The sequence below is a fragment of the Actinotignum stranguriae genome (assembly GCF_051265215.1).
GTDB lineage: Bacteria > Actinomycetota > Actinomycetes > Actinomycetales > Actinomycetaceae > Actinotignum > Actinotignum schaalii_C.
The window spans coordinates 1-56,822 of sequence record NZ_JBOZCJ010000003.1; the positions used below are offsets into that span (position 1 = coordinate 1).

52 protein-coding genes and 4 tRNA genes (1 of these 56 running past the window's edge) are annotated in these 56,822 nt (G+C 60.9%); 15 read left to right on the forward strand and 41 right to left on the reverse strand.

What is annotated here, in order from left to right; all coding sequences use genetic code 11:
- Window positions 1–102: 102 nt before the first annotated feature.
- From ACRQEG_RS01845 to ACRQEG_RS01890, 10 genes are all read right to left on the reverse strand, one after another.
- Complete coding sequence (locus ACRQEG_RS01845; RefSeq protein WP_016442886.1) at window positions 103–606, reverse strand: DUF4282 domain-containing protein; 504 nt, start codon at window positions 604–606, stop codon at window positions 103–105.
- Window positions 607–960: 354 nt separating this feature from the next.
- Window positions 961–2,310, reverse strand: coding sequence for an NAD(P)/FAD-dependent oxidoreductase (locus ACRQEG_RS01850; RefSeq protein ID WP_039898878.1), 1,350 nt, complete (start codon window positions 2,308–2,310; stop codon window positions 961–963).
- Window positions 2,311–2,386: 76 nt separating this feature from the next.
- On the reverse strand, window positions 2,387–3,241 hold the full coding sequence (locus ACRQEG_RS01855; RefSeq protein ID WP_016442888.1) for an HAD family hydrolase: 855 nt from the start codon (window positions 3,239–3,241) through the stop codon (window positions 2,387–2,389).
- Between the two features lie 252 nt (window positions 3,242–3,493).
- A complete protein-coding gene (locus tag ACRQEG_RS01860; RefSeq protein WP_016442890.1) occupies window positions 3,494–3,790 on the reverse strand; it encodes a hypothetical protein in 297 nt (98 codons plus the stop codon).
- A 399-nt stretch (window positions 3,791–4,189) separates the two neighbouring features.
- A tRNA-Ala gene (locus tag ACRQEG_RS01865) sits at window positions 4,190–4,265 on the reverse strand.
- 91 nt (window positions 4,266–4,356) lie between these two features.
- Window positions 4,357–5,016 carry a histidine phosphatase family protein gene (locus tag ACRQEG_RS01870; protein ID WP_016442891.1) on the reverse strand — a complete coding sequence of 220 codons (660 nt, stop codon included), beginning with the start codon at window positions 5,014–5,016 and terminating at the stop codon, window positions 4,357–4,359.
- Window positions 5,013–5,474, reverse strand: coding sequence for a ribosome silencing factor (gene rsfS / locus ACRQEG_RS01875; protein ID WP_016442892.1), 462 nt, complete (start codon window positions 5,472–5,474; stop codon window positions 5,013–5,015). Before rsfS ends, ACRQEG_RS01870 begins: the two co-directional genes overlap by 4 nt.
- The gene (locus ACRQEG_RS01880) at window positions 5,471–6,304 is read right to left on the reverse strand and encodes a hypothetical protein (protein WP_016442893.1); all 834 of its coding nucleotides are present in this window, start codon (window positions 6,302–6,304) and stop codon (window positions 5,471–5,473) included. The genes rsfS and ACRQEG_RS01880 overlap by 4 nt, the downstream gene beginning before the upstream one ends.
- Window positions 6,301–6,999, reverse strand: coding sequence for a nicotinate-nucleotide adenylyltransferase (gene nadD, locus ACRQEG_RS01885; RefSeq protein ID WP_016442894.1), 699 nt, complete (start codon window positions 6,997–6,999; stop codon window positions 6,301–6,303). The genes ACRQEG_RS01880 and nadD overlap by 4 nt, the downstream gene beginning before the upstream one ends.
- Window positions 6,989–8,251, reverse strand: a complete 1,263-nt coding sequence (locus ACRQEG_RS01890; RefSeq protein WP_016442895.1) for a glutamate-5-semialdehyde dehydrogenase — start codon at window positions 8,249–8,251, stop codon at window positions 6,989–6,991. Before ACRQEG_RS01890 ends, nadD begins: the two co-directional genes overlap by 11 nt.
- A 168-nt stretch (window positions 8,252–8,419) precedes the next feature.
- Here ACRQEG_RS01890 and trxA point away from each other — a divergent pair, with 168 nt between their 5' ends.
- The gene (gene trxA / locus ACRQEG_RS01895; protein WP_016442896.1) at window positions 8,420–8,803 is read left to right on the forward strand and encodes a thioredoxin; all 384 of its coding nucleotides are present in this window, start codon (window positions 8,420–8,422) and stop codon (window positions 8,801–8,803) included.
- A gap of 75 nt (window positions 8,804–8,878) precedes the next feature.
- Here the strand turns inward: trxA and ACRQEG_RS01900 are convergent, their stop codons facing one another.
- The 6 genes from ACRQEG_RS01900 to ACRQEG_RS01925 form a co-directional block, all read right to left on the reverse strand.
- On the reverse strand, window positions 8,879–9,772 hold the full coding sequence (locus ACRQEG_RS01900; protein ID WP_016442897.1) for a hypothetical protein: 894 nt from the start codon (window positions 9,770–9,772) through the stop codon (window positions 8,879–8,881).
- A gap of 575 nt (window positions 9,773–10,347) precedes the next feature.
- Window positions 10,348–11,463, reverse strand: coding sequence for a glutamate 5-kinase (gene proB, locus ACRQEG_RS01905; RefSeq protein WP_016442899.1), 1,116 nt, complete (start codon window positions 11,461–11,463; stop codon window positions 10,348–10,350).
- A 45-nt stretch (window positions 11,464–11,508) separates the two neighbouring features.
- Window positions 11,509–13,044 (reverse strand): GTPase ObgE, encoded by a 1,536-nt coding sequence (gene obgE / locus ACRQEG_RS01910; RefSeq protein ID WP_016442900.1) that lies wholly within the window; start codon window positions 13,042–13,044, stop codon window positions 11,509–11,511.
- Window positions 13,045–13,224: 180 nt separating this feature from the next.
- A complete protein-coding gene (rpmA, locus tag ACRQEG_RS01915; protein WP_016442901.1) occupies window positions 13,225–13,479 on the reverse strand; it encodes a 50S ribosomal protein L27 in 255 nt (84 codons plus the stop codon).
- 48 nt (window positions 13,480–13,527) lie between these two features.
- Window positions 13,528–13,833, reverse strand: coding sequence for a 50S ribosomal protein L21 (gene rplU, locus ACRQEG_RS01920; RefSeq protein WP_016442902.1), 306 nt, complete (start codon window positions 13,831–13,833; stop codon window positions 13,528–13,530).
- Window positions 13,834–14,023: 190 nt separating this feature from the next.
- Window positions 14,024–16,489, reverse strand: coding sequence for an Rne/Rng family ribonuclease (locus tag ACRQEG_RS01925; protein ID WP_016442903.1), 2,466 nt, complete (start codon window positions 16,487–16,489; stop codon window positions 14,024–14,026).
- A gap of 497 nt (window positions 16,490–16,986) precedes the next feature.
- On the opposite strand from ACRQEG_RS01925, the gene ACRQEG_RS01930 reads away from it, so the two are divergent.
- The 5 genes from ACRQEG_RS01930 to ACRQEG_RS01950 all read left to right on the forward strand — a co-directional run bounded on the left by ACRQEG_RS01930 (window position 16,987) and on the right by ACRQEG_RS01950 (window position 25,080).
- Window positions 16,987–18,492, forward strand: coding sequence for a cytochrome ubiquinol oxidase subunit I (locus ACRQEG_RS01930; protein ID WP_039899041.1), 1,506 nt, complete (start codon window positions 16,987–16,989; stop codon window positions 18,490–18,492).
- A 9-nt stretch (window positions 18,493–18,501) separates the two neighbouring features.
- Window positions 18,502–19,629: a cytochrome d ubiquinol oxidase subunit II gene (gene cydB / locus ACRQEG_RS01935; protein WP_016442905.1), complete on the forward strand. Its 1,128-nt coding sequence runs from the start codon at window positions 18,502–18,504 to the stop codon at window positions 19,627–19,629.
- A gap of 242 nt (window positions 19,630–19,871) precedes the next feature.
- Complete coding sequence (gene cydD, locus ACRQEG_RS01940; RefSeq protein WP_016442906.1) at window positions 19,872–21,632, forward strand: thiol reductant ABC exporter subunit CydD; 1,761 nt, start codon at window positions 19,872–19,874, stop codon at window positions 21,630–21,632.
- Window positions 21,629–23,389, forward strand: a complete 1,761-nt coding sequence (cydC, locus tag ACRQEG_RS01945; RefSeq protein WP_016442907.1) for a thiol reductant ABC exporter subunit CydC — start codon at window positions 21,629–21,631, stop codon at window positions 23,387–23,389. Before cydD ends, cydC begins: the two co-directional genes overlap by 4 nt.
- 2 nt (window positions 23,390–23,391) lie before the next feature.
- Entirely contained in the window at window positions 23,392–25,080 is a 1,689-nt protein-coding gene (locus ACRQEG_RS01950; protein WP_274733777.1) for a GAF domain-containing sensor histidine kinase, read from the forward strand.
- Between the two features lie 34 nt (window positions 25,081–25,114).
- On the opposite strand, the gene ACRQEG_RS01955 is transcribed toward ACRQEG_RS01950, so the two are convergent.
- From ACRQEG_RS01955 to ACRQEG_RS01990, 8 genes are all read right to left on the reverse strand, one after another.
- Complete coding sequence (locus ACRQEG_RS01955) at window positions 25,115–25,732, reverse strand: response regulator (protein ID WP_039899046.1); 618 nt, start codon at window positions 25,730–25,732, stop codon at window positions 25,115–25,117.
- Between the two features lie 76 nt (window positions 25,733–25,808).
- Complete coding sequence (mutM, locus tag ACRQEG_RS01960; protein ID WP_274755662.1) at window positions 25,809–26,690, reverse strand: bifunctional DNA-formamidopyrimidine glycosylase/DNA-(apurinic or apyrimidinic site) lyase; 882 nt, start codon at window positions 26,688–26,690, stop codon at window positions 25,809–25,811.
- Window positions 26,691–26,696: 6 nt separating this feature from the next.
- Entirely contained in the window at window positions 26,697–27,488 is a 792-nt protein-coding gene (rnc, locus tag ACRQEG_RS01965) for a ribonuclease III (protein ID WP_126134547.1), read from the reverse strand.
- A gap of 2 nt (window positions 27,489–27,490) precedes the next feature.
- A complete protein-coding gene (locus tag ACRQEG_RS01970) occupies window positions 27,491–28,051 on the reverse strand; it encodes a YceD family protein (RefSeq protein ID WP_126134548.1) in 561 nt (186 codons plus the stop codon).
- A complete protein-coding gene (locus tag ACRQEG_RS01975) occupies window positions 28,051–28,644 on the reverse strand; it encodes a F0F1 ATP synthase subunit B family protein (RefSeq protein ID WP_016442913.1) in 594 nt (197 codons plus the stop codon). The genes ACRQEG_RS01970 and ACRQEG_RS01975 overlap by 1 nt, the downstream gene beginning before the upstream one ends.
- Entirely contained in the window at window positions 28,641–29,114 is a 474-nt protein-coding gene (gene coaD, locus ACRQEG_RS01980) for a pantetheine-phosphate adenylyltransferase (protein ID WP_126134549.1), read from the reverse strand. Before coaD ends, ACRQEG_RS01975 begins: the two co-directional genes overlap by 4 nt.
- A gap of 48 nt (window positions 29,115–29,162) precedes the next feature.
- The gene (gene rsmD, locus ACRQEG_RS01985) at window positions 29,163–29,720 is read right to left on the reverse strand and encodes a 16S rRNA (guanine(966)-N(2))-methyltransferase RsmD (RefSeq protein WP_274778239.1); all 558 of its coding nucleotides are present in this window, start codon (window positions 29,718–29,720) and stop codon (window positions 29,163–29,165) included.
- Between the two features lie 3 nt (window positions 29,721–29,723).
- Complete coding sequence (locus ACRQEG_RS01990) at window positions 29,724–31,937, reverse strand: ATP-dependent DNA helicase RecG (protein ID WP_274733784.1); 2,214 nt, start codon at window positions 31,935–31,937, stop codon at window positions 29,724–29,726.
- A 303-nt stretch (window positions 31,938–32,240) separates the two neighbouring features.
- Between ACRQEG_RS01990 and rpmB the strand changes: the two genes are divergently transcribed.
- The gene (gene rpmB, locus ACRQEG_RS01995) at window positions 32,241–32,432 is read left to right on the forward strand and encodes a 50S ribosomal protein L28 (RefSeq protein WP_016442917.1); all 192 of its coding nucleotides are present in this window, start codon (window positions 32,241–32,243) and stop codon (window positions 32,430–32,432) included.
- Window positions 32,433–32,557: 125 nt separating this feature from the next.
- On the opposite strand, the gene adhP is transcribed toward rpmB, so the two are convergent.
- The 3 genes from adhP to ACRQEG_RS02010 all read right to left on the reverse strand — a co-directional run bounded on the left by adhP (window position 32,558) and on the right by ACRQEG_RS02010 (window position 35,940).
- Window positions 32,558–33,574 carry an alcohol dehydrogenase AdhP gene (gene adhP / locus ACRQEG_RS02000; protein WP_126134551.1) on the reverse strand — a complete coding sequence of 339 codons (1,017 nt, stop codon included), beginning with the start codon at window positions 33,572–33,574 and terminating at the stop codon, window positions 32,558–32,560.
- A 149-nt stretch (window positions 33,575–33,723) separates the two neighbouring features.
- Window positions 33,724–34,857, reverse strand: a complete 1,134-nt coding sequence (thiL, locus tag ACRQEG_RS02005; protein WP_274733787.1) for a thiamine-phosphate kinase — start codon at window positions 34,855–34,857, stop codon at window positions 33,724–33,726.
- Complete coding sequence (locus ACRQEG_RS02010) at window positions 34,858–35,940, reverse strand: D-alanine--D-alanine ligase family protein (protein ID WP_274733789.1); 1,083 nt, start codon at window positions 35,938–35,940, stop codon at window positions 34,858–34,860.
- 96 nt (window positions 35,941–36,036) lie between these two features.
- Here ACRQEG_RS02010 and ACRQEG_RS02015 point away from each other — a divergent pair, with 96 nt between their 5' ends.
- The gene (locus tag ACRQEG_RS02015; RefSeq protein WP_274733791.1) at window positions 36,037–36,678 is read left to right on the forward strand and encodes an AMIN-like domain-containing (lipo)protein; all 642 of its coding nucleotides are present in this window, start codon (window positions 36,037–36,039) and stop codon (window positions 36,676–36,678) included.
- A 17-nt stretch (window positions 36,679–36,695) separates the two neighbouring features.
- Here ACRQEG_RS02015 and murA read toward each other — a convergent pair whose 3' ends face one another.
- From murA to leuC, 3 genes are all read right to left on the reverse strand, one after another.
- Window positions 36,696–38,021 (reverse strand): UDP-N-acetylglucosamine 1-carboxyvinyltransferase, encoded by a 1,326-nt coding sequence (murA, locus tag ACRQEG_RS02020; protein ID WP_274733793.1) that lies wholly within the window; start codon window positions 38,019–38,021, stop codon window positions 36,696–36,698.
- Window positions 38,022–38,131: 110 nt separating this feature from the next.
- The gene (gene leuD, locus ACRQEG_RS02025; protein ID WP_274733795.1) at window positions 38,132–38,782 is read right to left on the reverse strand and encodes a 3-isopropylmalate dehydratase small subunit; all 651 of its coding nucleotides are present in this window, start codon (window positions 38,780–38,782) and stop codon (window positions 38,132–38,134) included.
- 20 nt (window positions 38,783–38,802) lie between these two features.
- Complete coding sequence (leuC, locus tag ACRQEG_RS02030; RefSeq protein WP_274755659.1) at window positions 38,803–40,296, reverse strand: 3-isopropylmalate dehydratase large subunit; 1,494 nt, start codon at window positions 40,294–40,296, stop codon at window positions 38,803–38,805.
- Window positions 40,297–40,590: 294 nt separating this feature from the next.
- Between leuC and ACRQEG_RS02035 the strand changes: the two genes are divergently transcribed.
- Window positions 40,591–41,352: an IclR family transcriptional regulator gene (locus ACRQEG_RS02035; protein WP_051278627.1), complete on the forward strand. Its 762-nt coding sequence runs from the start codon at window positions 40,591–40,593 to the stop codon at window positions 41,350–41,352.
- Window positions 41,353–41,356: 4 nt separating this feature from the next.
- Here ACRQEG_RS02035 and ACRQEG_RS02040 read toward each other — a convergent pair whose 3' ends face one another.
- Window positions 41,357–42,622 (reverse strand): glycosyltransferase family 4 protein, encoded by a 1,266-nt coding sequence (locus tag ACRQEG_RS02040; protein WP_274733801.1) that lies wholly within the window; start codon window positions 42,620–42,622, stop codon window positions 41,357–41,359.
- Between the two features lie 184 nt (window positions 42,623–42,806).
- Between ACRQEG_RS02040 and def the strand changes: the two genes are divergently transcribed.
- Window positions 42,807–43,364, forward strand: coding sequence for a peptide deformylase (gene def, locus ACRQEG_RS02045; protein ID WP_126134559.1), 558 nt, complete (start codon window positions 42,807–42,809; stop codon window positions 43,362–43,364).
- Window positions 43,365–43,450: 86 nt separating this feature from the next.
- Window positions 43,451–44,350, forward strand: a complete 900-nt coding sequence (locus ACRQEG_RS02050) for a ChbG/HpnK family deacetylase (protein WP_274733804.1) — start codon at window positions 43,451–43,453, stop codon at window positions 44,348–44,350.
- 291 nt (window positions 44,351–44,641) lie between these two features.
- Here the strand turns inward: ACRQEG_RS02050 and ACRQEG_RS02055 are convergent, their stop codons facing one another.
- The 5 genes from ACRQEG_RS02055 to gltX all read right to left on the reverse strand — a co-directional run bounded on the left by ACRQEG_RS02055 (window position 44,642) and on the right by gltX (window position 48,059).
- Window positions 44,642–44,875, reverse strand: coding sequence for a hypothetical protein (locus tag ACRQEG_RS02055; RefSeq protein WP_274733806.1), 234 nt, complete (start codon window positions 44,873–44,875; stop codon window positions 44,642–44,644).
- Between the two features lie 213 nt (window positions 44,876–45,088).
- Window positions 45,089–45,161 (reverse strand) — tRNA-Glu (locus ACRQEG_RS02060).
- A gap of 26 nt (window positions 45,162–45,187) precedes the next feature.
- A tRNA-Gln gene (locus tag ACRQEG_RS02065) sits at window positions 45,188–45,259 on the reverse strand.
- 176 nt (window positions 45,260–45,435) lie between these two features.
- Window positions 45,436–46,530: a hypothetical protein gene (locus ACRQEG_RS02070; RefSeq protein WP_274733808.1), complete on the reverse strand. Its 1,095-nt coding sequence runs from the start codon at window positions 46,528–46,530 to the stop codon at window positions 45,436–45,438.
- Between the two features lie 26 nt (window positions 46,531–46,556).
- Window positions 46,557–48,059 (reverse strand): glutamate--tRNA ligase, encoded by a 1,503-nt coding sequence (gene gltX / locus ACRQEG_RS02075; RefSeq protein WP_126135537.1) that lies wholly within the window; start codon window positions 48,057–48,059, stop codon window positions 46,557–46,559.
- Window positions 48,060–48,084: 25 nt separating this feature from the next.
- Between gltX and ACRQEG_RS02080 the strand changes: the two genes are divergently transcribed.
- The 4 genes from ACRQEG_RS02080 (at window position 48,085) to aroE (ending at window position 52,995) form a co-directional block, all read left to right on the forward strand.
- The gene (locus tag ACRQEG_RS02080; RefSeq protein WP_274733811.1) at window positions 48,085–49,314 is read left to right on the forward strand and encodes a MalY/PatB family protein; all 1,230 of its coding nucleotides are present in this window, start codon (window positions 48,085–48,087) and stop codon (window positions 49,312–49,314) included.
- A gap of 29 nt (window positions 49,315–49,343) precedes the next feature.
- The gene (locus ACRQEG_RS02085; protein ID WP_274733813.1) at window positions 49,344–50,087 is read left to right on the forward strand and encodes a fumarylacetoacetate hydrolase family protein; all 744 of its coding nucleotides are present in this window, start codon (window positions 49,344–49,346) and stop codon (window positions 50,085–50,087) included.
- A gap of 69 nt (window positions 50,088–50,156) precedes the next feature.
- On the forward strand, window positions 50,157–52,133 hold the full coding sequence (locus ACRQEG_RS02090; RefSeq protein WP_435733760.1) for an AMP-dependent synthetase/ligase: 1,977 nt from the start codon (window positions 50,157–50,159) through the stop codon (window positions 52,131–52,133).
- 4 nt (window positions 52,134–52,137) lie between these two features.
- The gene (gene aroE / locus ACRQEG_RS02095) at window positions 52,138–52,995 is read left to right on the forward strand and encodes a shikimate dehydrogenase (protein ID WP_274733817.1); all 858 of its coding nucleotides are present in this window, start codon (window positions 52,138–52,140) and stop codon (window positions 52,993–52,995) included.
- A 30-nt stretch (window positions 52,996–53,025) separates the two neighbouring features.
- Here the strand turns inward: aroE and nhaC are convergent, their stop codons facing one another.
- From nhaC to ACRQEG_RS02120, 5 genes are all read right to left on the reverse strand, one after another.
- The gene (gene nhaC, locus ACRQEG_RS02100) at window positions 53,026–54,627 is read right to left on the reverse strand and encodes a Na+/H+ antiporter NhaC (protein ID WP_274733819.1); all 1,602 of its coding nucleotides are present in this window, start codon (window positions 54,625–54,627) and stop codon (window positions 53,026–53,028) included.
- A 114-nt stretch (window positions 54,628–54,741) separates the two neighbouring features.
- Window positions 54,742–55,914 carry a MalY/PatB family protein gene (locus ACRQEG_RS02105; RefSeq protein ID WP_274736565.1) on the reverse strand — a complete coding sequence of 391 codons (1,173 nt, stop codon included), beginning with the start codon at window positions 55,912–55,914 and terminating at the stop codon, window positions 54,742–54,744.
- A gap of 203 nt (window positions 55,915–56,117) precedes the next feature.
- A tRNA-Leu gene (locus tag ACRQEG_RS02110) sits at window positions 56,118–56,199 on the reverse strand.
- 101 nt (window positions 56,200–56,300) lie between these two features.
- Entirely contained in the window at window positions 56,301–56,771 is a 471-nt protein-coding gene (locus tag ACRQEG_RS02115) for a peroxiredoxin (RefSeq protein WP_274733843.1), read from the reverse strand.
- Window positions 56,755–56,822, reverse strand: the 3' end of a protein-coding gene (locus ACRQEG_RS02120; RefSeq protein WP_274733821.1) for a hypothetical protein. Its footprint extends 256 nt past the window's final position; 68 of the gene's 324 nt are visible here — the last part of the coding sequence; the start codon falls outside the window, past its right edge; its stop codon occupies window positions 56,755–56,757. The genes ACRQEG_RS02115 and ACRQEG_RS02120 overlap by 17 nt, the downstream gene beginning before the upstream one ends.

Below are 56,822 nucleotides of genomic sequence, written 5' to 3' on the forward strand. Positions count from 1 at the left end.
GGCTGATACATCGCGATGTATCAGCCCGCTGGTGGGTTTCGCCAGCTTGGGTATCCGGATTTTTAGCTCCGGAGGGCCCGGCGGTAGTGTGCTGCGCTCCGACTACTGTTCGTCTTTGATGGCTGCTTCGCAGAGCAACCGGGCACCGCCAATAATAAGGACAGCAACCACGAGGCTGAGGAGGAAGCTGAGAACTCCGGCAAGCGCAACCATGGCAGGCGTGTATTCGCCAAAGACGCTAATCATCGCGAAAAGCGAGACGAGCACGTGGCAGCCGGCCACAATGAAGGCGAGGATCATGATGATCGGTGCGATGGACCGCGCCACCCGGGTGGAGAAGTTCGTGGAGAACAGTGCCGCGAAGCCGGAGGGATTCTGCGGCTGCTGGGGCTGGGGCGGGTAGCCGTAGCCCGGCGCCGAGTACGCCGAAGGCGCCCACTGGCCCTGCTGCGGGGCGGGAATATAGCCCTGGCCCTGCGCCTGATTCTGCTGGGTTTGCTGATTCTGCTGATCAAAACCCTGCTGGTAGGACTGCTGTTCCGGCTGGGCGCTCTGCTGACCATAACCGGGGTTATTATCAGGGAACTGGTTATTCTGTTCGCTCATGAGTATTCCTTCCGTAACGAGCGATGGCCACGACGGGATCATGACCCGGGGCACTTCACACTTAAAATACCAAGAAAGTGGAAGCGCGCGTACTCATTTCACTACCCGCCGGAGGCGGGTAGGTACCAACTAAGGGTAGCTATCCGAAGCGGCCACCGCGAATAGGCCAGATCCAGCACGGAACCTGGCGGCGGGCCGAGGGATAGGGCTACCTGGACATCTTCTGGCAGTATCTCATTCATACCTGAATGATGGCATGAGGTTACGACAGAAAATCTTGAGGTAACCACCCCTGGGCCCGCCGCATTCCGGTTCAGCGTGGGCACCACCATTATTGGCGGTGCCACCGGCACGCTACGCTTCAGCTTTCTCGAGCTCTTGAGCATCCAGCTTCGGGGAGGCGCTCACGATTCCCTGGCGTGCCCGACGCGAGAAGCGGTGGAAATCGCCCACGATGACATCGTGGCGCTTGGGGAAGAGGAAGTACTTCGAGACAAGGTTGGTGAAAGTCGCGAACATTTCCCGCCCGGATTGGAGCTGCTGAATATGCACGGCATTCCACATAAGCCAGGAAAACTTTCCGGTAATAGCCGGCAGATGCGGAATTTCGGTAACCGCGAAACCAACGCCCACGGTGGCCATGGTGCCCTTGTCGAAGTAGTCGAACGGCTCAGTCTCCTTGCCCGCCAGGTTATTGGAGATAACCTTGGCGATATGCCGCCCGCCCTGGATAGCCGGCTGGGCCAGCTGCGGTAGGCCGCGTTCGCCGCTCACAGCTACGTCGCCGGCAGCGAAAACGCCGTCGACCCCTTCCACCTGGAAGTGTTCGTTCACCTGGATACGCCCCCGCGCCCCTTGCGGCACGTTCCATTCCTTGACTTCGGGCGGAACACCCACACCGGAAGACCAGACGATCAGCGAAGCATCAATCCACTGTTCCTCTTCCGTCTTGGTGTTCTTCACCAGGATGCGATTCTCTTCCACCGCGGAAACGGCCTGGTTGAGAAGCACCTTGACGCCGCGATCTTCAAGAGCGCGGTGGGCGGCGTTGCGGCTCTTCTCATCGAAAGGCCCGAGAACCGTGGGGGCCATATCCACGAGGATGATCTCACACTGCTCGGTATCAATGCCGGGGTACAACGTCTCAAAATCAAAATTGCGTAGTTCGGCAATAGCGCCGGCGGTTTCCACTCCGGTGGGGCCCGCACCGCACACAACCACCCGGAAAGGCCCGGGATTGTCAACCGCATCCATGCCGTCCAGCAGCCCGTAGAGCCGGTCGCGGACTGCAAGCGCTTCATCGCGCGTGTACATCGGCAAGGTGTGTTCCGCGGCTCCCTGAATACCAAAGTATGCTGCGCTCACGCCGGTGGCGAGGACGAGATAGTCATAAGACATCGTGCGCTCATCATCGAGCTCGATGAGCTTATTGCCGGTATCCACGTGCTGGAGTTCCCCGAGCACAAAACGCAGATTCTTTTGCTTGCTCCGTAGTGCACGCAGGTTGTAGGTAATATCCCCCGCGTTGAGCGCGCCCGCAGCCACTTGGAAAAGCAGCGGCTTGAACGTGGTGTACGGATTTTTATCAATGAGCGTTACCCGCACGGGTGCCTGGCGAAGGCCACGTGCCGCTTGGATACCGGCAAAGCCACCTCCGACGATGACCACATGCGGTAGCGCACTTCCTTTAATATTGTGACTCATACCCCATAACATAGTGGATATGTGAGCTACTTTCCAATACTTCGCGTGAGCGCAAAATAGTGACACTCGGCAAATATCACCGCAGCACCGCAGCAACCAGATCGGCAACAGGAGCCGGACCCGCCGGGAGGATCCACCGGGCGGCAGCCTGAGTCTCGGCACTGGCCTGCGGCATTGCGTAGCTCAGCGCGATCTCCCGCATCCAGGGAATATCATTGGCGGAATCCCCCACCCCCAGCGTATGTTCCGCTTCGAGGCCGCGCGCCCGCAGCGCCAGCTCTATTCCTTCCCACTTGGTCACGCCCGGAGCAACCACATCAACAAAATGAGCATGCCCGCGCACCGCCCCGGGAAAAGCTGCCTGCCAGAGTTCTTGCAGCCGGTCCAGCTGGGTTTCAGTTCCGGAGAATGAGAGCTTCGTTATGGTATCGGCCGCAAGGGCGGCGACGTCGCCGCGGAGCGGTTCCCGCCCCGCGGAAGCGTTGCAAATAACGTCCTCAAACAAGGGCGCCCCAAAGCTTTGCACGACGACGCCTTCTTCGCCATTAACAACCATCCCGAGCCGGTGTTCCTCCGCGAATCGGACCGCACGCGCATAGGTCGCAGCGCCGAGCGGATGACGGCGCACTACCGTGTGCCCGTCCCAGACGATGGAACCGCCTTCGGCCACCACCCATCCGGGAACGCCCGCCTCCGCGAGGATATCGGCAGCCCCGGCAATGATTCGCCCGGTGGCCAGGGTAATGGGAATGCCGGCAGCGTGGAGTTGCTGGAGTGCCCGGATATTTTCCGGGAGCACCCGCGAACTGGCATCGGTAAGAGTGCCGTCGACGTCGAATAGCACGTTCGTAGGGCGAGTGAATTCGCGTTGCGCAAAGGTGATGTTCCCACCGGAGCTCAGCACTCCCAACCGATGGCGTACTCGTGGCATCTAGGTGTCGCTTTCCTCTCGCTCTGGAACCCGAGTCAGTAACTTCCTCAATAATTGTGTCAGCTCTTTTTGACGTGTAGGTTCCACGATGGCAGATTGATGTGACTCTAGCGGCTTATTACATCATCAATATTCAGCGTGTCATCAAACCACAGCAGTGCTTCTGGGTTCACCCAGTGCATAAGATGTCTAGCTTCCGTGATGTCTTTAGCGACGTTACGCCGAAAAACCGGCTCGAGGTGCGCCGCGCGGTTACGGATAAACGTCATATTGCCCAGCATTGCTGAGACCTGTTTCTGTCGTGTCCAGATATCTTTGTGTCCGTTCGGGAAAGCGTATTGCAATGAGGGCATCCATAGCGTTACGTACCACGACTTCCACCATCGCAGTCACCCTTTGTAGGGCAGAGGCAATGCGAATGTTGCGTTCATAGAGGCCAAAAGCATCATCTACATTACCGTTAGTGGCTATCAGATAGGTGCCCATACGTTCCTCGGAGAGCAAATGCAACATAACGGCCCGATCCCACGTACCTGCTAACGTTGACATCCTTTCCTCCCACGGTAAACTGGTGGCGAAGACCCCGGAACGATCACCAGCTTCGGCTGAATCGCCGGGGTTACGTCTACCTTGATTTTTCTTAGGATACGAGAAGTAGTGTCTCTGCGTACAGATGAGAGACGTTGTGGGCCACATATGCTAGAGCTTCTCACTCGGTACCACAGTGTTGCTTTCGGCCACGGTGGAGGTTCTATTGTTCCAAGGCCTATGGACACTTAGGGGCCCGTCCATCAACTCAGGCAGACTCCCTGGCCCAAAAGTTCCCAGAATCCCTGTCTAAAAAATATATGGACATAAAACGTGGCCGATACACCTAAAACTGAAAATTAGGAATTGACCGGGGTTTTATTGCATGATTGCCAAATATATCAACACCAGCAGTGTATTTGGTGGAGCTAAGGGGATTCGAACCCCTGACCTCTTCCATGCCATGGAAGCGCGCTACCAACTGCGCCATAGCCCCAAGCGACTTATAGAACTTTAGTCGGAGAAGAAACGCTTGGCAAATCAGAACTCGACTTTGTGTCGAGCATCGCATTCTTCCTGGTGGGAGCCTAGCCTTCCGGCCCTTCCACCTCAAAGTTCTTCACCGGATCGTGCTCGTCCGCGAGGAAACGGTTGAAGCCGGTGAGGCGCCACTGCACATTCCCGTTCTTACGCCGCTGCAACATAGCCCAGTGGCAGTTATCCAGGCCGCCCAGGCCCTGCCAATCAGCCCCGCAGCCGAGAAGCACCCCGAGCCCGCAGGTAATCGCCGCGCCGTGCGCGGTCACAACCAGCAGGCCCCCATCCATACCTTCGCTGGCCTCGGTAATGGCCGCGGCCACGCGCGCGCCAACATGTTCCTTCGTTTCTACCCCGACGCCCACGGGCTCCTCCCCCGCGCGCCACTGTGCAAATTCACGCGGATAGCGCTCCGCGATCTCAGTGCGGGTCAAGCCTTCGAACTGCCCGAAACAGCGTTCTTGTAACCGCGCATCAGTTGCCACTTCACGATCAACTAGACGGGCAGCCTCAAGTGCGGTGGCATAGGCCCGTTGCAGCGGGGATGCCACAAAATGCGCCGGGCCGGCAGCAGCGATGTGGGGGGCCACGTAGCGAGCCTGACCGAGCCCGACCGCATTGAGGGGAATATCTGTGGAGCCCTGGATGCGCCAAGCCAGGTTGTAATCAGTTTGGCCGTGGCGCCAGAGCAGGATGCGATCTGCCGTCATGCATGCGCCTCAGCGGAACCGGCCGTCTCGGGGTCCCGTGATTCCGAGGCAACCTCCGGCGTTACAGGCGCCGGATCCCCGGCGATAACCGCCTCATCATCGAGCTGAAGATCCACGTGCGGGCAATCAGCCCACAAACGCGCGAGGGCGTAATCAGCGCGGTCCTCATCGCGTTGGATATGCACAATGAGTTCCCCGTAATCGAGGAGCACCCACCGCGGGTCGAAAGTGAGTCCCTCGCGGCGCAAACGCTGCCCGCCGGCCTCATCGAGTTTTTCCTCCACGCGATCCACGATGGCGCGCACTTTCGGTTCCGAATCACCGGAAATGATGAGGAAAACATCGGAAATGGCGAAACGCTCACCAACATCGAGAGCTTCAATCGATGTCGCTTTCACCTCCGCCGCTGCCGCGGCTCCAATACGGGCGAGCTCTATCGCACGATCCGAAGCTGTCACAAGATCTCCTTGATGTCGGGGATAATACCGGGGGTTACATATTCAAAGGACGCGGCCTGCGCGCCATGCTGCAAGAAGAAGAAGCCAATGACCAGGCCGAGCACGACGCTCACCGCAATGAGGAGAAGCATAGTCACCGTCCAACGGCGCGGCGAGGACTCATCTTCGAGTTCATCCTCGTCCACATACTCGTGCGCGAGCGGATCCGGGGTAAGCGGGTCCGTGGCATGCAGGTCCGGCTGCGCCGCGGAAACGGAAGCGGGCGACAACGCCGCTGCGGCGTCGTTCCCGGCCTCTTCTACTTCTGGCGCTGCATCACCCTGCGCACCGGAGGCACGCAAAGCATCGTTTTGGGTGCGGGCCAGCAAACGCTCCCGCAAGCTACCACCTTCGGAAAACTCGGGCGCGGCCTCGGCTTCCAGAGCAGGTTCGGGCGCGGCCGCTGGTGCGGAGGCCGTAAGCGGGGGCACGAGCGAGTGGTCATCTTCACCGATACGTGCTTGAGTATCGGCTTCGAAACGGTCGAAAACTGAGATACGCTCACCCGTCGGGGCCGGGGAAGGCACCGGATCGGGAACCGAAACCGTACCGGCATCCAACACCGCACCGGGATCGGGCGTCGCTACCGCGGGCTGCGCGGTGGCTTCTACCTCCTCAGCTGCTTCGGCACGCTCGGCAAGAATAGCCCGCCGCCGCGTTGCTCGCACCACCGGAATATCCCGGGTGCGCCGCAATTCTTCCACCGGCGAAGCCTCGCCTTCTTCGAGAGGTTTCAAGAGTCCGCGCTCGCGCATCTCGCTGCGTGTGAGGCGCCGCCCGCCCTCGCTCATTTCTTCTCCTCTCGGTACGACCGTCCTTGATCAAGCTTACCCGGTGCCTCGCGCTGGGCATAAAGTTTGTATTTTCTAATGTGCTGCACCACGCCTTCGGGCACCAAATACCAAATGGGTGCGTGAGCTTGCACCCGTTCGCGCACATCCGTCGAGGAGATCGCCATGGCAGGAACCTCCACAATTTCCACGGCGTGTTTGGGCAGCGCGGAAACATCAATCGTGTGCCCGGGGCGCGTGACGCCGATAAAGCGGGCCATCCCCCACAGTTCCTCGGCGTTCTTCCAGCGCAAAATCTCCGGAATAACATCTGCTCCGGTAATGAAGTACAGATCCGCATCCGGGTAGACCTCACGCAAATCCCGCAGGGTATCCACGGTGTACGTCAGGCCGCGCCGCTCAATATCCACCCGCGATACCGTAAAGCGGGTATTCGACGCGGTGGCAATAACAGCCATGAGGTAGCGATGTTCGGCCGGGCTTACGTGCTGGCCCTGTTTGAAAGCGGGGCGGCCGGTGGGCACGAAAACCACCTCGTCCAGCCCGAAACGATGCTGCACTTCCGAGGCGGCCACCAGGTGTCCGTGGTGAATCGGATCGAAAGTTCCACCCATCACCCCGATCCGCCGACGCCGGTGCTTGCGTTCGTCGAAAGGAATTTGCACCGGTTCGTCTTTATCGGATTTATCGGACATGCCCCTCGCCCTCTGCAATCCACGTCGTCGTGGTCATTTCTTCCAGTCCCATAGGTCCGCGCGCATGCAGTTTTTGAGTGGAGATACCAATTTCCGCGCCGAGCCCAAATTCGCCACCGTCCGTGAAACGCGTCGAAGCATTCACCATAATGGCGGCGCAATCCACCTCATCGATGAAACGATTAATGGCACGCTGATTTTCGGCCACGATAGCTTCGGTATGACCGCTTGAATAGCGGGCAATATGCGCGAGCGCCGCCTCGATATCGGGAACAACCGCCACGGCCATCTCCGGGGCCAAATATTCAGTTTCCCAATCTTCTTGCGTGGCGAGCTGGGTGGGAACATCCCCGGCGAAACGCTGGGCCGCGGCATCGCAATGCAAGATCACACCGCGCTCATGAAGTTCACGCAAAATCCGAGGCATGAAGTCCGGTGCGATATCCGCGTGGACAAGAAGCGTTTCGGCCGCATTGCACACGCTTGTCCGATGCGTTTTGGAATTAACGACGACGGCGCTAGCCCGCTCCACATCGGCGCTGGCATCCACGTACACGTGATTATTGCCCACCCCGGTTTCGATGGCGGGAACTAAGGATTCGCGCACGACCGTCTGGATCAGACCTGCGCCTCCGCGCGGAATAATAAGATCTACCAGGCCGCGCAATTTCATGAGTTCTACGGTGCCTTCGCGCCCGAAAGCATCAATGGTCTGCACGCAGTCGGCCGGGAAGCCGGCCTCCGCTACCGCTTGCCGCATGAGCTCGACCAGCACCTCGTTGGTGCGTATAGCAGCACTCCCCCCGCGCAGTATCACCGCGGAACCCGCTTTGAGGGCCAGGGTGGCAGCATCGACCGTTACATTGGGGCGGGCCTCATAAATCATGCCAATCACGCCCATGGGAACCCGCACCTGGCGCAAACGCATGCCGTGAGCCGAGCGCGAACCGCGGATCACTTCGCCAACCGGGTCAGCCAAGCCCACCACGTGTTCTACCGCCTGGGCAATGCCCTCGATGCGTTCTTCGGTGAGGAGGAGGCGATCAATCATTCCCGGGGAAAGCCGACCCTGTTCCCGGGCCACATCCTGCGCATTTGCCGCCACGATACGAGCGGTTTCCCTACGCAAAATTGCGGCGATACGGCAAAGAGCATCATTTTTCGACGTGGTCTGCGCCCCGCGCAAAGAACGCGCAGCCTGGCGCGCGCGGCGGGCTACCTCGGCCACGCCCTCGGTTAACGTTGCGGTCATAGTCTCTACTTTAGGCCAGAAAGGCCCCCGTTACCGAATAGGAACACCGAAGAGGAACAGCGAGCGGGAATGAGGAGCACTCATATATATTCGGGCAATCTCATGGGAATAGCGCCGCCCGCCCCCGCGTTGCAGGTAGCGAGATTTCCAACAAATTTGAGGAGAACCATGGCAACCGTTACTGTCACCACTGAGAACTTCAACGAGACCGTACACGAAGGCATCGTGCTGCTGGACTTCTGGGCGAGCTGGTGCGGACCCTGCCGTGCATTCAGCCCGATTTACGAAAAGGCTTCCGAAAAGCACCCCGATATCACCTTCGGGAAGGTAAGCACCGAGGATAGCCCGGAGCTCGCGGCGCATTTCCAGATTCAGGCGATTCCGACCATTATGGCTTTCCGCGATGGTATCCGCGTCTTTGAGCAGGCCGGGGCGCTGCCGGCCGGTCCGCTCGAGGATCTGATCGGCCAGGTCAAGGAGCTGGATATGGACGAGATTCGCGCCCGTCTCGCCGCTCACGAAGCTGAGGAATCCGCACAACAGGCTGAATAAGCTACCGACTTTCCGCCAAGCACCGAGGGGCGAACTGGAATCAACCAGTTCGCCCCTCATTACTCCCCAGAAAAATTAGGAAATTTCAGCGCGCCCGAAAAGCACCGGAAGTACTCCGCGCACCAGCGAAGCTAAATCGGTGCGGATGGAGGTAGGCCGGTAGATGATGCCATCTGCCGCACCCATCCCCAGCCAGGACTCGGTGGTATCCGCAACATCGTAGACCGTTCCCACCACGTGAGCGCTGCGGGTGAAATCCGGACCGCCCAGGGCCTGCACCAGGAAGAGGCGTTCGCGAGCAGCGGTGCGGGTAGCCGAAATAATGACGGTCATGTCGAGGAGGACCTGCAGGTCGGTATCGTATTCTTCTGCCGCCGCCCTCAAAGCGAAACGGGCTTCGCGGGCGCGGTGCGCATCGGGCGCGGAGAGGCGCATCATCGGGGAAATACCGCAGATTGCCCGCAGATTCAGATTCGGGACATCTTCAGCGCGCACGTGCGGCATGAGGCGTACCCCGGCCGCAATAGCATTTTCCACGTCGCTGCGCAGGGCCGCGAGGTCGGTAGCCGGGGTGATCGGAAGACTTACCAGAGCCGGGGTATCGCTGGAGTCCTGCTGGGTTCTGGCCACCGCTTCCCGTAAAGCCTGGGCCGTGGCGGGTACTTCTACCGCGATATCACCGCGGGCACGTGGACCTAGGCGGCTTGCCGTTTCCATCGCGGAGGCGACGCGGGCACCGGGAAGTACGAATTCCCCGGAAAACTGGACGAAATCAAGTCCGCCTTTCCAGGCCGCATCCGCGCAGGAGGCCAGGTGCGCGATGGAAGCCCCGTGGGCTGGGCGCGCAGCTGCGCCGTCGCCGCAAAGATTCTCCCCGCCGCCGAGCGCCGAGAGATCGACTCCTAAAAATGTTTCTCTTAAAACTTCCTCATTCGTGGTGGTGCACAGGGTGGTCAATTGGATGGTCATTAGTACTCACTATCGGGACGAAGACGGGCAGAGGGGGCACTGGCAGGCGCAAGAAGGCGCGCGCTCATAAAGTGGTGATGCCAGCGGCGCCAATGCGCCATGGTAATTCGATAGTCCGCGCACATGCTGGAGGTGAGGCCCTGGAGCGTGACAAACTGCGACATCGAATTCTCCGTTCTTCGTCGGCTCGGGTATTCCGAGCGATTGCGAGGGTGCTATATAAGCACTTGCGATAACGCTAGATCTTTATTGTCCAATAGGCAAGACAAACACGAGGGTTTTTTGCGCATATCACTATTCATTTATCGTGATTACTATTCGATCAAGGTGATGCAATACTTCGCTAAACTCTCGGGTGTCAGCGCTACAACCTGGGCGAATAAAAATACCACCCTGCACAGCTAGTGCAAAATTATGCACGTTTCCCGTAGTTACAGGTCCGTAAAGTAAGACGTAACACAGATTTGTGCACGCCGCAGCGTTCCTGTGCGGATGCCATTGAAGCACGCTCGACCGGCACACGCCAAAGGCGGTGCACCCGCACCTGGGACAGGTGATGCTAACGGCGTGACCAGTTAGGAGCCCAAGAGCACGATGTCATTGGCGTGCACCACCGGCTTCTTGCCGCGCGCCCCGGTGCTTCCCACCAGCTCGATCAGTTCTTCCACGCTATAGGCACTCAGACCCCGGGCAATAACTTCTCCGTGCCCATCACAAAGTTCCACGATATCCCCGGCCGCAAAACGGCCCGAGACCCCGATGACTCCCACCGGGAGCAAAGATGCGTGATTGCCCGTGACCGCCGCAACGGCGCCGTCGTCCAATGTAACCCGCCCCCGGGCCCGCGCCGCGAATTCCATCCAGCGCCCCCGCGCGGACACATGCCGTTTGCTCGGCACGAACCAGGTTCCCACATTCTCCCCGGCCACGGCCCGCTGCACATTATCAACGTGGGTGAGAATCACGCCGACGCCACCCGAGGTTGCCAATTCGGCCGCCGCCACCTTGGTGCGCATTCCCCCGGTTCCGACCGCCGAACCCCGCCCGGTAATCCGCAGTCCGGCGAGGTCTTCCTCGCCGGTCACCTCCGCAATGCGGGTGGCGCCCGCTTCGCTGGGGGGCTTGGTATACAGGCCATCCACATCCGTGAGCAAAATAAGAGTGCCGGCACCCACAAGGTGGGCGGTCAGTGCGGCCAGCCGGTCATTATCACCGAAGCGCAATTCGTCAGTGGCAACGGCGTCGTTCTCATTAACAATCGGAACCACCCGCAAACGCAAAAGCGTACGCATCGCCGTAAGCGCATTGGCGTAGTGGCGCCGGTTCGTGACATCAGAGGCGGTGAGGAGCACCTGGCCCACGCTAATGCCATGCGCTTCAAAGCGTTCCTCGTACGCAGCCATGAGGCGGGACTGGCCCACCATGGCCGCGGCCTGCTTTTCCCGCAGGGAACGCGGACGGCCCAGCTTGAGCGGCCCGATACCGGCCGCCACCGCGCCGGAGGATACCAGCACCACATCCACCCCGCGGGCGTGCACGTCCGCAATGGTGTTGACAAGAAGATCGAGGGTTTCCTGGTGCAGGGCACCGTCCGGCCCCGTCAAGGAGGAGGATCCCACTTTAATGACTATTCGACGGGAGTTCTCAAGGCAGTCACGCCGGGTCAGCGAGGTGGATGAGGTACCGGACACGAGTCACTCTTTCTTATCTGATGGTTCGGGACACCGCAGGATAGTTTAGTCCCCTTCCGGGGTCCCTGCCTGCGGATCCGTCCATATGCCGGCCTCCCGTTCGGAACGCAATTCCTGCCGGGCTTCCTCTTTGGCATCCATGCGCTCGTAAAAATCGGCGCGCTTTTCGCGGCGGGTGGGGCGCGAGCGCTCGGCTTCCACCCGGATATCGCGCCCGCGCGGCCCGTAAATTTCAGCGACGGCGGCAACGGTTGGTTCCCAATCGAAAACGAAACCGGTCTGCGGCGGGCCAATGACCACCATATCGCCTGGCACCGCACCCAAACGAGCCAGCTCGTCCTCGATGCCCAGCCGGTGAAGCCGCTCCCCCAGGTACCCGACCGCCTCATCATTGGCGAAGTCCGTTTGCCCCACCCAGCGTTCGGGCTGGCGCCCGCGCACATTCCAGAACTCCTGCATGCCGTCGCGCCGCTTGACGATAGTGAAACGATCATCGCGTTCCCGCGTCAGATGTAGCACCGGGCGCACCGGTTCAGCAACCTCGCGATTCGCCTTTTCTTCGCGCACCACCCGGGCCAGGTAGAAGGAGAGCTCACGCAGCCCTTCGTGGCTGGCGGTGGAGACAGAAAAAACATCGAGGCCGCGGTCGCGCAACTCCGGGGTCACAAATTCGGCAAGTTCCCGCGCATCCGGGACATCAATTTTATTGAGAATCACCACGCGGGGGCGTTCGGTGAGAGGAAGCTGGCCTTCGGTGGGCGGGATATTGGCCGCGTAGCGGGCCAGTTCGTATTCGAGGGTATCCAGGTCCGTGAGCGGATCCCGCCCCGGCTCTAGCGTGGCGCAGTCGATGACGTGCGCAATAACAGCGCAGCGCTCAATATGACGTAAAAACTCCAGCCCGAGCCCGCGCCCTTCCGAAGCCCCGGGAATGAGGCCGGGAACATCGGCAATGGTGTAGCGCTCCTCGCCAGCGGTCACCACACCGAGGTTCGGAACAAGAGTGGTGAACGGATAATCGGCAATTTTCGGGCGAGCAGCGGACATAGCCGCGATGAGAGAGGATTTCCCGGCGGAGGGGAAGCCCACCAGGGCAACATCAGCCACCGATTTCAATTCGAGAACAACATCGAGTTCTTCGCCGGCTTCCCCGAGTAGAGCGAAACCGGGTGCCTTGCGGCGCGGAGAAGCGAGGGCCGCATTTCCGAGTCCGCCTACTCCCCCGCGTGCTACCTCGAAAGAATCCCCGGGGCTCACGAGATCCGCAAGCACGTCGCCCTCGCTGTTTTTCACGACCGTCCCCGCCGGAACCTTGAGCACCAGATCCGCGCCGTTCTTGCCCCGCTGGTTATCACCGGCTCCGGGCTGGCCGTTTTCCGCGCTACGGTGCGGGGTGTGGTGGTAGTCCATGAGGGTAGATTCTTGGGAATCCACCTCAAAAATGATGGAACCCCCATGGCCGCCATTGGCGCCGTCGGGCCCCCCGAGAGGCTTGTACTTTTCCCGACGCACCGAAACGCATCCATTTCCACCGTTGCCGGCGCGCAAGTGCAAGGTCACCTTATCGACGAACGAGGCCACGTATGCCCTCCCCTTTTTCTGTAGTGCTGACGCGTCACCGCGGCGGCTTAACCGCCGCGAGTAGATGGACGTCTGCGTAGCCGGTACTCGCGCACCGAGCCCGCGTTAACGAATGACGGGGTGGAGGTTCAATCCCCCACCCCTCATCATAGGTGCGTGCGGCGCTCGGGCCGCTCCGCCTTAAGCCTGGGTCACGACGTCGACAACCTTGCGGTCGCGACGGGTACCGAACTGGACCGTTCCGGCTGCGGTAGCGAACAGGGTATCATCCTTGCCGCGCCCGACGTTATTACCCGGATGGAACTTCGTGCCACGCTGGCGAACGAGAATTTCACCGGCGGATACTACCTGACCGCCGTACCGCTTCACCCCGAGGCGCTGGGCATTGGAGTCGCGCCCGTTGCGCGAGGAAGAGGCGCCCTTCTTATGTGCCATCTGTCTACCTTCTTACTATCTCAAAACTAGCTGCTGACGCGGCAGATCCTATTGGATGCCGGTGACCTTGAGGCGGGTCAGGGGCTGACGATGCCCCTGGCGCTTCCGGTAACCCGTCTTGTTCTTGAACTTGATGATGGAGATCTTCGGTCCCTTTTCATCGCGCACAATTTCCGCGGTAACCTTCGCCGAAATGCCATCGGCAGCCGTGGTGATCTTATCCCCGTCAACGAGCATGATGGGTTCGAGTTCGACGGTATCGCCGACTTCACCTTCCATCCTGTCAACAACCACGACGGTTCCGACAGAAACCTTTTCCTGACGGCCCCCGGCCTTGACGATCGCGTACACCACGTTTGCTCCTGTTGATTACGGCTACTTTTCGCGCTGGACAGCGCACTTAAACGACTGAGTGCCTAAGCACCGACCATCTACTTTACTGTGTCGACCCGCTTTCTTACAAGTGAGACAGCGCATGAGACCGGCCGTGTCGCTATGGGATGCGCCACGTACCTCCCGGTTGTAGCGCTGTGCCCGCTCCGAACTACCCTTGGGAATTGGCCGGGAAACTCAGAACCCCCGCCCCGTTTCCGGTGGAAATGGGACCCGATGAGACCACGGCGCGCCGCTTGGTGCCCCCGCTGGTTCCGTTAGCTGCCTCACGCGATCCGGTATGGATAGCGGACGACGGCGACACCGTCTTTGCGTGGGAACTAGCAGAAACGGCCGTGTGCGTCGGGCTCACCACGCCGGAGGAAACCACCATGCCAGTCTTCCGCGCGGTGCCTGTGCCCGCGGTGCTACTTCCGGCGCGTACGGTGCCCGTGGCTGCGGCCGCGGCGCGTTCCTGCCCCGCGGTAGTACCCTTCGTGTCCTTCGTTCCGGTGCCCGAAGTATCTGCGGCCGCCGGTGCGGTTCGCGAGCTACGACGACGCCGGGTAGCCGGCTTTTCCGACTTCTCCTGCTTATCACCCTTCGCGGCTTTCGCGACTTTCGCGGGCTTGTCCAGTTTTTCAGATTTCGCCGGTTTCGGGGTTTCCGCGGGCTTCTCAACCGTTTCCAGCTTCGGGGCCTCTGAATCCTGGGGCTTATCTTTATCCTGGCCATCCTTCTGCTGGGAGTCGGCATGGCCCGCAGCGGCGATGGAATTCATCATTTGAACAGCCGCCTCGCGCTGCGGCGCCGAAGCCTCCCGCCGATTCTTACGCTTGCGGGGCGCGTGGGATTCTTCGTTTTCCTCTACCGGGTGGTCGTGAATGATGTAGCCGCGCCCTTCGCAGGCTTCACAGACGGTCGAGAATGCCTCCACGAGTCCCTGCCCCACGCGCTTACGGGTCATCTGCACCAGACCGAGGGAGGTTACTTCCGCTACCTGGTGGCGGGTGCGATCCCGCCCCAAACACTCGATAAGCCTGCGCAGCACAAGGTCACGGTTGGATTCCAGGACCATATCGATAAAGTCGATAACCACGATCCCGCCGATATCGCGCAGCCGCAATTGCCGCACGATTTCTTCGGCCGCTTCCAGATTATTACGGGTCACCGTTTCTTCGAGCGAGCCGCCCGATCCGGTGAATTTCCCGGTATTGACGTCCACCACCGTCATGGCTTCGGTACGGTCAATAACGAGAGTACCCCCCGAGGGTAGCCACACCTTGCGATCAAAAGCCTTGGCGAGCTGTTCTTCCACGCGGTAGGCCTCGAAGATATCGCGCGAATCATCCCAGCGGCTCACCCGGTCCATCAGTTCGGGAGATAGTTCTTCCACGTAAGTGGAGATCGTCTCCCAGGCATCATCACCCTGCACGCGCAGAGAGTCGAAATCTTCGTTAAAGATATCGCGCACCACTCGTACAGCCAGTTCCGGTTCGCTCTTGAGGACCTGCGGCGCAGTTTTCGCGACCTTGGCCTTGCGCTGGATTTCCTTCCAGCTCTTGGTCAGGCGCTCCACGTCATTCTTGAGTTGCTCCGCGGTAGCACCTTCGGCGGCGGTGCGCACAATAACGCCATGATCCTCCGGCACAATTTCTTTAAGAAGCTTCTTGAGGCGCGAACGTTCCGAATCGGGAAGCTTACGCGAAATGCCGGTCATATCCCCGCCGGGAACAAGGACCAGGTGGCGCCCGGCGAGGGTGACCTGGCTGGTGAGCCGCGCACCCTTATGGCCAATAGGATCCTTGGTGACCTGCACCAGCACCGTATCCCCGGACTTGAGCGCCTGCTCAATCCGGCGATTCTTTCCCGTAACCCCGGCAGCCTTCCAATCCACTTCCCCGGCGTACAGGACCGCGTTGCGCCCCTTACCGATATCCACAAAAGCGGCTTCCATCGAGGGCAGCACATTTTGCACCCGCCCTAGGTACACATTGCCGACCATGGAAATCTGAGTATGGCGCGCCACGTAGTGTTCCACGAGTACATCATCTTCGAGCACCGCGATCTGGTTGAGACCGTCACGTTCACGCACGATCATGTCGCGCTTCACCGACTCGCGCCGAGCCAGGTATTCCACTTCCGTAATGGAGCCGCGCCGGCGTGCCGATCCCTCGCGATTCTCGCGGCGCCGAGCCCGCTTGGCAGCCAAGCGAGTGGAGCCCTTGGGCGCTGCCACTTCATCGTCGGACGAAAGGCTACGACGGCGCCTCCGGATGGGCGCTACCGAAGTTTCATCCGTTTCCGCGTGGTCGCTTTCTTCAGGGGCGGCGTCGTCGTTCTGGGAACCTCGCGGCGCGCGAGCGGAAGAATCATGCTCGCCGCGTTCGCGCCGCCGGGTGCGCCGGGAGGAACTATCGCCAGAATCGGAATCTGCGCCGCTGGAGGAATCGTCATCAACGAGGTAGGTGACCCGGATAGCATTGGCGGCGTCGGGTTCCTGGAAGAGTGGAATATCCGTATTAATACGGAAGCGTGGAATTTCCACCGCCTCTTCTTCAGGTACCGGAATGAAAAACGGACTCGCCGCAGCCGCACTCACGGTGCCGTGCTCCGACGCGGTGGCTTCTTTCGCCATTCGTCTACACTTCCCGACAGGCGCGCACCCCGTATCCCGTGCGGACCTATCACCATTGCGGCCGACGCCGCGCAAGCATATTCACGTTCGAGGGCATATCCGGCGCTCATCATCTGCCGGCCAGGTTCTTCACAGCCTCGAACCACCGGGGCGATACGGTAGCGCCCGGTACACTGATACCGATTCTACATGAGGAGTACTGGACTGGCGCTGGGAGGTTCCCGAAATCTCCGCAACGCCGAGCGCCTGCCGGGGCCTGCAATCACCACCACACAGACCCGCCCGGGACTTTCGTCCCTATTTTTTGAGAGGTGTCGCTAACCTGTGTGCCAGATGGCACATGAGCGCCGGGCCGGACAAAAGTCCCTCGTGTTCGATACCTCTTATTGCCGCGCGGATGAGTAGGATCGAGGGTGAAAAATTTGATCGCGCTGCTACGGGACCACCGCGGCGATCCACGCGCGATCACACGTGTTACACATCGGAAAGGTGAAAAGGTGGATCCGATCACCCTTGCGCGATGGCAGTTCGGTATTACAACCGTCTACCACTGGCTTCAGGTGCCCCTGACCATTGGTCTGTCTGTCATCGTGGCGTATATGCAAACTAAGGCCCGCAAAACGGGCGATCCGAAGTGGCAGCGGATCACCGATTTCTTCGGCAAGATCCTGCTCATCAACTTCGCGCTCGGCGTTGCCACCGGTATCGTGCAGGAATTCCAGTTCGGTTTGAACTGGTCGGAGTACTCGCGTTTCGTCGGTGACATCTTCGGTGCCCCGCTCGCTTTCGAGGCCCTCCTGGCGTTCTTCCTGGAGTCCACGTTCCTCGGATTGTGGATCTTCGGCAAGGGCCGTCTCTCCCCCAAGATGCACAACCTGACCATCTGGCTCTTCTCCATGGGTACCGTGATTTCCGCGGCGTGGATTTTGGCGGCCAACTCCTTCATGCAAGATCCGCACGGCGCGGTCTTCAACCCGGAAACCGGGCGCGCGGAGCTGGACGGCATGGCAGGCTTCCTTGGTCTCTTCGCCAATACCACCTGGGTGCTCACCTTCCTCCACACCTTAGGCGCTGCGTTTACGCTGGCCGGCGTACTGGTGGCCGGCTTCGCTTTCTGGTGGATGGCACGCTCTATTCGCCTCTCCGGCAACGAAGTCGAAGCGCGCGAATACTGGAAACCCACCGCTAAGCTCGGCCTCAAGGTCACCCTGGTCGCCGCGATTATTGCCGCCCTGTCCGGTCACTACATGGGTCAGCACCTCGGCGTCATCCAGCCCCCCAAGGCCGCGGCCATGATGGGCGTGTGCCAGGGCGAAGAAAACGCCAAGCTTTCCCTTGTTATGTGGGGTAATAGCTGCGAGGATGCTACCTCGATCTACGTTCCGATTCCCGGCCTGGAATCCTTCATGATGACCAACCACTGGTCCGGTCCTGATTCGCGCCTGGAATCCATTAGCGAAGCCAATGAGCGCGTGCGTGACCGCATCCACCAGATGGAGAACGTCAACGCGGAGCTCGTGGAGAAGTTCGATACCGCTTTCGAAAACCAGCAGGTCACTCCGAACGTTCTGGCCTCCTACTACTCCTTCCGCGTCATGGTGGGAGTGGGGATGCTGGATCTCCTCATCGCGGTCCTCGGACTGTGGGTGCTGCGCGGGGATCGCATTATGCGCTCGGAACGCTGGGGCAAGTTCTGGCTGTGGATGATCCCGCTGCAATTCGTGGCGAATTCCGCGGGCTGGATCCTCACCGAAATCGGGCGCCAGCCGTGGATCGTTTACCCGACTCAAATTGATGGCGTCCTACTCATGACGGACCTGGGTGTTTCCCATTCCGTCAACGGTGGCAGCGTCGCCTTCTCCCTGACCATCTTCACGGTGCTCTACTCGGCACTCGGCGTGGTGTGGATCTGGCTTCTGGGCCGCTACCTGCGCGAGGGTATCAATACCCACAAGAAGGTCGTCGAATACGATGCGAAATCTACCCCGAATTTCGTTTACTAGGAGGACCTCATGGAACAAACATTTTTGATGACTCTGTGGTTCATCCTCGTAGCGGTCCTGTGGATTGGTTTCCTGGCCCTGGAGGGCTTCGGCTACGGCGTTGGGATGTTCCTCAAAACCTTTGCGCGTAACGAACGCGAACGTCGCGCCATGATCAATTCGATCGGCCCCCACTGGGACGGCAACGAAGTGTGGCTGCTCACCGCGGGTGGTGCTACTTTCGCGGCGTTCCCAGAATGGTACGCCACCATGTTCTCGGGCATGTACATCGCCCTCGTCCTCGTGCTCGTCTGCCTTATTATCCGCATCTGCGCCCTCGAATGGCGCAAGATGATCCGCACCGAGCGCTGGCGTAATACCTGGGACACCCTGCACTGCATCGTGTCGTGGATCGTATCGATCCTCTTCGGGGTGGCTTTCGCCAACCTCGTGGCCGGGATGAAAATCGAGGTGGGCAACTACTCCTCCGGTGAGTTCGTGGCCGTGGCGCCCGATGCGGTGACGTGGGAAGCCCTCGCGGATAACCACCATTACCTGACCGGCGGGTTCTTCTCGCTGCTCACGCCTTTCACCGTCCTGGGCGGGTTGGTCACCCTCTCGCTCTTCTTCAGCCACGGCGCGCTGTGGCTCTCGATTAAGACGGCCGGTGAACTCCAGCTGCGTTCCATTAACTTGGCGAAGCGCACCACCGTGATCTCCACCGCGATTACCGCGGTTTGGGCTCTGTGGGCCTACTTCGTGTACAGCTCGCAAGTCCTGGCGATTATCCCGCTGGCTATCTGCGCGGTGCTCCTTATCGCCACCGTGGCAGCCACGTGGGCTAACCGGGAGATTCTCGCCTTCGGGCTGCACTTCGCGGCCATTGCCGCGGCGGTGTCCACCATCTTTGCGATGATGGTTCCCTATGTCATGAAATCGTCGATCAACGAGGCTTACTCCCTCACGATCGCGCAAGCCTCGGCCACCGCGCCAACGCAAACCATCATGACCATCGCGGCACTTATTTTCGTTCCGATCGTCCTCGGTTACACGGTGTGGGCATACTCCGTGTTCCGCAAGCGCATTGACGCCGGGCAAATTCCCGAGGAACCCGTGGGATTGGAACCGAAGAAGATCCGCGAGTTCGAGATTCGCTAAGTAGCACGTGAGATCAGGAGGCCGCGCGCACGCACCGTGCCCTGCAGCGCGCAAACACGGTATGGCTGCTCGACCGCCCCGAAACTCAATATGTGGCGGCAGCCTCCCATCCGCACTCTCGGATCCTGGGGCCCTGAAGTATGACGTGACTCCACTACGGGGTGGTGGTACGCGGTTAAACGCGGTGCTCCCGTGTCATACTCAGGGACGGGCTACCATGACAGCAGTGTGCAAGGAGAAGAATGAAGCCCGTTGATTCTCGACTTATGAAATTTGCGCCCACGGCGCGTCGCTACGTTGCCTTGCTCGGTGGTGTTGGTTTTCTGGAAACAGCCCTCGTGCTAGCGCAATGTTTCTTTATTGCCGCCTCCGTTGCGCCGGTCGCAGACGGCGATCTCACCTTCCGTGACATCGGCTGGCCGGTATTCGGGGTCGCAGCGGCCTTTACTGCCCGCAGCATTCTTATCTATATTCGCGAGTCCTACGGCCACCGCGCCGCGCTGCGCACCATCGCTAATCTGCGCGCCCGGGTGCTACGCCGGGCCGGCGACCTGGGTGATCGCTGGCTCGCCGCAGGGAACACCTCCACCACGGTCACCCTGGTCACCTCCGGGCTGGATGACTTGGAACCCTATTTCGTCAAATTCCTCCCCCAGCTCATTCTCACCTGCACCGTCACCCCTTTCGCCCTCGTTGTTATCCTGTTCCTTGATTGGGTGAGTGCTATCGCCATCGTGGCCTGTATCCCGCTCATCCCTATTTTCATGATCCTTATCGGGCGGATGACCCAGGCATTCTCCAATGAGCGGCTCGCCTCCATGCAGCGCCTGGGCCAGCAGCTCCTCGACCTTTTGGGCGGTCTGAGCACCCTCAAAGCACTCGGGCGCGAAGAAGGGCCGGCCCGCCGCGTCAAGCACCTCGGGGATGACTACGCCAAGAAAACACTCCAAACCCTGTACATCGCTTTCCTCTCCGGCGCGGTGCTGGAATTCCTCGCCACGCTATCCACCGCCCTCGTCGCGGTCGAGGTGGGCCTGCGCATGGTGGCCGGAAATGTCTCCCTTTTCACCGGCTTGACGATTATTATGCTGACCCCGGAAGTGTTCAAACCCCTGCGGGAAGTGGGCACCCAATTCCATGCCTCCTCCAACGGAGTGGCCGCCTCCGCCCAGGTCTTTGACCTACTTGAGCAGCCCCTCCCGGTGGAAGACGGCACGGTTGAGTGCCCTGATCTAGCCAGCTCCCCTATCGTGATCCGCGATCTCTCGGTTCTTGCGCCGGGCCGCGATACCATCGCGCCCGCGCAGCTGAACGCGGAGATTCTTCCCGGGCGCGTCACGGCATTGCGGGGGGCTTCCGGTTCCGGAAAAACGACGACGGCGAATGTGCTCCTCCGCTTCATTACCCCCGATAGCGGAACCGTGCATATCAGCACCACCCCGCTCGAAAATATCCGCCAAGAAAGCTTGTGGAAGCAGGTGTCCTGGGTTTCCCAACGCCCGGTGATCGTGCCGGGAACCGTGGCGGAAAATATTGGGGTTGCCCCGGGCCCAGCCCTGGAACGGGCCGCGGCCCTCGCCGGTTTTGACGAAGTCATCGCAGAACTTCCCGAAGGCTGGAATACCTTTATCGGTCAGGGCGGCGTGGGCCTCTCCGTGGGTCAGCGGCAGCGCCTTGCCCTCACTCGCGCCCTGGTTTCCGAGCGCCCCCTCGTGCTCCTCGACGAGCCTTCCGCGCACCTGGATGCGCGCAGCGAACGGCGCGTCGTCGAATCCGTTGCGCATCTACGGGCGCAGGGACGCACCGTTATCGTTATCGCGCACCGCACCGCGCTCCTCGACCTTGCCGATGCGGTTATTGATGTCGTATCGACGACGGCGCAGCCAGCTGCCACATCTTCCGGCACCGCGCGGTCGGTCCCGGAACCCGCCGCCACTCCATCGGCGCCCGCGCCTTCCGTCCCCGCGCCCGCCAACTCCCAGACAACCGAGGTGACCAAGTGAGTACTTTCCCTCAAGATGAACGCCGTGCTCTCCTCCGTGCCTTGCGCCTCCTGCGCGTGGATAAGGGCGGATTCTGGGGTTCCGTTGCGGCGGGTGCTGCCGGACTGAGCAGTTCGGTGGCCCTGGCAGCTGTCTCCGCCTGGCTTATTACCCGGGCTTCCCAAATGCCGCCGGTCCTCGCCCTCGGCGTGGCCACCACCTCGGTGCGTTTCTTCGGGGTGTCCAAAGCACTGCTGCGCTACGTCAATCGAATTTTCTCGCACCGGGTCACCCTCTACGGAATGTCTAATTTGCGTACCGCCGTCTACGCGACGCTGGCTGATTCCCCTACCGACGTAGTGACCTCGGTGCGCCGCGGTGACTTGCTCGCCCGCACCGGACGCGATGTCGATTCGGTCGGTGACGTCGTCGTTAAAGCGGTCCAGCCCGGAGCTGTTGCCGGTATTGTCTGCCTCGTCTCCTGCCTCATCGTGGGGATTCTATGCCCACCCATCGGCCTGCTGCTGGCCGGCTGCCTCCTTATTTCCGGGATTCTTGCGCCCTATCTGGCCATGCGCGGGGGGCGTATCGCCGAAGAAGCGCAGGTGCGTGACGAAACCGAGATTTCCGCAACCGCGCTGACCATGCTTGATTCGGCCGCCGAGCTGCGGGTAGCCGGGCGAGTGGACGCCATGGAAGAGGTGCAGGAAGCCACCGAACAGCGGATCTTCCGGCACCGTGATGCCGCGGCCCGCCCCCAGGCCCTCGCTATCGCCCTGGATACCCTTGCTATGGGTATCGCCGTGGTGGGTGCGATTCTTATCGGGAGCCGGGCCCTGGATGCCGGCACGCTTTCCGCCACCGCGCTGGCGGTCTGCGTCCTCACCCCGCTCGCCGCTTTCGAAGCCACTCAAGGGCTGGGAGAGGCAGCCATCCAACTGGTACGTTCCGCCAAGGCTGCCCAGCGTATCCTCGAGCTCCTCGACCGCGCCCAGCGCAGTGAGGAACCGGAAGCCCCGGCACCGCGGCACGAGCGTGGCTTGCATGCTACCGACCTCATTATTGGGTGGCCGGGTGGGCCGGACGTGGCCGGGCCTTTTGAGCTGCACGTAGAACGCGGCTCCTCCGTTGCCATCGTGGGACATTCGGGGATTGGGAAATCCACCCTGCTTTATACCCTGGCGGGAATGCTGCGCCCGCATGCCGGCTCGGTCCGCCTGGACGGACACGAAGTCTCCACCCTGGATCGGCGCACCGTCTCCCGCACCCTCACCCTCACGGCGGAAGACGCCCACGTTTTTGAAACCACCGTGCTAGAGAACCTGCGGGTGGCGCGCCCCTCGGTCACCGAAAGAGAGGCCGTGGAACTGCTGGTACGCGCGGGCCTGGGCACCTGGCTCACCCAGCTCCCGCGCGGGGTTCATACTCTGCTGGGAGAAGATGCCGCCACGATCTCGGGTGGAGAACGACGGCGCCTGCTCCTTGCCCGGGCGCTAGCCTCCGATGCGGAATTCCTACTCTTGGATGAACCCGGCGAGCACCTCGACCCGGAAACCGCCGATGAGCTTATCCGCGATTTGCTTCGGGCCGGTAAGAATAGCGCCGATCCGCGTACTATTATCTTGGTGACGCACCGGCTCACGCCCCTTGATGCCGCCGACGAGGTTATTGTGATAACCCGTGCCGACGGTGGTATCGCCCACGTGAGCGCGCGCGGCACCCACGAGGAGCTCACCGAAAGGCTCGCCTCGTACGCATGGGCGGCGAAACAGGAATAAGGATGCTGGATACCACAACGGTTATTTTCAATGCGCTCGCGTTGACCGCGCGCCTGGATCGCACCCAGGTGCTCGAAAATTTGGCCGGCGCCGGATTGAAATTAACCGGGGCGTCTAGCGCCGCCGTTCTCATGTTCAATTCGGCGGAAAAGGTGACAAGCATCGTCACCCTGGGCCAGCCACTCCCCGCAGCTGCCAGCCTCACCCCCACCAGCCTGGATCGTGATCTTGAATCCCTGGGCACCGAAGATACCATCATGTGGGATCGTGCCGAGGCAGTCAGTGCCGTGCATGATGCAAGCGGCATCACCCCGGAACCTGCCGCGGGAAGCACTCCCCTGACCGCTGCCAGCCACCGGGATGGACTCTACGGCCCGGGTATCACAAATTTCCTCACCTCACGCCTCATGACCGGGAATCGGGTGCTCGCCCGAGTCATCTTCTTCAATAAACCCGGATCTTTCAGCGAAGCAGATATCAACCTCATCGCGCTTTTGGCGCGCGCCGCTACCATCGCCGTCGAAAATGCACGCCTGTACGAGGAATCGAATTCCCGTGCGCAATGGCTCTCCGCCTCGCGGCGCATCACTATTGCGCTGCTGCAAGGAAGCGATGAAGAGGAAGCGCTCCAGCTCATCGCCACCGAAATGCGGCGGGTTGCGGATGCCGATTTGGCCCTTATTATTCTCCCCTCGGTGGCTGATACCTGGGCCTGTGAATTTGTGGCGGGCGAGGTCGGGCAGGACCTGGTGGGCACCACGTTCGGGCGGGATTCCCGGGCGCGGGCGGTGGCCCAAAGCGGGCTCGGCCGCATTATTGATACAAGCACCGCGCCACCTTCCCCCAATAATCCACTCGGCCGTTTCGGCCCGCTTCTTTACGCGCCGATGGCCGGCGGGGATACCGCGCGCGGCGTTATCATTCTGGCTCGGGTGCGCGGGCGAGCAGAATTCGACATGGTCGATTTGACGATGGCGGAAAGCGTGGCGAATCAAGCAGCCCTCGCTCTGGAGCTGGCCGACGCGCGCTACGTACAAGCCCAATCTGCGCAGCTGGAAGAACGCTCCCGTATTTCGCGCGATCTGCACGATTTCGCGATCCAGCAGCTCTTCGCTTCCGGGATGCGCCTGTCCGCGCTGCGTGATGATCTGGCAACCGAGGATGCGGTGGCCGATAACGTGCTCGACACCCTCGATAACGCCATCGAATCTATTGACGAATCCGTGGCGCAGATCCGCCAGATTATTTACTCGCTGCGCGGCCCCGATACCTCGGTTCCGGTGGTTTCACGCCTGCGCCGTGAAGTTAGTTCCGTGACGGCGCAGCTCGGTTTCACCCCGAGCCTACGTATTAGCGTGCGGGGCGAAGATATTGATAGCGGTACCCACACCGAAATTGATGACGCTATCGGCTCTGATATTAGCGACGATGTTATCGCCGTGGTACGCGAATGCCTCTCCAATGCGGTGCGCCACGCCCACGCCCATACCATCACCGTCACGGTTACCGTTACCGAGCGCGATATTAGCGTGGAAGTTGCCGATGATGGCGTGGGCATTGGTGAATTGAGCCGGCGGTCAGGCCTTTCTAATCTTGCGGCTCGGGCCCGGCGCCACCACGGTACTTTCTCCATTGCACCGGGCAGTCAGAGCGGTACGGTGGTGCGCTGGCGGGCCCTCATCGACGGCTAGGCAGGTACCTGACTCATCGGGTAAAAAGGTGTGCCTACTGGTTGCGCCACCCGGTGGCGCGCTGGCCGGCCACCCACGCGGCAACCTGGGTGCGCCGCTGCAGGCCCATCTTGGACAGCAGCGAAGTGATGTGGTTCTTCACCGTCTTTTCCGCAACCCCGAGCTGCTCACCGATTTCCCGATTGGACAGCCCATCCCCGATCAACTCAAGAACATTGCGTTCCGAGGGGGTGAGATCCGCGGTGGGATCATCGTGATCAGCGCGCCGCCGTGAGACCGTGCGCTCATCAAGAAGAACACGCCCTTCGGCCACGGCCTTGATATTGTCCGAAATTTCCGCCCCGCGCACCGACTTCAAGAGGTAAGCTTTCGCGCCGGCATTGAGGGATTCGGAAAGGGCGTCGTCGTCATCAAAGGAGGTGAGGACGATGCACTTGGTATCCGGGCTGACCTCCTGGAACTGATTAATAATATCGATTCCGGTGCCGTCCGGAAGCCGCAGGTCTACCAGCGCAACATCAGGGAGCACCAGACCGCCGCGCCGCACCGCTTCTTCTACGCATCCGGCTTCGGCAACCACCTCGAGGCCCTCAGAACGGTCAACCACCTCAATGATTCCCCGCCGTACCACTTCATGATCATCAATAATCATGACGCGAATATTTTGTGCCACGCGCCGGCCCTCCTTTGTTTGCATCGCCATCATCGGTCAATAATCCGCCCTTATTCTACCCAATCGGAGCGACTTGACATACCGGGCACAGCGTGGTGGAACGTCCCCCGAGGATAATTTTCTGCAACGGGGTTCCGCAGCGCGCGCAGGGCTGCCCGGCCCGCCCGTAGGCCTGCAAGGACCGCTCAAAATATCCGCTCTCCCCGTTGACATGCACGTAGAGCCGGTCAAAGGATGTTCCGCCGGCGGCCAGCGCGGCGTTGAGTACCGCGCGCCCGGCGTTCAGCAGCTCGCGCGCTGCCGTGGCCGTGAGCGCCGTGGCTTCCGGGTGGATACGCGCCCGGTAAAGCATTTCATCGGCGTAAATATTGCCGATGCCGGAAATTATCTCCTGGTCGAGGAGCACCCGTTTCATCGCGCGCCGCGTGGTGGTGAGAACGCCCAGCAGCGCCGTTTCATTTAGATAAGGATCGAGCAGGTCGCGGGCAATATGAGCCACGGGCACGGGTACGACGGCGCGCTTAGATCCCGCTCCGCCCGGCCCGCCATCAGCGGTGGGCCGGAAAGCGACCGGTGCCAGGTAGCCGAAAGTACGCTGGTCCACGAAATCGAGAACACGGCCGTTATCAAGTTTGAATCGGGCCCGCAGGTGGCGCCGTTCCCCGCCGGTATCGCTGTTCCCGCTCGGTTCATCTACCCGAAACTGCCCGGACATGCCCAGGTGGGCGAGGAGGGCGAGGTCCTCCCCCACATCGCACCACAGGAATTTCCCGCGCCGTACCACCGCCCGCACGGTGCGCCCCTCCACGGCTTCTAGGCCCTGCGGGGCTCGGCGGGTCACGCGGGTGCCGAACGCTTGCGCGGTGAGGATGCGCCGGCCCGTGAGGTGTTCGGCGAGCCCGCGCCGGATTGATTCAACTTCGGGAAGTTCGGGCACGCCGACCTACTCAGCCGCGCCGGGCGTGGCAGATGCACCCGCGCCGGGAGCTGCGCCGTCGTTCCCACCTGCGCCGTTGTTCCCATTGCCCCCAGCAGCCGGCTTCGCCTCACCCTTCTCAATCAGATCCGCGAGAATCCGGTAGGACGCTTCGGCGGCGGCGTGGCGCGCGTTCTTCTGCGAGCTTCCTTCGCCGCTCCCCCATTCGCGCCCGGCCATCGATGCCACCGCGGTGAAAACCCGCGCGTGGTCGGGACCGGTGGAGCTCAACTCGAACTCCATGGTGCCCTCCCAGCCCAGGCCGTGCGCGAGCTCTTCGAAACTCGTTTGCCAATCGAGGTTCGGGCCCAGCACCGAGGCATCTTTAATCTTGGAATCGAGGAGCCGGTCCACGATCTCGCGGGTGGGTTCCATTCCGTGTTCCAGATAAGTTGCGGCAATCAGGGCTTCCACCGTATCGGAGAGGATGGAATCCTTGTTACGCCCACCCGAGCGGTCCTCACCGCGCCCCAGGCGCAGGGAATCACCCAGGTTGATCCGCCGCGCCACATCGGCCAAGGCTTTCTCAGAAACCGCATAGGTTTTCATCTGCGACATATCGCCTTCGGAAGCATCGGGGTATTCCCGAAATACTTTCTCCGCGATGATGAGACCCAGGATGGAATCGCCTAGGAATTCCAGGCGTTCGTTATGGGGTTCGTCGTGTTCGAAAGCGAAACTGCGATGCGTGAGGGCGCGGCGCAGCAAGGGCCGGGGCAGGTCGATTCCCCACTGTTCCACTAATTCACGATAGGCCATGCTTACTCCTGTGCCCGCAGCTGGGCTTCCAGCGCGTCCAGGGCGTCCGAGTGCAGGGCGGGTGCCTCGTGATGGTGCCCCGCAGGCAAATCTTCCAGGCGCTCCCCGCATCCGGCGCACAGGCCCTGGCAGGTGGGTGAACACAGGGGTTGGAAGGGCAGGTTGAGCACAATGGCATCGCGGAGCACCGGTTCCAGATCCACGTGGTCATCTTCAATGACGGGGTGTTCTTCTGCGTCCTCATCCCCTTCGGCAATGAGTTCGGCACGCCGCTGCGGGTAGTAGGCCAGATCGGATACTTCCTGGGTGCGTTCTTCGTGGATATCGCGCAGGCAGCGTGAGCACTGGCCCTCCACGGTGAAATGCACCTGCCCGCCAATATAGACGCCTTCGGATACCGAGGTGAGGTTAAGATCCACGTCAAGTTCGGATCCGGTTGGGACGGCCATGAGCTCGATACCCATATCCGCGGGCGCCGCGAAGCTTTCCCGCACCGGCATAAGGGAGCCGTCGCTACGCGGTAAATCGTGCAGCGAGACAACAAAAGGACTACGAAGGTCCACTATTCCTCCTCGGAATGATCAAAAACAGCGTCGGTGGTTTCTTGGCGGCTGGCAAGGACTTCCCGGCCCGCGTAAATCTGGGCAAGGGCCGCATCCATTTTTTCGTGCGCGGCCCGCACGGCCTCTTCAAGCGCAGCCGCGACCCCGTTCACCTGGCCTTCCAAATTAGCGAGGGTGGAATCGGAGTAGTGGTTGGCACCTTCGCGCAGCCGTTCGGCCTTCTGCTTGGCTTCGTCCTCGATCCGCGCGGCGGTGGAGCGCGCCGCAATGGTGATGGCGTCATTGGAGACGAGCCGGCTGGCCTGGGCGCGTGCTTCCGCCACAATATTTTCTGCATCCTGGCGGGCCGAGGCAATAATGCTCGCGGCTTCCTGGCGCCCGGAGGCGCGCACCGAATCAATATCGGCCAGCACGTCGTCGGCGCGAAGCACCTGATCGGGCACCGCATCGCGGGCCAACTGGAGCAGGTCGCGCACCTCGGACTGGTTGATCATCACCGAGGCGGACATAGGGATGGAACGTGCATTATCCACCAGGGCGAGGAGCTCATCGAGGATCTCCACCACCGATTCCCCGCGCGTATCGTGAGTCATTGCATCTCCTCTTCCAAAGCCCGCGCCACCCGCGCGGGAACGAAACTCCGCACGTCACCTTTGTGCCGTGCCACATCTTTAACCAGCGAGGAGGCAATATGGCCTTTCGCCGGATCCCCCACCAGGAACACCGTTTCGATTCCCGATATTTCCCGGTTCATGAGCGCCATGGGGTATTCCGCATCCAGATCCACCGCGGAGCGCAATCCTTTGACGATGGCATCCGCCCTGATATCTCGGCAAAAATCCACCAGCAGCCCGCCGAAATCCTCCACCCGCACATTGGTCATGTGGCGCACTTCTTCGCGAATGAACTCCACGCGTTGCCGCGGTGAAAAAAGCGGATTTTTCGAAGAGTTATGCGCGACCAGAATAACAACCTCGTCAAAGAGGGAAGCGGCGCGGGCAAAAACGTCGAGATGTCCAAACGTGACGGGATCGAAGGACCCGGGGCAGACTGCAAGCGTCATAGTTATAGCCTAATCTTTCCTGAGGCGCTCGGCCTAGTCGACGCGCGATTACAGCGTGCTCTCGCTGCGCTGCGCCGTCCACAACGTCGCGGTTCCGTACCGGCGCGAATCATCCAGTTCCCATCCTTGCGGCCAGCTGGGTTCCGGTGAGGAGCTATCGCGTTCCACAACGACGACGGCGTCCGCGGCTACATGCGGGGTGAGGCCGTCGAGCACTTTCGTAATCTGTTCTTCGGTGTAGCGATAGGGCGGGTCCACGAAGACGACGTCGAAACGATAATTAGGTTCCTGGGAGAGGTACTTTTCCGCTTTCATCCGCACCACGGCCACATCGAGGTGGGCGCGGGCGGCGTTGTCGCGAATAATGCTGACCGCAGGCCCTTCTGATTCCACCAGAACGACGGCGCGTGCCCCGCGGCTTTTCGCTTCCAAGCCCAGGGCACCGGAACCGGCAAAAAGATCGAGCACTTCGCCATCGACGATAAAACCGCGGTGGTCCAGCCGGGAAAATACTGCTTCACGCGCTTTTTCCGAGGTGGGGCGCGTTCCCGAACTCGGCACCCGCAGAATATGCCCCTTGGCGGTTCCGGCAACAATACGTGTCATTGCTTATCCCCTTTCCAGGTAGGTGGCTCGCTCGGTATCCAATGCGTCCGCGGCGCGCTCCAATTCCGCGCTCACCGCACCGCGTTCCACGAGGTCGGTGGCAACGGCGCGCGCGGTAGCGATAATATCAGCGTCGCGCACCGCGGAGAGGAAACGCAGGTGGGAGGTGGTTCCCGCCTGCCGAGTCCCCAGCACATCTCCTTCGGAACGCAGCTCTACATCTTTCTCCGCCAGAGCGAAGCCATCCGTGGTGGCGGCGAAAGCCGCGAGGCGCTCGGCGGCCAGGCTCCCTTCCGGGGCTCCACTAACCGCGAGGCACAGTCCCGCTTTGCTGCCGCGCCCGATGCGTCCGCGCAACTGGTGCAGCTGGGAAAGCCCGAAACGTTCAGCATTCATAATGATCATCATGGTGGCTTCCGGAACATCCACCCCCACTTCGATAACGGTGGTGGAGACGAGCACCGGGACCCGCCCGGCCGCGAAATCTGCCATAGCGGCATCTTTTTCAGCCGCGCTCAACCGCCCGTGCATCTCTCCCACCGCGATTCCCGCGAATTGTGGAAGGGCGCGCAGGCGTTCAGCCAGGTCAGTTACCGTGGCCAGCGTATGTTCCGCGCCCGAATCCTGCGCGGGCGGGCTTGCGTCGTCGTCCTCACTAATACGGGGAGCGAGCACGTATACACGCCCGCCACCCGCTATTTCTTCCCGGGCCCGCCACCACATGCGCGCGATCCAGCTCGCGCGGTTTTCCGGAACGACGACGGTACCCACGCCGGCGCGCCCACCGGGCAGTTCACGCAAGGTAGACACGGCCATATCTCCGAAAACCGTCATGGCGACGGTGCGCGGGATAGGGGTGGCGGTCATCACGAGGGTGTGCACGCCACGCGCGAGGCTATCGCGCTGATCCACCCCGAAGCGGTGCTGTTCATCCACCACCGCCAGACCGAGGAAAGGAATCTGGACGGTATCCGAGAGCAGCGCGTGGGTACCGATAATAATGCCGGCTTCTCCCGAGGCGATCCGGGCCAGGGTAGCGCGACGTTCGGTGGCGGTGAGTGAACCGGTGAGGAGCTCCACCCGGGTGGATTGTTCGGCAGCACCCAGCATCCCGCCCGCGCCCAGATCCCCGAGCAGGTCGCGCACGCTGCGGGCGTGCTGGGCGGCCAGCACTTCGGTGGGGGCCAGGAGTGCGGCCTGGCCTCCCCCGTCGACCACCTGGAGCATGGCGCGCAGGGCCACCACGGTTTTCCCGCTCCCCACGTCTCCTTGGAGGAGGCGCTGCATCGGGGTGGTGCCCGCCAGATCGGCGGCGATTTCTTCGCCGACCGCGCGCTGCCCCGCGGTGAGCTCAAAGGGCAGGCGGGAGTCGAAAGCGTCCAGGATGCCTCCGCGGCGCTGCGGGTAGGCGGTGGTGGGATGTGCGGCGCGGGCGGCGCGGCGCCGGGCCAGGACGGTGTGGAGCACGAGGGCTTCTTCGTGCCGGAAGGGCAGGTGGGCGAGCGCTGCGCTGATGGGTTCCTCAGGGCAATGGGCGCGGCGTAGGGCCGCGAGCCGGGAGGGCAGGCCGTGGGCGTGCCGGTAGTCTGCGGGGAGCAAATCAGGAACATCCGCGCTGGTCAGCCCGGTAAGAACAGTGCTGACGGCCCGTTCTATTTTCCAGGAGGGCAGCGCGGCGCTGGCGTGATAGATGGGGATGGGCCGGCGCAGGCGCTCCACGTCAACGCTCCCTTCATCCTCTACCAGATCGTAATCGGGGTGGGTGAGTTGCAGCGTGCCACGGTAGGAACTCACCGTGCCGGAAAATGTGGCGACCGTGCCGGGGTGCAGGCGCCGTTCGTGGTAGGCCAATACCCGCTGTGACTTCGCAAAAAAGGTGAGGCCGAGTTCGCGGGCGCCGTCGGTCATCAGAACGGAGAGGATAAAGCCGCGCCGCGCGCGCATGGGCCGTAATTCTGCATTCACCACCCGGCCGATCACGGTGACGTCCTCGCCTTCGCGCACCTGTTCAATGGGCAGGAGTTCACCGCGCCGGGCGTAACGAAAAGGAAGGTGGTAGAGCAGCTCCCCCACCGTGTGCAGGCCGAGCCGCGCGAAAGAGGTGGCGCTGCGTTTGCCGAGGGCACGTTCCAGTGGCACGCTCAACGCGGTCCAGCCATCCGATACCACGGCCGGGGTACCGCCTCGCGTATGTGCCGCCGCCTGCGCGCTGTCCATACCATTCACATTAACACCCGCGCCATATTTTCCCTAACGGCGCCCTGTCCCGCGCGGTACGCTGTTTCTCACTGCTCACGGTGGTGCCGGTGGTGCGCACCCGCAACGTTACGGCCCTGCATTATTGTTGATGGCGACGACGCCGCCCCCGCTACACGTGCCCTACGCCACGGAGGGAGCCTTTGGCAAGTAAGCCGCTTACCGCTATACTAGTGGAGTTGTAATTTTCCTATGCGCTCAGGTGTATCTACCGAACAGCGGCAGGTGCGCGAGCGGATCCATGATCAACCGAAGGAGAACACCGTGGCTTCTGTTTGTGACGTCTGCGGCAAGCACCCGGGCTTCGGGAAGAGCGTCTCGCACTCGCACGTGCGTACAAGCCGCCGCTGGAACCCGAATATTCAGCGTGTTCGCGCGCTTGTGAAGGGCGCCCCCAAGCGCCTCAACGTGTGCACCTCGTGCCTCAAGGCCGGCAAGGTGCAGCGCGCCGCCTAAGTACTGTGGCTTCGCTGAGTTCTGGCTCACTCCCGTGAGTTAGCCAGAGCCAGCACAGGAAGGCCGCACATCCATTAGCGATGTGCGGCCTTCCAGTTTAACTAGTCAGGCGACGTTGACGGATATTACTTCTTGAAATCAACAACCATGCGGCCTTCGATCTTGCCGGCCAGCATTTCGTCGATCATATCGTTGATGTCATCGAGCGGGCGGGTAGCAACAATCGGCTTGACAAGGCCCTGGGCTCCGAAGTCGAAGGCTTCAGCCAGGTCCTGGCGGGTGCCCACGAGGGAGCCCACCACCTTGATGCCATCCAGAACGGTGCGGTGAATATTCAGGTCAATGGTGCCCTTGGGAAGGCCCACGCACACCACGGTACCGGCGGCCTTCATCGCATCCACAGCCTGGCCGAAAGCAACCTGGGATACCGCGGTTACCACCGCAACATCCACGCCGCCAACTTCCTTCTGGATCCATTCCCCGGAGTTGATATCCGAGGAATTCACCACGAGGTCCGCGCCGACCTTCTTTGCCGATTCCAGCTTGTCATCGTTGATATCCACGGCAACCACGCGGGCGCGGAACACATTCTTGGCGTACTGGATAGCCAGGTTGCCCAACCCGCCGGCGCCGTACACAGCCACCCACTGCCCCGGGCGAATATTGCCATTCTTGAGAGCCTTGTAGGTGGTCACGCCCGCGCAGGTAATGGACGAAGCTTCGGCCGGATCCAACCCATCGGGAACCTTGACGGCGTAGTCAGCCACCACGATGCACTTTTCCGCCATGCCACCGTCAACGCTGTAGCCGGCGTTTTCCACGCTACGACACAGGGTTTCGTCACCGGTCACGCAGTATTCACAGTGACCGCAGCCGCGGAAGAACCAGGCCACCGAAACGCGGTCACCGACCTTCAGCGAGGTGACATCCTCACCGATTTGTTCCACAACGCCCACGCCCTCATGGCCAATAATGCGGCCGGGCACGTCACCGAAATCGCCGAGCGCCACGTGGATATCCGTATGGCACAGGCCGCAGTATTCGATATCGACGAGTGCTTCGTTGGCCTTGATGGGACGCAGTTCAACGTCCTTAATGTCAACGTAGCCGTCCGAGGGTTCTCGAACTGTCGCTGCTCGCATTTTTTCCTCCTATTTCAGCGGGAGCACCCTTGCTCCCAGTTAACGCGGTGCGGGCCTCGCACCACTTTCTATTTTTACGAGCGGCAGCATAACAATCCAGGGGAAAACGTCCCTATTTCGCGCAAAAAGAATTTTATTACGGTTCCACCCTAATTCAACGTTTGTGATGTGCGGCGAAAATGATCCCAGCCGTTCCCCCGATTCCAGGCTCGCCCGTCCACGGTGACCAGACCAGCCGGATGCGCGGCTTCCACTGTTCCAATAAGGCTAAATCCTTCCGGGAGATGCGGGATGCGCGCCCCCCAGGCTCGTTCCGGGCTCACGTCCATGGTGGCGAGAAAACCGTGGTCCTCTCCACCGCTAAGAACGCAGTCATAAGCCCACTCGAGCGGGTCCGAACGCCCCAGGTGGCGGGCCACCTCAAGAAGATCCTGAGCGTGGCGGTTCAGAGTTTCGGAATGAATATCGATATGTACCCCGGAGGCAGCGGCGATACGCTGGGCGTCACGAATCAAACCATCAGAAACGTCCATCATCGCCCCGCGCAATCCGGCGCGCACCGCGCTGAGCACCGCGGGGACAGGCGGGCGCGGGCGCAGGAAATCCTGCATGAGACGGGTTGCGGCATCCGGGAAAGCTCCCCGATCCGGTGCAAAACCGCGGTTGAGGAGTTCAAAACCGGCGGCTGCACGCCCGAGGTTCCCGCAGTGGATAAGCGGCTGCCCTGGTGCTGCCGCCGAGCGCCGCAGCGGGGTGCGTCCTTCTAGATCGCCCAGAATAGTCGCGCTGATGGCGATATGGCTCCCGCTCACGAGGTCTCCGCCGTCGACCCCACACCCGAGCGGGCCACAATATTCCGCAAGCCCGCGCGCGATATCCGCTACCCAAGCCACCGGAACATCCCCCGGCAGCTCCATGGCGACCACGAGGGAACGCGGCCGCGCCCCCATCGCAACAGCGTCAGCGATATTTTGGGCGGCGACCCGCCACCCCACATCGCGTCCGTTGAACCAATCCCGCCGAAAATGCACCCCCTCCACGAGCATATCGGTGGAGACCGTGACCCGACCGTCGCTCAGGCCGAGCACGGCACTATCATCCCCGCTAGGAACGATTGTTGTTTCTCCGCGCGGGAGTAGCGGGACAATCCGGGCGAGGAGCTCCGCTTCGCTCAGGTCACGTACCAGCGGTCCGGGCACCCGCCCGGCAGTGCCGCCGGCGAAACGGCCCCCGGTACCATCCGCACCGGCACCCGGCCCCTGAGTTTCGTGGCTGCCCACCATTTAGCGCAGCCCTACCCCGCGCGCGAGGGCGAGGTCAATAAGTTCGGAAATAAGCTCGCGGTAGCTCAGGCCGGTTTTCTCCCACAGGATCGGGTACATAGACACCGCCGTGAATCCGGGGATTGTGTTGTGTTCATTGACGTACATGGCCCCGGTGGCGGTGTAGAAGAAGTCCACGCGGGTCATGCCTTCGCATTCGAATACTTCGAAAACGCGCTGCGCCAGGCTCCGCATCTTCTCCGCGTCCGCATCCGGGAGAGCCGCGGGAATCTCCATGTGGAACCCCTCGGTTGCCACGTATTTCGTGGCGTAGTCATACCATTGCACATCCAGCACGATCTCCCCGAGCACGGAGGCCCGGGGGGCGGCTCCGCCACGCCCGCCGAGAACGGCGCATTCGATTTCACGGCCGGGGATTCCTGTTTCCACAATAACTTTGGGGTCGACGGCGCGCGCGGTGGCAATGGCGGCGTCGAGCTGCGAAAGCTCAGCCACCCGCGTGATTCCCAGCGAAGATCCCGCGCGGGCTGGTTTGACGTAAACAGGGAGCTGTAAACGTTCGGCAACTTCCGCGCGCACACCGGCCGGGTCACAGTTCCACCGCTGCGGTTCCACAAGTACATAGGGAGCAACCGGAAGACCGGCCGATTCCAGCACCAGTTTCATATAGTGCTTATCCATAGCCGCTGCGGAGGCGAAAACTCCGCAACCCACGTAGGGAATACCCATCATTTCGAAGGTGCCCTGGATGGTGCCGTCTTCACCGAAGGGACCGTGCAGGAGCGGGAAGGCGACGTCGATAGGCCCGAGGCTGCGTGAGGTGCCGGCTTCCCCGCGCACCACGAAACCGCCTCCGGGTCCAAAATCTGCCAGCACGCGTTCCCCGCGATACTTCACTTCCGCACCGGCTGCCACCTCCTCTGTGCTCATGGGAACCCAGATTCCTTCGGTGGTGATTCCGATGGGGATGACGGTGTAGCGCTCCGGGTCGATGGCTCCCAAAACAGAAGCCGCGGTCAGGCAAGAGACGGAGTGTTCTCCGGACACGCCCCCGTAGATGAGGGCGACGTGATGTGTGGCCACGAATGGACACCTTTCTACTCAGTGCTGTACCCAGGGTAGTACGCCGGGGCGCGCGGCAAGGTGACAAACCCGGGCGCGGCCTACTACAGTAAACATATGACACAGAACACAATGAAGTCGTTTCTCCTGCTCGCAGGCGCTGCCGCCCTCACGCTGGCCGGTTGCTCCGGGACCGGGAAAGGCGCCCCGGTGAGCGATACTTCCACCGCGCCCACTACCCCGAGCGCCTCAGCTTCGGCTCCGGCGGCCAGCCAGTCCCCCAGCCTTACACCCAAGGACGCGCAAGCCTCCCTCAAGGGCTTTATTGAAGGGGACTCGCAATCACCGAATTATCCCAAGCTGACCGAGAATTCCGCGGTGCCCACCGCGGTGCGGGTGGCCGGCCATGAGGGTTGGGATCGCGTGGTCGTGGAATATGACAGCGACGCCGATCTGGAATGGTTCAGTTTCTTCGGAGATGAAGCCATTCAGGATGGTTCCGGGCGCCCCCTAGATATTCCGGGCAAGCGTTTCCTCACCCTGAGCATTTCCGGGGTCACCTACCCGGAAGATCCATCTCAGGCTGCGGATCTCTCCGTTGCAAACCTCGGAGGTGCGAAAGCGGTCCAGGGTGTTCATGTGGAACACGCTTTTGAAGGCATGCACCAGGTGCATATCGGGCTGGATAAGGATCGCCCCTACCGGGTTCAGGTACTGGAGAGCCCCAAACGGGTCGTTATTGACGTTGCCAATAACTAGATTGACGTTGCCAATAACTAGGCGTCCAGCGGCGTAACATCCGCTCCCAGGGCCTGGAGTTTATCCAGGAACTTTTCGTAGCCACGGTCGATAATATCCACCCCGGATACCCGCGATTCTCCTTCGGCCGCCAGTGCGGCAATGAGGTGGGAGAATCCCCCGCGCAGATCGGGAACCACAATATCGGTGGCCCGCAGCGGGGTGGGTCCCTGGATAACAGCCGAGTGGTAGAAGTTACGCTGCCCGAAACGGCATTCGTGCCCGCCCAAGCATTCGCGATAGGTCTGGATATTGGCGCCCATATCCCGCAGCGCTTCGGTGAAGCCGAACCGGTTTTCGTAGACGGTTTCGTGGACGATGGACATGCCTTCGGCCTGGGTAAGGGCGACGACGAGCGGCTGCTGCCAGTCGGTCATGAAACCGGGGTGCACATCTGTTTCAAAAGATACGGATTGCAGGGCGCCACCCGGGTGCCAGAAGCGGATGCCCTCGTCACGCACATCGAATTTGCCGCCGACTTTACGGAAGAGGTTGAGGAAGGACGTCATCGACTGCTGTTCGGCCCCGCGTACGAAAATATCCCCGCCGGTGGCTAGCGCCGCCGCCGCCCAGGATCCCGCTTCGATGCGGTCAGGTAGCGAGGTGTGCGAATAACCAACTAGTTCATCCACGCCTTCCACGCGAATAACACGATCAGTATCCACGGAAATAATCGCGCCCATTTTCTGGAGCACCGCGATGAGATCCATAATCTCGGGTTCCACCGCGGCATTGGAGAGCTCCGTCACTCCCTCCGCCATCACGGCCGTGAGGAGAGTCTGTTCGGTAGCCCCTACCGAGGGATAGGGCAGGCGCACCGGCTTGGCCCGCAAGCCCTTGGGCGCCACCAGGTGCATTCCGGTTTCTTCCTGCACGCGCTTCGCGCCGAATTCCTCCAGGACACGCAGGTGGAAATCAACGGGCCGCGAGCCGATATGGCAGCCGCCCAGGTCCGGAATATACGCTTCGCCCAGGCGGTGCAGCAGCGGACCCGCAAAAAGAATGGGGATACGTGAGGAACCGGCCAGCGCATTCACTTCGTGCGGGTCGTGAGGCAGGTGAATATCGCCGGGGGTGATGTCCACGGTTCCGGCTTCCGGCTGGTAATTGACCGCCACACCGTGCAGGCCCAGCAGCTCCGAAACCACGGTGACGTCACGGATTTGCGGCACATTACGCAGCACGGACGTTTCTTTGGTGAGCAGGGAAGCAACCATGGATTTCGACACAAAATTCTTTGCGCCGCGCACAGTAATCTCACCGCTCAGGGGGACTCCTCCGCGAACCACAAGTTGGGACACCATACTCTCCGCCTTTCTCGCGTGTCACAGGTACCCAGCCAGCATACCGGCCCGCGGCCGGTTTCCGGAGTTATGAGGATATCCGGGTGGGGTGCGCCACCCCGCGGGTGGCCTTATACCGGCGAATCTGGATCCAGGCGCGCCGACTGTACCGGCACCTCAGGAAGGTGCCGCTGCGGCAGGGTACGCGGGGTAAAACCCGGTTGGCGGGCTTCGTATTCCTCAATGAGGGAGATATCACGCAAGGTCAGGGCAATATCATCCAGGCCTTCCATAAGGCGCCAGCGGGTGTAGGGATCAATCTCAAAGGGGTAGGTGGTATCCGCGCAGCACACTTCGCGAGCTTCTAGGTCCACGGTCAGCTCCCGGCCCGGCTTTTCTTCTAAGAGTTCCCATAGCCGGGTGGCGGCGTCGTCGCTAATTTGCCCTGCAACCAGGCCCTGTTTTCCCATATTGCCGCGGAAAATATCACCGAACCTCGGGCTGAGAACGGCACGGAAACCGTAATCGCGCAGCGCCCACACGGCGTGTTCACGCGAGGAACCGGTGCCGAAATCCCGCCCGGCCACCAGAATCGAACCGGCCGCGTACGGGATCTGGTTGAGGATAAAAGCGGGGTCTTTGCGCCGTTCGTGAAAAAGCGCGTCCTCGTACCCGCTTTTGGTGATGCGTTTGAGGTAGCGGGCAGGCAGGATTTGATCGGTATCGACCGCGCTTTCGCGCAGGGGAACGCCGATGCCGGTGTGCTGGGTGAAAATCTCCACGGGTGTGTTCTTTCTACGTTCTACGAGCGGGCGGCGCGGCTCGCGGCCGGTGCGGCATGAACCGCGGCCGATACGGTACCCGCGCCCGCAACCGGGGCGAGAGCAGCCACCGGCGTGAGGTCGGCGGGATGGGAAATATGGCCGGTGACCGCGGTAGCGGCAGCCACCAGCGGGGAAACGAGGTGGGTGCGCCCGCCCGGGCCCTGCCGACCGCGGAAATTACGATTCGACGTCGAGGCGCAGCGTTGGCCGGGCGTGAGTTGATCGGGATTCATGCCCAGGCACATGGAACAGCCCGCGTTGCGCCATTCAGCACCGAAAGCCCGGAAAATTTCATCCAGCCCTTCGGCTTCGGCTTGGAGGCGTACCCGCGCCGAAGCCGGCACGATCATGACGCGCACATCTTTGGCTTTGTGGCGCCCGCGCCACACCGCGGCCACCGAACGCAGATCTTCAATGCGCCCGTTCGTGCACGAACCGATGAAGACGGTATCCACGTGAATATCGCGCATGGGCGTGCCCGGCCGCAAATCCATATAGTCGAGGGCTTCACGCGCTGCTTGGCGCTCTTTTTCTTCCGGCAGTGTTTCCGGATGAGGAACGACGCCGGACAGCGCCACCCCCTGCCCGGGATTAGTACCCCACGTGACAATAGGCTCAATGTCGGAGGCCTCCAGAACCACTTCTGTATCGAAATGCGCATCCGGATCTGTGTAGAGCGTGGACCAGTAGGCTACCGCGGCATCCCAGGCATCCTCGCGCGGGGCGTGCGGGCGCCCGCGCACATACTCCACCGTGGTAGCATCCGGGGCAACGAGGCCGGCGCGCGCCCCGGCCTCGATAGACATATTGCAGATCGTCATGCGCGCTTCCATGGACAGAGCTCGGATTGCTTCCCCGCGATATTCAATAATGTGCCCGGCTGCTCCGTTCGTTCCGATCTTGGCGATGACGGCGAGGATGATGTCTTTCGCGGTTGTCCCTTCGCGCAGAGTGCCGTTGACGGTAATCGACATATTTTTGAAGCGCTGGAGAGGCAGGGTTTGGGTGGCGAGGACGTGCTCAACTTCCGAGGTGCCGATACCAATCCCGATGGAGCCGAAAGCGCCGTGGGTCGAGGTGTGGGAATCCCCGCACACAATCGTCATACCCGGTTGTGTCAGGCCCAGCTGGGGGCCAACGGCGTGCACAATTCCCTGATCCGCGTGCCCTAGCGAATAAATGGGGATGCCGAACTCCGCGACGTTAGCGCGCAGCGCTTCTACCTGTTTACGCGAAGTGGTATTCGCGATGGGACGATCAATATCAATGGTGGGAACGTTGTGGTCCTCCGTGGCGACGGTACGATCCGGGCAGCGCACCGGCCGCCCTTCCAGACGCAGCCCGTCAAAGGCCTGCGGGCTGGTCACTTCGTGGATGAGATGCAGGTCGATGTAAAGAAGATCGGGCGTGCCTTCCGCGCCACGCCGTACCAGATGGGCGTCCCAGATTTTATCCGCGAGCGTGCGCCCCATCCCTGCACCTCCTCTTTCCCTCCCGGGAACTTTTCCCGGGTTCTTCTTGCGGTTACTTTTTACTTTTCCAACGGTGATCGGTTGCGGTGGTCCGCGGATCACTCTACCGAGTTTCGTCCACATGGCAAGACGAAATTCTCACAATGCGGACATTGTACTAGCGCCATGCAGCAACCACGGAACTCCACAGCAATCCGCAGCGGTTTTCGCCACGTACCCCGAAGCCGCAGCACTGCGCGCGGCACCACAGTGTGGACATTTGCATCTCACTTATTGAGATGAGAAAATTTCGGTATGGTTGATTCTCCTCACGCTCAGCCTGCGCCCGCCCCGGAGGGAAGTGGTGTGGGCGTTCTCGATAAGGCTGCCGCCGTGCTCGATGCTCTCGAGGCGGGCCCGCAAACACTAGCGCAATTGGTGACCGCCACCCATTTAGCGCGGCCGACGGCGCATCGCCTGGCCGTCGCCCTGGAATATCACCGTTTCGTTTCCCGCGATAACGAAGGGCGTTTTTCTTTGGGGCCACGCCTGGGCGAGCTCTCCTCCGCCACCGGTGAAGACCGGCTCATCGCCGCGGCAAATCCGGTACTCATCGCGCTGCGCGACCATACCGGGGAATCTTCTCAGCTCTACCGGCGCCAGGGCGACCAGCGTATTTGCGTGGCGAATGCCGAACGCACCATGGGCCTGCGCGATTCCATCCCGGTGGGCGCTTCCCTCTCAATGAAAGCCGGCTCGGCAGCCCAGGTGCTGCTCGCCTGGGAGGAACCCGATCAATTACATCGTGGGTTGCAGGGTGCCTCATTTACGGCCACGAATCTTTCCGCGGTGCGTCGGCGTGGCTGGGCGCAAAGTGTGGGCGAACGCGAGGCCGGCGTGGCTTCTATTTCCGCGCCCGTGCGCGGGCCGAGCGGGCGGGTTATTGCCGCCGTATCAATTTCTGGACCGTTGGAGCGGATGGGCCGCCAGCCCGGGCGGGTGCATTCCGCAGCGGTGGTGGCCGCAGCCGGGCGCCTCACCGATGTTCTTCAAACAACCGAAGGTATTAACGAGTAGCCACCTAACGCCGCCCGCCGCTGTTCCGGATAGCCCGGTCATATTCGGCCAGCACCAGAGGAATCACCTCCTCCCAGCCGTATCCGGGCGCCACGCTTGCATTGTGGTGGGCCATGCGGGTGCGCAGCGCAGTATCTTCTACCAGGCGGGCCAGCTGCGCGATCATATCCGCATCCGTTTCTGCCAGGAGTGCTGAACGCCCATCCTCGAGGAAATCATCAGCTCCGGTGCCCGCCGGAGAAATAATGGGCAGCCCGGCTGCCCGCGCTTCCAGGGTGGCAATGCCGAATGCCTCACGGCGCGAGCTAGTGAGATAAATATCCGCGTGCCGGTAGGCATCCATGAGGCCGGCCCGATCCGTGCGACCGGGAAGATGAAGCCAACCTTCCCCGGGACCCGGATTCCCGTAGGCGCGCCCGCGCCGTTCCAATTGGGAGCGTAACGGGCCATCCCCGTAAATCGTGAGGTGGATATCCCGCCCGGTCAGCTGGCGCGCACCTGCCACACAGTCAATGAGGGCAGCGTTGCGTTTGCGCGGGGCCAGACGCCGGGCGGCCACAACCTCCACTGGTGAGCCGGGGTGATTCTTCCGGCCCGCAGCCCCGGCAGTGCCAGCTCCCCCGGCAGTGCCAGCTCCCCCGGCAGTGCCAGCTCCCCCGGCAACGCCAGCCACCCCGAGCGTATGCGAGGCCGCGGGAGTGCCCAGATGTGCGAGCCGGTAGGCGGCAACCGTGCGCCATTCCCCCAGATCTACACCGTTGGGAATAACTTTCACTTCACCACCTACTGCCCGGTGGACCTGCCCGGCCACCCACGTGGATACCGCGTTATGGACGACGCCACGCGCCGTAACCCGGCGCAGCGGGGCAAGCAGCTTTTCCACCGGATCCAATACGCAGTGCCAGGTAACGGTAGTGGGGATGCCGTCCGCCGCGGCGATGCGCATAGCCGCCCAGGCAAAAGGCGAAACAACTCCGGCTTGAATATGCACCACATCCGCCCCGCGCATAGAAGCACGCAGCTGGGCGCCGTGCCCCGGGGATACCGGGAGGTTACCGAAGAGCGCTGAAGTAATGCGCTGGACGGGAATACCCGCCACGATATCCCGATCTTCTGGGATCCCGGGAACCGGTGGGGTATCACGCGGGGTGGCGGTGATCACCAACACCCGGTGGCCGGCGGCCTGTAAGGCTAGGGCAAGATCGCGAGTTTGTGCTTCGATCCCGCCCAGGCGCGGGAGGAAGCAATCCGAGACGAGCGCGATGCGCATAAGCCCTCACTTTCTTACGGAAGATGCCCCACAGCGGAGTTCCATTGATTGAGCATCCCACCCGCGGCGGGTAGGTGCGCCGTCGTTCCTTTTCCTAGCGTCAGCTTAGCGCCCACCTCCGACAGAAAAAGCACGCGGAACGGAATGCTCTTTGCCTGGGCGCGCCCGGGCCTTAAACTAAAGCATGGCTATTCTTCCTATTTACATCACCGGCGATCCTGTTCTGCATCGGCCGGCCGAACCCATTACGGAGTTTAACGAGGAACTGGCACAGCTGGTCGAAGATATGTATGAGACCACCGTGGCGGCTCCCGGAGTCGGGCTGGCCGGGCCGCAGGTCGGTATTGGCAAGCAGATTTTCGTGTGGGTTTACGCCGATCAGGATGAGGCTCCCGAACGCGGCGTCGCGATTAATCCCACGCTGTTTATTGAACCTGTGAATCCGGATGAAGAGCCTTTCGAAGAAGGTTGCCTGTCCTTCCCGGGCGAACAGTATCCCCTGGCCCGTTCTCCGCACGCTTTGCTGCGGGCGCAAAACGAAAAGGGCGAGCATTACGAAATCGAGGCAACCGGGTGGTTCGCTCGTATTCTCCAGCACGAATATGACCACCTCACCGGGCATTTGTACGTGGATCGGCTCACGGGGCGCGAGGAAGCCGCTGCCAAACGTGCTAAGCGTGAGCACGGCTGGGGCAAGAAGGGGAACACCTGGCTGCCCGGGCGCGATAACCTCGAATACTAACGCTTCCGATCCCGCGCAGCCACCGCGCGGACTCCCATTCATTTTTTGTTCATATTTCGGTAACGTGAAATGGATATTTTGGCGACATGATTGCATCCCAGCCCAGCTCATCGGCCCGCACCGTCGCGGTGTGCGCCGATGGACTGGGGCGCAATCGTGCGCTGAACAACCTCATTATTGAGATGCTTGAACGCGGGCATGCCAGCTGCGCCACGCTCCTGGTTGCCGCTCCCGCGGCAGATCATGCGCTGCGGGCTTTGGCGGCCGTCGGCATCGATCCCGGGCGGATTTTGCTCAGTTTCGCCATTAGTTCACAGGGGCCCGGGGCGCCGTGGCGCGCCGTCGCCGCACATGCCTCAAGTTTGACGGACCGCGCCGGCCGCTACCTATCCGCGGAAAAAAACGCCGCTCCCCCGCCACTCGTGCACGAAGATATCCTCGCGGAATTAGCGGCGCAATTCTCCTGGATGGAGGATCGCGGGTATCGCCCCGCGGGGATTGCGGGGCCGCGTTACGGTTACGATTTTCGCGGACGCGGCCTGGTTATTGATTGTGCCTTGGAGTTTTGCGCGCGCGTTGGCGTGCCGCTGCGTTACGCGCGTCGGGGCGATCCACTCCTTGCCGCCTCGCGTTACCTGGCGGATCGTGCTGCGGGTGCCGGGGAGGGCTCCGGGTGGCACGCGAACTCCGGTACCGATGCGGAAGTCGCGGCTGCGCACGCCCGGCGCGTGGAACGTGCTGATGCTCTTGGGGTGCTACTTCCGGACGACGTCGTCTTCTTCCCGCCGGAGTTCCCCGCGGATAGTTACGGGGACTTGCGCCACGCGTACCTTAGCGCGTTGGAGGAATGTGCCGGCCCGGCAATCCAGGTGGTCTTTACTCCGGCCCGCGAGGATAGTGGGGCGGGGCGCGGGGAATGGGAAACCCGGCTCATGCGCGATCCGTCATTCTTGCGGGCGGTAGCAAGGGTGCGGTGCGCTGCATAATGCCCTTGCCGCCTACGGCCCCATCGAATCATGGGTTCGCTTCTTTTCGAGTGCAGTCGCAATATAAAACTAGACTGCCCCACCGTTAAAAACTGCTCAAGGTGAGAGAGAAAGAGACTGTAGTCGAGTTCCAGATACAGGCGCATATGATCCAACTGGATACCAACAGTCCCTTGTATGCGCTGAGTCGACTGCCGATAGCCCTTTGCTTCGTCCGTTACGAAGGTGAAGTTATCATCAAATAGCAGTGCGACTCCGATGATATCGCCGGCGAATTGCTGCACCTTTTCACTAAGAACGTCCGACCGCTGCAAGTTCTTTTTCCTTCAGCTCTTCTTCGCGGTAAAACTCCACAAAGCCTTCGAGCGCTTCAAACTCTGGACGTAGTGCAGCCTCTTTGTCGTTCATCCAGTAGTTTTCCGCTCTTTCGTTATAGTCCTCGCGGGTGGTGCGTAGTTCGTCCAAAATCTCGTTCTGACGAGCGAGCACTTGGTCGAGACTTGTATAGCTTCCTCGGATAATCATGTGGTGACACCTCCATCCGTATGACCCCAGCCTAATCGAAACATTGCGCTGTGCAAATAGGGAGTTAATGGAAAAATGATGTCTCCAACCCGCGCTTTCCCCCCTGGAATGACAACAAAAATACCGTTCATTTCGGTTGCTGAAAACGTCATTCGCATCGTCGCGGCGAGACGACTCAAGGCGGGAAAACCGAAGCTTTCCCGCCTTGTGCTGTACCCCGTACCGGATTTGAACCGGTGTTACCGCCGTGAGAGGGCGACGTCCTAGGCCGCTAGACGAACGGGGCCTATGAGGATGCTAGAAGCATCATCGCTGGGGTACCAGGACTCGAACCTAGAATGGATGAACCAGAATCACCTGTGTTGCCAATTACACCATACCCCAAGGGTGTGGACCTCAGAATCATTACGCTCCCGAGGACGACAAATAAAAAGCTTAGTGGAATCTCCTCGAGCTGGCAAATCCGCTGAACGTGTGACGCACCACGTTCTCAACCGGCCTCGGTTCACGCAGCACACCCGCTCTAACTGCACCCGCATAAGCGAGGCCGAAACCTGCAGCTACCATTCACGCACGCGCCCCTGCCGCCCAGCTTCCTCCCGCAAAACTTCCGGTACCCGCAGCCAGATGCGGGAACCCGGCGTGCAACCGGTCAGCATTGTGTAGCCATCGCACGCGGGCAGGGGAGAAAACATGGTGCGCACGGCCCCGGCGATGGTGATGTCAACGGCGTCGTAATCGCGGCGCGCCCGCGCCCAATTGACCGTGTAGGTATCCAGACCACCGAGAGTATCCGGACTCCATGTCCGATCCAGAGGAATCCGGAGCGGATAGCGCTCTACCAAGTTCACCCAGTCAGCCGCGGTAACAATCCGATAGATCCGCGAAGGATCCGGCTCGGCCGTATCCGGAACCGCGGTACGGGCCAGGCTGGAATGGGGGTAGTCGCCGGCGTCGTCGCCGAAAAATGACCAGGTGCTGGAGAGCTCACCGAGGGGGTGACCGGCGAAGAAATCGCCTACGTCGAAGCTGAGGTAGCTGAAGGCGAGGTAGTCCTCCGGGCACGCCGGACTATCTGACGGGCCCAGGATCTCGATGATCTGCGAACTTATCTCCCAGTCAAGCGGAGCACGGCTGCGGCGCGAACGGTGACTGCGGCGCCTGCTCGGCAATGCGACCTCGTGGAAGAGTAACTGCGCAGGCCGGAAACCCACCTCCCATTCGGGCGGGATGCGCCCTTCGAGTACGCAATCCCGCGCAGCGGCTTCCTCCGTGCTCAACGCCCAATCCGCGGCAAGAACACGCTCAATATCCGCGTTAAAAGCAAAATGGATAGAGAACTCGCCCAGCGCCAGGTTAGCTCGCTGGAAACGGCCCAACTCAGCCAGCGGCCAGGACGGTTGGGGAATTTCAGCACCGAATAGCCCCACCCGCGGAACGCTCTCCACGCTGCCATCATCCATGGTGAGGGGCTCGAAGAATACCCGGTCACACGCCCCCTCACCCACGCGCGCGCCCAGGGCTTCACCCGCACCCGCGTAGTCACGTGCGCCTGCACCTACCCGCTCCCAGGCCCTTCCCCAGGCACGCAGGTAGGTTCCCGGCGCGGGAAAAGACGCGGCGGGCCGCGGCAGCGGCGTCGTACATACCACCATCGCGGCCCTCCACGTTCGTATCTGAACTACCCGGAAATTTTCTCTAGGAGTTGGTCAATTCGGAGCACCGCTTCCTCACGCCCGAGGATCGCGATGGAGTCAATAACAGGAATGGACACATTCGTACCCGTCATCGCCACGAAAAGCGGGCCGAAGGCGAAACGCGGTTTGATACCGAGCCCCTCCACCAGCGCCGCATCAAGAGCGGGCTTGATAGCTTCCGGCGTGAAATCATCCAGGCCGCTCAACGCTTCGCGAGCTCCCCGCAATGCCTCGGGCGCCGAATCGCGCAGCTTGGATAGCGCTTTTTCGTTGTATTCAAGCCCCGCGGCGTCAACGAACAGGAAGCCGAGCAGATCCCGGGCCTCTCCCAGCAGCTGCATGCGGGTCTGCGCCAGCGGCGCCGCCGCATCAAGAATCTCCCGTTCGCGATCCGTGAGCTCCTCATAGGTGGAAGCACTGAGTACATCGCTGAGGTAGGGAACCAGGCGCCGGGTGTAATCCGCCACCTCAAGGAGGCGGATATGGTCCGCATTAATGGCCACGCACTTCTTATCATCAAAACGTGCCGGATTCGGGTTGACGTTGTGGATATCGAAATGCTCCACAAGTTCTTCTTTGCTGAACACATCGCGCTCAGCGGAGAATGACCACCCGAGCAGGGCCAGGTAGTTGAGCAGGCCCTCCGGGATCATGCCGCGTTCGCGGTGGAGAAGCAGATTCGATTCCGGATCACGCTTGGAGAGCTTCTTATTCCCCTCCCCCATCACATAAGGCATATGCCCGAAACGCGGAGTCCACTTCGCGATTCCCAGTTCTTCGAGGGCGCGATAGAGCACGATCTGGCGCGGCGTAGAAGAAAGCAGATCTTCCCCGCGCAGCACGTCCGTCACTTCCGTGAGGGCATCATCGATGGGGTTCGTGAGGGTGTACAGCGGATCCCCGTTGGCGCGCACAATCACGTAATCCGGGGTGGAGCCGGCCCGGAAAGTGATATCCCCGCGGATAACATCCGTGAACGTAATATCCTCATCGGGCATGCGCATACGCAGCACCGGTTCGCGCCCTTCGGCCCGGTAGGCCGCCTTCTGTTCTTCGGTGAGGTTGCGGTCATAGCCGTCGTACCCGAGCTTGGGATCCTCCCCGCGTTCCCGGTGGCGCGCCTCGATTTCCTCCGGGGTGGAGAAAGATTCGTAGGCGTAACCGCGCTCCAGCAGCTGCGCCGCGACCTTGCGGTAGATATCACCGCGCTGGGACTGCCGGTAGGGACCGTGCGGGCCGCCCACCTCTACACCTTCATCCCAGTCCAGCCCGAGCCAGCGCAGGGAATCAAGAATCTGGTGATACGACTCTTCAGAATCACGGGCTGCATCGGTATCTTCAATACGGAAAATGAAAGTTCCACCTACGTGCCGGGCGTAGGCCCAGTTAAAGAGGCAGGTGCGTACCATACCGACATGCGGGGTGCCGGTGGGTGAGGGACAGAAACGAACTCGGATCTCGCGTCCGGTAGCAGTTGTGATAGCCATGATGGGTTAAGGATACGCTACGGATATGACATATGATTTCGACACTCGCACCGTCTCTGATCTCATCGCGCAGGGCTCGCATAAATGGTCCGCGTTCGGGGATGCTATCGCCATGTGGGTGGCCGAAATGGATCTGGGAATCGCACCGGAAATCCGCGATTACCTGGTGAATGCAGCGCAGCGCGGCGCCCTCGGCTACCTCCCACCCCGCGAAATTCCGGGGATTATGAACGCGGTTTCCGACTGGCTCGGCCAATTCGGCCCAGCGCCCGATCCCGAGCGCATGTTCCTTATTCCCGAGGTTCTTAGCGCCTTGCGGATCACAATCACGCAGTTCACAGCCCCGGATGCCCCGGTTATCGTCCCCACTCCGGCCTATATGCCGTTCCTCACACTTCCGGGAGAGTACGGGCGCGAGGTGCGCCAAGTTCCCTCGATTTTCCGCGCGGGCCGCTGGGAACTGGACCTGGAGGCATTAGAGGCAGCTCTCACCCCCGGTTCTCTGCTTATTTTGTGTAACCCGTGGAATCCGGCGGGCCGCTGTTTGAGTGGCGCGGAGCTTGACGCGCTTGCTGCCGTGGTGGAACGGCGTGGCGCGCGCGTTTTTGAGGATTGTATTCACGCCCCGGTGCTTATCGACGGCACCTACGTTCCCTACGGCCCGCGCAGCGCGGCCACCCGCGCGCATACCATCACCGCGACCAGCGCAACGAAGGGCTGGAATATCCCCGGGCTCAAGGCCGCGCAGCTCATTTTTTATAACGACGACGACGCAGCCCGCTACGCGCCCCATGCCAATGCGTGGAGCTCTCCGACTTCCACGCTGGGAGCTCGCGCCACCAAAATCGCTTTCGAGGAAGGCCGGGATTGGAATCGGGCGGTGTGCTCCTATATCGGTGAAACACTGCGGGTCGTAGAAGAGCGGGTGCAGACCTGGCCCGGGGTGCGCATGGCGCACGTGGAAGGCACCTATATTGCTTTCCTTGATTTTTCCGAGGCGGAATTTGTGCGCGCGGAGAAGGAACGTGCCCGCCGGGAGGGACGCGAGCCGAAGGGCGCCGTCGCCGCAATTCTGGAACAGGCGCAGGTGGCGCTCACGCCCGGCCGGGCATCGGGCGCCGGTTTTGAGCAGTGGGCGCGCATGGTGCTGGCCACCCCGCGCGCTATCGCCCTGGAGGCCCTGGATCGGATCGAGGGCCTGCTGGAGTCCAGTTGTTCGCAAAGCTCAACGCGCCTTCGGGGCGCCGGTCGCTAAAGTCTAGGTGAAATACTAAGGTTAATGATATGAAAATAGCACGCTTGAGTTTAAGCCAGGGCCCGCGCTACGCGGTCTACGACGAAGGCGCCGATGACTTCGTTATCCTCGCCGATGACCCGATTTTCGGGGACATTCAACCTACCGGGGAGCGGGTGGCCGCCGCCGACGCCGTGCTCCTCTCCCCCATGATTCCGCGCTCGAAGGCCATTGGTTTTGGCAATGCAACCGCGCCGGGTACCACCACTGCTGACCTCTTCTTCTTTATGAAGCCCAATACGGCAGTGTGCGGGCCTGATGATCCGATTATTATTCCGGACTGGGCCAGCGAAGGCCTCGCCCACGAAGTGGAGCTCGGGATTATTATCGGGCGCGTTGCCAAGGATGTTCCCGAAGAACGCGCGCTGGACGCCGTTTTTGGTTACACCATTATTAATGATGTGACCGCCCGCGGGGATGTGAACGGCGCCCAGAAGATGTTTGATACCGCGCTCCCGGTGGGCCCCTATATCCTCACCGATATTGACGTGAGCGATCTTGCGATGACCTCGCGGGTCAACGGGGAAACCTACACCCGGGCGCGGACCTCGGATTACCCGCTCTCCGTGGCCCAATCGGTGGCGGCGGCCTCGCGGCGCTGCACCCTACTACCCGGCGATATTATTCTGCCCGGTGCCTTTAACGGTGAGCCCCCGCTGAAAGCGGGCGACGTCGTCGAATGTGAAATCGAAGGTTTCGGGGTGCTGCGCAACCCGGTCCTCGCGGCAAACTAAAGCTCAGGCGGGCGTCAATTACACAACCGAGGCCCGTCCGCGCCGCGGGCGGCCTGTGCAGGAGGATAGATGAAGAAGCATCGCGATGGTTCCCTATCGCAAAAAGCTCCTTTCAAGAACGAGTCGTATCACACGGTTCCGTGGCTGCTCGCGCAGCGGCAACGCAAGCATCCGCGCGATATCGCGGTGCATATCCAGAACTCCATCGGTGGGAACTGGAAACCGTTGACGATTACGGAATTCCTCGAGCAGGTGCGCCTCACAGCGCGCGGGCTGGTCGGCCTGGGTCTCGGGCACGGCGAACGCATCGGTATCCTCGCGGCAACCTCCTACGAATGGGCACTGCTGGACGCGGCCGCTTTGCATATCGGGGTGGTGCCGGTTCCGATTTATGAAACGAGTTCGGCCAAGCAGATCGCGTGGATGGTTGCGGATGCGGAGATCACCCATATCTTTACCGATACCCGCGCCCACGCGGAATTGGTGGATTCGGTAACGCCGCCCGCGATTCCGCCCGCGACCGTCATGACGGAGGATTGGCGCGCCGCGCTGAACGCCGCGGCTCTCGAGGTTCCCGAAGAAGATCTCGAGGCCCGCATCGCGGCGGTCACCGCCGATTCCCTCGCAACCATTATTTACACGTCGGGCACCACCGGGGATCCCGAGGGCGTGGAACTCACCCACGGGAATTTCGCGCGTACCGTGCTGGGAACCTGGCATTACGAACCGGAAATCCTCAATAATCCGCAGGCATCGCTCATCCTCTTCCTCCCCATGGCTCATGTGATGGGGCGGATTTGTGCCTACTTTGGCCTGGCCACCCGTATTTCGGTAGGTTTCGTCGGCAATCTCAAGAACCTCATGAGCGACCTGGAAACTTTCAAACCCACCCTGCTGCTCGTAGTTCCGCGGGTACTGGAAAAGGTTTATAACGCGGCCGAGGCGAAGGCCGGGGCGGGTGTGCGGCGCCGAATTTTCCGCTGGGCGGCGGATATCGCGGTGCAGAACGGGACGCGGCGCCGGCGCAGCCCGATTTTCGCGGTGAAGCGCGCACTGGCACGCAAGCTAGTTTTCAATAAATTACGCGAGGCGATGGGCGGACGAATTCGCTTCGCAATTTCCGCCGGGGCGCCGCTGGGTACCCGCCTGGGGCGCTTCTATCGCGGCATCGGCTTAACGGTGGTGGAAGGCTACGGCCTCACGGAAACCACCGGTCCGGCAAATGCCACGCGCGCGGCGAATCCCGTGCTGGGCACCGTTGGGTGGCCGCTGCCGGGCATGCGCATTAAACTTGCCGACGACGGCGAAGTCTTGGTCAAGGGCCACTCTGTTTTCCGCGGTTACCATAACAATCCCGAAGCTACCGCGGTCGCATTTGCGGACGGTTGGTTCCACACCGGGGATCTCGGGACGCTCGATAAGCGCGGCAACCTCACCATTACCGGCCGAAAGAAGCACCTGATCGTCACGGCCGGAGGTAAGAATGTGGCACCGGCGGTGCTGGAGGACAAGCTGAGTTCCCACCCTCTCATCTCCAATGTGGTGGTTCTGGGTGATGGCGAACCCTTTATTTCCGCGCTGATTACCCTTGACGCACAGATGCTCCCCTCCTGGCTTTCTTCACACGGCTTGCCGAAGATGACTCCGGCCGAAGCTATGAATTCCGAGGCAGTTCAGGCTTCGCTTCAGCGGGCGATTGACCGCACCAATGCCCAGGTATCGCGAGCGGAGTCCATCCGTAAATTCGTGATTGTGCCCGGTGACTTTAGCGAGGCGAATGGTTTGCTCACGCCCTCGCTTAAGGTGCGCCGTGAAGTGGTACTCGAGAGGTACCGCGATGTGGTGGACGGTATTTACGGGGCCAATCACTCCGAATCCACGAAGAAATCTGAGGAGAAGGAACGCCGGCGGGCGGCCCGGAAAGAACGGCGCGCGCAGCGCCGACTGGGGCGGCTGCGGCGGCGCGGTGCAGCCGGGCAGCAGGGTGAGCGATCCGGCCGGCAGGATGGCCAGCAGCTTGGCGAGCCGGGCAGCGCCGAGAAGTAACGCGATGGAGATTAACGGGCGCACGGTCAGTTATGCCGTTATCGGGCATCCGGTAGGGCATTCCCGCTCCCCCGCGATGCATAACGCATCCTTTGCTCACCTAGGTGTGAACGCCGTTTACCTCGCGTATGACATCGCTCCGGATTCGGGCGCTCGGGCAGTTAGTGCTTTACGCGATCTTGGTTTTGGCGGTTTTAACGTGACAATGCCGCATAAAACTGCCGTGTATGAGACCGTTGATGAGCTTTCCGACGATGCCCGACTCATGGAGTCCGTAAACACCGTTCACATACATGCGAATGGACGCACGGTCGGTCATAACACCGATGGACGCGGGGCTCTTGCCGCGGTACGGGCGGCCGGCTACGCCCCTGGTGAAGCGGTGGTGGTGCTGGGTGCCGGCGGAGCTTCGCGCGCGATCTACACGCGGGCCGCCCTCGAAAGGGTCTCCCGTATCCGGGTATTTTCCCGGCGCGGCCAGAATTTCGAGCGTGCGCGCGATATCCTCGCGCGCTTACGTGGTGAAACCGGAGTGGATGCTCAGCTTTGTGACCTTGCCGATGAGGGTACACTTCGCCGCGAGGTGGATGCTGCTTCTCTTCTGGTCAATGCCACGAGTGTGGGGATGAGTGCCCATCCGGGTGCTCTCATTCCAGAAACGTGGCTACGCCCCGATCATATTGTTTTCGATGCGGTGTACGAACCTTTGGAAACTGAGCTTCTGCAGCGGGCCCGCCGCGTTGGCGCAGGGTGTGTATCCGGCCTGGATATGCTTCTGTGGCAAGGTGTTTTCGCGGAAGAAATCTGGCTGGGCCGCACCGACATTCCCGTGGAGGTCATGCGGGCGGCCCTGAGCCAGTAGATTATTATTCAGGTATTCTTTTCCTTCCCGCTACTTTTCTACGCTATTGGCGCCGGTGCCACCAGCAGGTTCAACCAGAGCAGCTTCAGGATCTGCTGCGCTCGGGCCGGGAGTGCCGTCGCCATAGCGAATAATATGGCTTTCGTTCATATCGTCCTCTTCGAGCATGCGTAGCTGTTCTTCACGACTCAGCATCTGAATACCCCAACCGGTTGCGGCCAGAATCAGTGCCACGATCATGCCTGACCAGTTAACAATCGCCCACGGGACATATTGCAAGGTTTCCACTCCGAGGGTTGCCGCCATATATGCACCGGCAGCAGTCCACGGGAATAGGGTTTCGGTCACGGTTACGGAATCTTCGAGCGTACGTCCCAATGTCATGGGGTGATAGCCGCGGCGTACGTATGCCGGGCGCAGTACTTCACCGGGCATAATGACGGAGATCTGGCCGTTGCATGTGACGGAAATGGTTCCTAGTCCCACGCCTATGGTGCTGGCGACCAAGCCGAAGCGCGACTTAACACGGTGAAGTAGCTTTTCAATGAGGTAATCGAGCGAATGCGACACCCCCATGATTCCTGCGAAGGCTAAGGCACAGAAGCAGATCGCCAAGGTTCCTAGCATGGAATTCATTCCGCCGCGTTCCAGCAATGTCACCATGTCATCGCTCGGAGTCAAACTGGCCCACTCGGGCCGCTGTATCATATCGAGATTGAACCCCTTAACTAGAGCGGTGAAGGCATCTGCAATCGTCGACTTTTGGAAAACAAAGGTGTTGAAAAGCCCGAGGGCAACGCCTGCCATCATGACCGGAATGGTCGGGAAACGCAGTGCCGCACCAACGAGAACAACAATAGGTGGCACCAGGAGCCACGGCGTGAGGTGGAATCCGGCCGCTAATTGGTCGAGGGTTTCCTGCACTGCGGAAGTGTCGACTCCAGCAGCGGTTCCCTTAAGCCCTACGATCGCGAAAACAATAACGCCGATAATGAGCGCACTTCCGGTGGTCCATGTCAGATTCTTAATATGCGTGAAGAGCGGTACGCGGGTAATCATCGCGGCGATATTTGTTGAATCTGAGAGCGGAGAGAATTTATCGCCAAAGTAGGCGCCGGATACAACGGCTCCTGCGATCATTGGTAGATCAGCACCCAATCCGATGGCGATACCCATAAAGGCGACGCCGATGGTACCTGCGGATCCCCACGAAGTTCCGGTGCACAGTGATACGACGGCGGTGCCGAGCAAAGCAACCAATGCCAACCACCGCGGGTCAATAATGGCTAGGCCCCAGTACACAAGGTACGGGATCGTCCCTGAAATCATCCACGCACCGATGAGTAGCCCAACGGTGAGAAGTATAAGGAGTGCAGGCCAGGCTTTCGCTGTCTTTTCGGCTACGGATTCGATCATCTCATCCCAGCTGTACCCCAAATATTTAGCAACGCAGGCGGCGACGGCTGCCGCCGCAATAATCATAGGTTCAACAGGCAAATCAAAGCCGATGTATCCCCCGCCGATGAACAATGCCAGGGAAATCACCGGCAAAAGCGCCAGGAAGACCGTTGGCTTCTTTTTCTTCCTATGTATCTCGGCCTCGGTGCCGCGATTGTTTTCCGAAGTCATCATTGATCCTTTCGCTGTGTCGATGACGACAATTCCTCGGTGAAATATGCGGCTAGTACCCTGTGGAGAACAGGGAGCTGCCACAGCTTAGGTCAAAAGCGCTGACTGCGCGGAGATTTATCTCAGTTTCTGTACTGTTGCTTCGCAGCGTTGCAGTGCAGTGTCAAGAAGTGATTGAGGAGCGGCGAGATTAAAACGAAGGTATTCGTGCCATTCCGGTCCAAATCCCTTGCCATATGAAGGATGCACTCCAGCTCCGGCGCATACCTCTGCGGCGGTAGCCGCACCCAGTCTCCTGGTATCGCACCAGAACAAATATGTCGCATCCGGAATGACAGCCTTTTCGCGCGCAAATAGGGCTCCGAAGCGCGGAACAAAAGCTTCCATATTGTTATCTATATAGGCGAGCGTGGTATTGAGCCATTCCTCGCATTGTGTCCAGGCTGCAATAGCGGCGGGAATGGCGAAATAATTGGGATTATGGAACCCCGCGGCGCGCAAGCCCTCTCGAATTCTGGCACGCAGTCGATGATCCGGAACTATTAACGCTGAAGCCTCTAGACCGGCCATATTGAAACTCTTTGAGGGAGAAAGCGCTGTGATGAGCCGGGTTCGCAATTTCGCATCCGCGTAGCGCGCTAACGGCAACCACCTCCGCCCAGCTCGCAGAATATCGCAGTGGATATCATCGGATAACACCAGACATGAACTCTTTGCTAATAATTCCGAAAGCCGTTCCAGTTCCTCTTGGGTGAAGGCCCGCCCGGTCGGATTATGGGGATTAGTAAGAATGAAAAGATCCGCGTCTGGCAATATTGTTGCGAGCTCGTCAAAGGGGATATGCCAGGTTCCCTCCGTGTAGAACATGGACGGCTCAGTAACCTGACAACCGCAGCGGCGAACCACTTCCATGATGGGGTCATAAGCCGGCGAGAGCGTGATGACCTTCGCTCCCGCCGGCAGCATATGGGCGCAGATCATCGCTGTAGCTTCCACAATTCGTGGAACAAAAACGACGGATTCTTCGCCAAACTCGGTACCGTGACGACGCGCAAACCATGACGTACACGCGCTCGCAAAATCCGGAAAAACCTCGGTGTAACTGTAGATTCCCCGAGCTGCTGCTTTCTCAATAGCTACACGGATTGCAGGAGCACACGCAAATTCCATTTCGGCAACTGAAAGCGAAATGTGTTCCGGGGGCAAGGTCTCCCATTTAGCGGACCAGGTACCACGCCGATTGATTACACGATGGAGATCTTCGAAGTCACCTCTAGTTATGCGCATCATTGCAGCCTCCTCACTACAAAGGGAGATGAACTTCTTTGAACACTCACCCTTTGTTTTGTTTCAAAACATACTCGCGAAATAGTAGTTTTGTCAACGTGAGAGTTTTATTATCACAACCCGGCGTGAGGTGTCATCGAAAGATTCCGGCTACACATATCAATTCAAGAGCACAAATGAAAATTGAGGTGATTTCATGACAAGAGTGCGCACGGAGGGACTCGAACCCTCACGCCCGAAGGCACTGGAACCTAAATCCAGCGCGTCTACCAATTCCGCCACGCGCGCGTACCGGTCTATCCTAGCGGATTTCCCGGGGTAGGAAAATTCAGAAGCTGCCCGAAGAAAAGAAAACTACCGGCAGCATCCCGATTCCTTACTTATCCCGATTATTCATCGATACCGAGATCGCGGCGCAGCCGAGCCACATGCCCGGTAGCTTTCACATTATAGAAAGCTGCCGCGACGGTGCCATCCGGATTCACCACGATGGTGGAGCGACGCATCCCTATCACCGTTTTACCCCAGTTTTGCTTTTCTCCCCAGGCACCCCATTCGCTTGCCACCGCGTGATCTGGATCGGAGGCGAGCACAAAGTTGAGCCCCTGCTTCTCCCGGAACGTTTCCAGCGACGTGAGCGAATCGGGGGAAACTCCCACCACGGCATATCCAGCCGAGCGCAGCGAATTGAGGTTATCCCGGAAATCGCAGGCTTCGGTAGTACACCCCGGGGTATTTGCTTTCGGGTAGAAGTACACGATGACGCCGCGGGCGCCGTCGTTCAGATGCTCGGATAGCCGGAAGGTTCCCGCCGTGCTCTCCAGGGTGAAATCCGGGGCACGATCACCAGAATTTAACATCATTTTCCTTCACAATAAGCACAGCCCACGCGATCAGCATTGCGATACCAA

Excerpts from the sequence above, each read along its gene's own strand:
- coaD (WP_126134549.1), bottom strand. The coding sequence starts at position 29,114 with ATGACGCTTGCAGTCTGCCCCGGGTCCTTCGATCCCGTCACGTTTGGA.
- ACRQEG_RS01890 (WP_016442895.1), bottom strand. The coding sequence starts at position 8,251 with ATGACCGCAACGTTAACCGAGGGCGTGGCCGAGGTAGCCCGCCGCGCG.
- ACRQEG_RS02015 (WP_274733791.1), top strand. The coding sequence starts at position 36,037 with ATGACACAGAACACAATGAAGTCGTTTCTCCTGCTCGCAGGCGCTGCC.
- rsmD (WP_274778239.1), bottom strand. The coding sequence starts at position 29,720 with ATGACACGTATTGTTGCCGGAACCGCCAAGGGGCATATTCTGCGGGTG.
- ACRQEG_RS01870 (WP_016442891.1), bottom strand. The coding sequence starts at position 5,016 with ATGACGGCAGATCGCATCCTGCTCTGGCGCCACGGCCAAACTGATTAC.
- leuC (WP_274755659.1), bottom strand. The coding sequence starts at position 40,296 with ATGGGGCGCACGCTCGCGGATAAAATCTGGGACGCCCATCTGGTACGG.
- ACRQEG_RS02055 (WP_274733806.1), bottom strand. The coding sequence starts at position 44,875 with ATGATTATCCGAGGAAGCTATACAAGTCTCGACCAAGTGCTCGCTCGT.
- adhP (WP_126134551.1), bottom strand. The coding sequence starts at position 33,574 with ATGCGAGCAGCGACAGTTCGAGAACCCTCGGACGGCTACGTTGACATT.
- ACRQEG_RS02085 (WP_274733813.1), top strand. The coding sequence starts at position 49,344 with ATGAAAATAGCACGCTTGAGTTTAAGCCAGGGCCCGCGCTACGCGGTC.
- ACRQEG_RS01880 (WP_016442893.1), bottom strand. The coding sequence starts at position 6,304 with ATGAGCGAGGGCGGGCGGCGCCTCACACGCAGCGAGATGCGCGAGCGC.
- ACRQEG_RS01950 (WP_274733777.1), top strand. The coding sequence starts at position 23,392 with ATGCTGGATACCACAACGGTTATTTTCAATGCGCTCGCGTTGACCGCG.
- ACRQEG_RS02115 (WP_274733843.1), bottom strand. The coding sequence starts at position 56,771 with ATGTTAAATTCTGGTGATCGTGCCCCGGATTTCACCCTGGAGAGCACG.
- ACRQEG_RS01975 (WP_016442913.1), bottom strand. The coding sequence starts at position 28,644 with ATGACTCACGATACGCGCGGGGAATCGGTGGTGGAGATCCTCGATGAG.
- ACRQEG_RS01845 (WP_016442886.1), bottom strand. The coding sequence starts at position 606 with ATGAGCGAACAGAATAACCAGTTCCCTGATAATAACCCCGGTTATGGT.
- ACRQEG_RS01900 (WP_016442897.1), bottom strand. The coding sequence starts at position 9,772 with ATGACCATCCAATTGACCACCCTGTGCACCACCACGAATGAGGAAGTT.
- ACRQEG_RS01850 (WP_039898878.1), bottom strand. The coding sequence starts at position 2,310 with ATGAGTCACAATATTAAAGGAAGTGCGCTACCGCATGTGGTCATCGTC.
- cydD (WP_016442906.1), top strand. The coding sequence starts at position 19,872 with ATGAAGCCCGTTGATTCTCGACTTATGAAATTTGCGCCCACGGCGCGT.
- ACRQEG_RS02090 (WP_435733760.1), top strand. The coding sequence starts at position 50,157 with ATGAAGAAGCATCGCGATGGTTCCCTATCGCAAAAAGCTCCTTTCAAG.
- ACRQEG_RS02035 (WP_051278627.1), top strand. The coding sequence starts at position 40,591 with ATGGTTGATTCTCCTCACGCTCAGCCTGCGCCCGCCCCGGAGGGAAGT.
- ACRQEG_RS01855 (WP_016442888.1), bottom strand. The coding sequence starts at position 3,241 with ATGCCACGAGTACGCCATCGGTTGGGAGTGCTGAGCTCCGGTGGGAAC.
- def (WP_126134559.1), top strand. The coding sequence starts at position 42,807 with ATGGCTATTCTTCCTATTTACATCACCGGCGATCCTGTTCTGCATCGG.
- ACRQEG_RS02040 (WP_274733801.1), bottom strand. The coding sequence starts at position 42,622 with ATGCGCATCGCGCTCGTCTCGGATTGCTTCCTCCCGCGCCTGGGCGGG.
- rpmA (WP_016442901.1), bottom strand. The coding sequence starts at position 13,479 with ATGGCACATAAGAAGGGCGCCTCTTCCTCGCGCAACGGGCGCGACTCC.
- aroE (WP_274733817.1), top strand. The coding sequence starts at position 52,138 with ATGGAGATTAACGGGCGCACGGTCAGTTATGCCGTTATCGGGCATCCG.
- ACRQEG_RS02070 (WP_274733808.1), bottom strand. The coding sequence starts at position 46,530 with ATGGTGGTATGTACGACGCCGCTGCCGCGGCCCGCCGCGTCTTTTCCC.
- ACRQEG_RS02080 (WP_274733811.1), top strand. The coding sequence starts at position 48,085 with ATGACATATGATTTCGACACTCGCACCGTCTCTGATCTCATCGCGCAG.
- cydB (WP_016442905.1), top strand. The coding sequence starts at position 18,502 with ATGGAACAAACATTTTTGATGACTCTGTGGTTCATCCTCGTAGCGGTC.
- gltX (WP_126135537.1), bottom strand. The coding sequence starts at position 48,059 with ATGGCTATCACAACTGCTACCGGACGCGAGATCCGAGTTCGTTTCTGT.
- ACRQEG_RS01990 (WP_274733784.1), bottom strand. The coding sequence starts at position 31,937 with ATGGACAGCGCGCAGGCGGCGGCACATACGCGAGGCGGTACCCCGGCC.
- ACRQEG_RS01925 (WP_016442903.1), bottom strand. The coding sequence starts at position 16,489 with ATGGCGAAAGAAGCCACCGCGTCGGAGCACGGCACCGTGAGTGCGGCT.
- trxA (WP_016442896.1), top strand. The coding sequence starts at position 8,420 with ATGGCAACCGTTACTGTCACCACTGAGAACTTCAACGAGACCGTACAC.
- murA (WP_274733793.1), bottom strand. The coding sequence starts at position 38,021 with ATGGTGTCCCAACTTGTGGTTCGCGGAGGAGTCCCCCTGAGCGGTGAG.
- nadD (WP_016442894.1), bottom strand. The coding sequence starts at position 6,999 with ATGTCCGATAAATCCGATAAAGACGAACCGGTGCAAATTCCTTTCGAC.
- thiL (WP_274733787.1), bottom strand. The coding sequence starts at position 34,857 with ATGGTGGGCAGCCACGAAACTCAGGGGCCGGGTGCCGGTGCGGATGGT.
- ACRQEG_RS01955 (WP_039899046.1), bottom strand. The coding sequence starts at position 25,732 with ATGATTATTGATGATCATGAAGTGGTACGGCGGGGAATCATTGAGGTG.
- ACRQEG_RS01860 (WP_016442890.1), bottom strand. The coding sequence starts at position 3,790 with ATGTCAACGTTAGCAGGTACGTGGGATCGGGCCGTTATGTTGCATTTG.
- ACRQEG_RS02105 (WP_274736565.1), bottom strand. The coding sequence starts at position 55,914 with ATGATGCGCATAACTAGAGGTGACTTCGAAGATCTCCATCGTGTAATC.
- nhaC (WP_274733819.1), bottom strand. The coding sequence starts at position 54,627 with ATGATGACTTCGGAAAACAATCGCGGCACCGAGGCCGAGATACATAGG.
- ACRQEG_RS02050 (WP_274733804.1), top strand. The coding sequence starts at position 43,451 with ATGATTGCATCCCAGCCCAGCTCATCGGCCCGCACCGTCGCGGTGTGC.
- rnc (WP_126134547.1), bottom strand. The coding sequence starts at position 27,488 with ATGGCCTATCGTGAATTAGTGGAACAGTGGGGAATCGACCTGCCCCGG.